The 57,671-nt window shown below is 72.6% G+C and carries 42 protein-coding genes (1 of these 42 running past the window's edge); 14 read left to right on the top strand and 28 right to left on the bottom strand.

The features are described 5' to 3' along the window. Positions 1-760: the 5' portion of an O-antigen polysaccharide polymerase Wzy gene (wzy, locus tag FFA01_RS04945; protein ID WP_146853587.1), read on the bottom strand. 665 nt of this gene lie to the left of the window's left edge; 760 of the gene's 1,425 nt are visible here — the first part of the coding sequence; the start codon lies at positions 758-760; its stop codon lies beyond the left edge, outside the window. Positions 761-890: 130 nt separating this feature from the next. Between wzy and FFA01_RS04940 the strand changes: the two genes are divergently transcribed. After that, entirely contained in the window at positions 891-2,306 is a 1,416-nt protein-coding gene (locus tag FFA01_RS04940; protein ID WP_167627291.1) for a tyrosine-protein kinase domain-containing protein, read from the top strand. A gap of 47 nt (positions 2,307-2,353) precedes the next feature. Beyond that, the gene (locus tag FFA01_RS04935; RefSeq protein WP_146853583.1) at positions 2,354-2,971 is read left to right on the top strand and encodes a phosphoribosylanthranilate isomerase; all 618 of its coding nucleotides are present in this window, start codon (positions 2,354-2,356) and stop codon (positions 2,969-2,971) included. Between the two features lie 12 nt (positions 2,972-2,983). On the opposite strand, the gene FFA01_RS04930 is transcribed toward FFA01_RS04935, so the two are convergent. Further along, a complete protein-coding gene (locus tag FFA01_RS04930; protein WP_146853580.1) occupies positions 2,984-5,173 on the bottom strand; it encodes an ATP-dependent Clp protease ATP-binding subunit in 2,190 nt (729 codons plus the stop codon). Between the two features lie 177 nt (positions 5,174-5,350). On the opposite strand from FFA01_RS04930, the gene FFA01_RS04925 reads away from it, so the two are divergent. The 4 genes from FFA01_RS04925 (at position 5,351) to FFA01_RS04910 (ending at position 13,726) form a co-directional block, all read left to right on the top strand. Then, positions 5,351-9,172, top strand: a complete 3,822-nt coding sequence (locus FFA01_RS04925) for an Ig-like domain-containing protein (RefSeq protein ID WP_146853578.1) — start codon at positions 5,351-5,353, stop codon at positions 9,170-9,172. 50 nt (positions 9,173-9,222) lie between these two features. Continuing rightward, the gene (locus FFA01_RS04920; protein WP_167627290.1) at positions 9,223-9,651 is read left to right on the top strand and encodes a DUF3060 domain-containing protein; all 429 of its coding nucleotides are present in this window, start codon (positions 9,223-9,225) and stop codon (positions 9,649-9,651) included. 105 nt (positions 9,652-9,756) lie between these two features. Next, positions 9,757-13,152, top strand: a complete 3,396-nt coding sequence (locus FFA01_RS04915) for an Ig-like domain-containing protein (RefSeq protein WP_146853574.1) — start codon at positions 9,757-9,759, stop codon at positions 13,150-13,152. A gap of 112 nt (positions 13,153-13,264) precedes the next feature. Continuing rightward, on the top strand, positions 13,265-13,726 hold the full coding sequence (locus tag FFA01_RS04910; protein WP_146853572.1) for a pilus assembly protein CpaE: 462 nt from the start codon (positions 13,265-13,267) through the stop codon (positions 13,724-13,726). Positions 13,727-13,790: 64 nt separating this feature from the next. Here the strand turns inward: FFA01_RS04910 and FFA01_RS04905 are convergent, their stop codons facing one another. The 9 genes from FFA01_RS04905 to FFA01_RS04865 form a co-directional block, all read right to left on the bottom strand. Continuing rightward, positions 13,791-14,912 (bottom strand): class I SAM-dependent methyltransferase, encoded by a 1,122-nt coding sequence (locus FFA01_RS04905; RefSeq protein WP_371859170.1) that lies wholly within the window; start codon positions 14,910-14,912, stop codon positions 13,791-13,793. Positions 14,913-14,952: 40 nt separating this feature from the next. After that, positions 14,953-16,179, bottom strand: a complete 1,227-nt coding sequence (locus FFA01_RS04900) for a M28 family metallopeptidase (protein ID WP_146853568.1) — start codon at positions 16,177-16,179, stop codon at positions 14,953-14,955. A 90-nt stretch (positions 16,180-16,269) separates the two neighbouring features. Next, entirely contained in the window at positions 16,270-17,463 is a 1,194-nt protein-coding gene (locus FFA01_RS04895) for a hypothetical protein (protein WP_146853566.1), read from the bottom strand. Then, entirely contained in the window at positions 17,460-18,152 is a 693-nt protein-coding gene (locus tag FFA01_RS04890; RefSeq protein WP_146853564.1) for a TenA family protein, read from the bottom strand. The genes FFA01_RS04895 and FFA01_RS04890 overlap by 4 nt, the downstream gene beginning before the upstream one ends. Continuing rightward, positions 18,134-18,883, bottom strand: a complete 750-nt coding sequence (locus FFA01_RS04885) for a glutamine amidotransferase (protein WP_146853562.1) — start codon at positions 18,881-18,883, stop codon at positions 18,134-18,136. The genes FFA01_RS04890 and FFA01_RS04885 overlap by 19 nt, the downstream gene beginning before the upstream one ends. 94 nt (positions 18,884-18,977) lie before the next feature. Beyond that, positions 18,978-20,075 (bottom strand): phosphotriesterase family protein, encoded by a 1,098-nt coding sequence (locus tag FFA01_RS04880; RefSeq protein WP_146853560.1) that lies wholly within the window; start codon positions 20,073-20,075, stop codon positions 18,978-18,980. Continuing rightward, positions 20,072-21,163 carry an ABC transporter permease gene (locus FFA01_RS04875; protein WP_146853558.1) on the bottom strand — a complete coding sequence of 364 codons (1,092 nt, stop codon included), beginning with the start codon at positions 21,161-21,163 and terminating at the stop codon, positions 20,072-20,074. The genes FFA01_RS04880 and FFA01_RS04875 overlap by 4 nt, the downstream gene beginning before the upstream one ends. After that, a complete protein-coding gene (locus FFA01_RS04870; RefSeq protein WP_146853556.1) occupies positions 21,160-21,987 on the bottom strand; it encodes an ATP-binding cassette domain-containing protein in 828 nt (275 codons plus the stop codon). Before FFA01_RS04870 ends, FFA01_RS04875 begins: the two co-directional genes overlap by 4 nt. Next, positions 21,987-23,021 (bottom strand): substrate-binding domain-containing protein, encoded by a 1,035-nt coding sequence (locus FFA01_RS04865; RefSeq protein WP_146853554.1) that lies wholly within the window; start codon positions 23,019-23,021, stop codon positions 21,987-21,989. Before FFA01_RS04865 ends, FFA01_RS04870 begins: the two co-directional genes overlap by 1 nt. A gap of 267 nt (positions 23,022-23,288) precedes the next feature. On the opposite strand from FFA01_RS04865, the gene FFA01_RS04860 reads away from it, so the two are divergent. Then, complete coding sequence (locus FFA01_RS04860) at positions 23,289-24,293, top strand: LacI family DNA-binding transcriptional regulator (protein WP_146853552.1); 1,005 nt, start codon at positions 23,289-23,291, stop codon at positions 24,291-24,293. A gap of 198 nt (positions 24,294-24,491) precedes the next feature. Here the strand turns inward: FFA01_RS04860 and FFA01_RS04855 are convergent, their stop codons facing one another. The 5 genes from FFA01_RS04855 to dnaK all read right to left on the bottom strand — a co-directional run bounded on the left by FFA01_RS04855 (position 24,492) and on the right by dnaK (position 29,848). After that, on the bottom strand, positions 24,492-25,610 hold the full coding sequence (locus FFA01_RS04855) for a M20/M25/M40 family metallo-hydrolase (RefSeq protein ID WP_146853550.1): 1,119 nt from the start codon (positions 25,608-25,610) through the stop codon (positions 24,492-24,494). A 38-nt stretch (positions 25,611-25,648) separates the two neighbouring features. Further along, complete coding sequence (locus FFA01_RS04850) at positions 25,649-26,056, bottom strand: heat shock protein transcriptional repressor HspR (protein ID WP_146853711.1); 408 nt, start codon at positions 26,054-26,056, stop codon at positions 25,649-25,651. Between the two features lie 97 nt (positions 26,057-26,153). Next, positions 26,154-27,149: a DnaJ C-terminal domain-containing protein gene (locus FFA01_RS04845; RefSeq protein WP_146853548.1), complete on the bottom strand. Its 996-nt coding sequence runs from the start codon at positions 27,147-27,149 to the stop codon at positions 26,154-26,156. 120 nt (positions 27,150-27,269) lie between these two features. Next, positions 27,270-27,968, bottom strand: coding sequence for a nucleotide exchange factor GrpE (locus FFA01_RS04840; protein WP_244289697.1), 699 nt, complete (start codon positions 27,966-27,968; stop codon positions 27,270-27,272). A gap of 8 nt (positions 27,969-27,976) precedes the next feature. Then, positions 27,977-29,848 (bottom strand): molecular chaperone DnaK, encoded by a 1,872-nt coding sequence (gene dnaK / locus FFA01_RS04830; protein WP_146853546.1) that lies wholly within the window; start codon positions 29,846-29,848, stop codon positions 27,977-27,979. 204 nt (positions 29,849-30,052) lie between these two features. Between dnaK and FFA01_RS04825 the strand changes: the two genes are divergently transcribed. From FFA01_RS04825 to FFA01_RS15875, 3 genes are all read left to right on the top strand, one after another. Further along, positions 30,053-31,435, top strand: a complete 1,383-nt coding sequence (locus FFA01_RS04825; RefSeq protein WP_146853544.1) for an MFS transporter — start codon at positions 30,053-30,055, stop codon at positions 31,433-31,435. A 166-nt stretch (positions 31,436-31,601) separates the two neighbouring features. Next, positions 31,602-33,728 carry an Ig-like domain-containing protein gene (locus tag FFA01_RS04820; protein ID WP_146853543.1) on the top strand — a complete coding sequence of 709 codons (2,127 nt, stop codon included), beginning with the start codon at positions 31,602-31,604 and terminating at the stop codon, positions 33,726-33,728. A 182-nt stretch (positions 33,729-33,910) separates the two neighbouring features. Beyond that, a complete protein-coding gene (locus tag FFA01_RS15875; RefSeq protein WP_167627289.1) occupies positions 33,911-34,057 on the top strand; it encodes a hypothetical protein in 147 nt (48 codons plus the stop codon). A gap of 126 nt (positions 34,058-34,183) precedes the next feature. Here FFA01_RS15875 and FFA01_RS04815 read toward each other — a convergent pair whose 3' ends face one another. Both FFA01_RS04815 and FFA01_RS04810 read right to left on the bottom strand, forming a co-directional pair. After that, positions 34,184-35,293, bottom strand: coding sequence for an LCP family protein (locus tag FFA01_RS04815; RefSeq protein WP_146853541.1), 1,110 nt, complete (start codon positions 35,291-35,293; stop codon positions 34,184-34,186). Continuing rightward, positions 35,290-36,210: a DsbA family protein gene (locus FFA01_RS04810; RefSeq protein ID WP_146853707.1), complete on the bottom strand. Its 921-nt coding sequence runs from the start codon at positions 36,208-36,210 to the stop codon at positions 35,290-35,292. Before FFA01_RS04810 ends, FFA01_RS04815 begins: the two co-directional genes overlap by 4 nt. Before the next feature lie 126 nt (positions 36,211-36,336). Here FFA01_RS04810 and FFA01_RS04805 point away from each other — a divergent pair, with 126 nt between their 5' ends. Further along, the gene (locus tag FFA01_RS04805; protein WP_167627288.1) at positions 36,337-37,647 is read left to right on the top strand and encodes a GNAT family N-acetyltransferase; all 1,311 of its coding nucleotides are present in this window, start codon (positions 36,337-36,339) and stop codon (positions 37,645-37,647) included. Positions 37,648-37,737: 90 nt separating this feature from the next. On the opposite strand, the gene FFA01_RS04800 is transcribed toward FFA01_RS04805, so the two are convergent. The 6 genes from FFA01_RS04800 to FFA01_RS04775 all read right to left on the bottom strand — a co-directional run bounded on the left by FFA01_RS04800 (position 37,738) and on the right by FFA01_RS04775 (position 45,230). Further along, positions 37,738-38,928 carry a glycoside hydrolase family 1 protein gene (locus FFA01_RS04800; protein ID WP_146853537.1) on the bottom strand — a complete coding sequence of 397 codons (1,191 nt, stop codon included), beginning with the start codon at positions 38,926-38,928 and terminating at the stop codon, positions 37,738-37,740. Between the two features lie 33 nt (positions 38,929-38,961). Continuing rightward, complete coding sequence (locus tag FFA01_RS04795; protein ID WP_167627287.1) at positions 38,962-39,750, bottom strand: alpha/beta fold hydrolase; 789 nt, start codon at positions 39,748-39,750, stop codon at positions 38,962-38,964. 95 nt (positions 39,751-39,845) lie between these two features. Further along, positions 39,846-41,633 (bottom strand): ABC transporter ATP-binding protein, encoded by a 1,788-nt coding sequence (locus FFA01_RS04790; protein WP_146853533.1) that lies wholly within the window; start codon positions 41,631-41,633, stop codon positions 39,846-39,848. Beyond that, positions 41,630-42,589 (bottom strand): ABC transporter permease, encoded by a 960-nt coding sequence (locus FFA01_RS04785; RefSeq protein ID WP_146853531.1) that lies wholly within the window; start codon positions 42,587-42,589, stop codon positions 41,630-41,632. Before FFA01_RS04785 ends, FFA01_RS04790 begins: the two co-directional genes overlap by 4 nt. After that, positions 42,586-43,566 carry an ABC transporter permease gene (locus FFA01_RS04780; protein ID WP_146853529.1) on the bottom strand — a complete coding sequence of 327 codons (981 nt, stop codon included), beginning with the start codon at positions 43,564-43,566 and terminating at the stop codon, positions 42,586-42,588. Before FFA01_RS04780 ends, FFA01_RS04785 begins: the two co-directional genes overlap by 4 nt. Further along, entirely contained in the window at positions 43,563-45,230 is a 1,668-nt protein-coding gene (locus FFA01_RS04775; protein ID WP_146853527.1) for an ABC transporter substrate-binding protein, read from the bottom strand. Before FFA01_RS04775 ends, FFA01_RS04780 begins: the two co-directional genes overlap by 4 nt. A 361-nt stretch (positions 45,231-45,591) precedes the next feature. Between FFA01_RS04775 and FFA01_RS04770 the strand changes: the two genes are divergently transcribed. Continuing rightward, positions 45,592-46,929, top strand: coding sequence for a globin domain-containing protein (locus tag FFA01_RS04770; RefSeq protein ID WP_146853525.1), 1,338 nt, complete (start codon positions 45,592-45,594; stop codon positions 46,927-46,929). Positions 46,930-47,095: 166 nt separating this feature from the next. Here FFA01_RS04770 and FFA01_RS04765 read toward each other — a convergent pair whose 3' ends face one another. From FFA01_RS04765 to FFA01_RS04750, 4 genes are all read right to left on the bottom strand, one after another. Further along, positions 47,096-48,271 (bottom strand): LacI family DNA-binding transcriptional regulator, encoded by a 1,176-nt coding sequence (locus FFA01_RS04765; RefSeq protein ID WP_146853523.1) that lies wholly within the window; start codon positions 48,269-48,271, stop codon positions 47,096-47,098. A gap of 94 nt (positions 48,272-48,365) precedes the next feature. Beyond that, positions 48,366-49,055, bottom strand: a complete 690-nt coding sequence (locus tag FFA01_RS04760) for a LysM peptidoglycan-binding domain-containing protein (RefSeq protein ID WP_146853521.1) — start codon at positions 49,053-49,055, stop codon at positions 48,366-48,368. A gap of 302 nt (positions 49,056-49,357) precedes the next feature. Continuing rightward, positions 49,358-51,610: an acyltransferase family protein gene (locus FFA01_RS04755; RefSeq protein WP_167627286.1), complete on the bottom strand. Its 2,253-nt coding sequence runs from the start codon at positions 51,608-51,610 to the stop codon at positions 49,358-49,360. 202 nt (positions 51,611-51,812) lie between these two features. Further along, a complete protein-coding gene (locus FFA01_RS04750) occupies positions 51,813-54,476 on the bottom strand; it encodes a S8 family serine peptidase (protein ID WP_146853517.1) in 2,664 nt (887 codons plus the stop codon). Between the two features lie 221 nt (positions 54,477-54,697). On the opposite strand from FFA01_RS04750, the gene acs reads away from it, so the two are divergent. Next, positions 54,698-56,749 carry an acetate--CoA ligase gene (acs, locus tag FFA01_RS04745; protein ID WP_146853515.1) on the top strand — a complete coding sequence of 684 codons (2,052 nt, stop codon included), beginning with the start codon at positions 54,698-54,700 and terminating at the stop codon, positions 56,747-56,749. A gap of 67 nt (positions 56,750-56,816) precedes the next feature. Next, positions 56,817-57,614: an isocitrate lyase/PEP mutase family protein gene (locus FFA01_RS04740; RefSeq protein WP_146853512.1), complete on the top strand. Its 798-nt coding sequence runs from the start codon at positions 56,817-56,819 to the stop codon at positions 57,612-57,614. Positions 57,615-57,671 lie beyond the last annotated feature (57 nt).

The following is a 57,671-nucleotide window of genomic DNA, read 5'->3' as shown; positions in this document are numbered from 1 at the left end:
CGACGATGGCGTAGAGCGCCGACGAGCGCGAGCCCATCACCAGCGTGCTGGCCGCGAAGGCGCCGAAGAACGCGAGCCCGACCGTGCGGACGACGGACGGCGCACCCGCAGCGACGAGCGACGATCCGATCAGGATGCCCATGGCCCCGACGGTGAGGGACGGATTGGAGGCGATGGTCGCGTCGTAGAGCCGCTTGCCGCCCTGGCCCAGCAGGAGCTGCGGCTCCATCAGAGCGATCGTGCCGAGCACGTAGACGACCGTGGTGACCACGATCGTCGTCCCGACGGCAGCCAGGGAGGCGCCCATGCCGTCCACCTCGGGTCGGGCGGGCCACCGAGCGGAGAGGGCCGGCCCCGTCGTCCGCCGAGCCAGGAGGAGATACCCGGCGGTGAAGGCGAGCATGGCCTGCGCGACGAGCCACACGGCTCGGAGGACCTGATCGCTCGAGACGAACCAGAGCGCGACGTAGCCCACGTCGTCTCCGGGCATCTCGGCATCGAGGAGCCGGAACGCCGGAAGCGGGACGTGGAAGATCGCGAGTACGACGAAGAACATCGGACCGCCGCTCCAGAGACCGAGCGGAGCGGAGACGACGAGCACCGTCGTGCATACCGCGGCGGCGCCGACCGCGGTCGCGAAGGCCGCCGCCTCGGCCCCGACGCCCGTCGGCACCCCGTGCGCGAAGGTCCACACCAGCACCGTCGCCACGGCCAGGACGGTGGCCGCGCGGCGCGCACTCAGAGGGGTGGATACGGACATGCCCGAAATGTTAGTATGTCGCGTTCATATTAGCAATGGAAATCCGAGGATTCGTCTCTGCTCTTGTGATGCATTCTCAGTTGTGTTGGAATATCTCATATTCAACGTCCGGTCACTCGCAGGGAGCACCGTGAACCCACTCACCTTCACCACCGTCGCCAAGAAGAACTGGCCGCTGCTGCTCGCGTCCTTCGTCGTCGGCGCCCTGGGCGGGGCCGGCCTCGCCACGGTCCAGGCCCCGATGTTCACGTCATCGACGCAGGTCTACGTCTCCGTCGATCTCGCCGTGAGTCAGAGCGCGAACGATCTGCTGCAGGGCGGGAACGCCGCCGAGCAGCGCGTCCGTTCGTACCTCGACCTGGTCACCAAGTCGACGGTCCTCGACCCGGTCGCCGACGATCTCGGGCTCACCGCGGCCGATCTCCGTCGGCAGGTCTCGGCGTCGTCGCCCTCGCGCAGCGTGCTCATCGACATCTCGGCGACCGACCCCGATCCGGTCCTGGCCCGCGACATCGCCGATCGGGTGCGCGAGCGCTTCCGGGACGTCGTCGAGAACGAGATCGAGCGTCCGGCGGGCTCGGGGGACTCGTCGGTGACCCTGCTCGTGACCGAACCCGCCGAGATCCCTGAGACCCGATCGTCGCCCTCCCTGCGCACCAACGTCGTCATCGGCGCCATGCTCGGACTCCTGCTCGGGATCTCGCTCGCCGTGGCGCGCCTCCTGCTCGACACGCGCCTCCACGGGGTCTCCGACGTCGAATCGTCGTTCGCGCCGCCGGTCGTCGGCTCGGTGCCGTTCGTCAAGGGCACCTCCGAACGCCCGCTGATCGTGCGCCACATGCAGCACGGCCGGGCGGCCGAGGCGTTCCGCACGATCCGGGCCAATCTCCGGTTCATCGACCACGGCGTCGCGAACCGGGCCTTCGTCGTGAGCTCGGCGCAGCAGTCCGAGGGGAAGTCCACGACGGTGACCAACCTCGCGGTCGTGCTGTCCGAGACGGGAGCCCGCGTGGCGCTCGTCGACGGCGACCTCCGTCGCCCTCGGGTGGCCGACATCATGGGGCTCGAGGGCGCCGTCGGCCTGACCGACGTCCTGATCGGCCGGTTCGAGCTCGACGACGCGCTCCAGGAGTGGGGCACGCACGGGCTCGCCGTGCTGCCCGCGGGCAGCATCCCCCCGAACCCCAGCGAGCTCCTCGGCTCGTCGCAGATGCAGCTGCTGATCGAGACCCTGACCGCGCGCTACGACTACGTCCTGATCGACGCGCCTCCCGTGCTGCCCGTGGCCGACGCGACCCTGCTCGGCGCCGTCACCAACGGCATCCTCATGGTCGTCGCATCGAAGAGGTCCCGGCGCACGGACCTCGCGGCCGCCCTCCGCGCGTTCGACATCGCAGGCATCCGCTGTCTCGGCGTGGTCGTGACGATGACCCGCAGCAAGAAGAAGTCGACCGACGCCTACGGGTCGGGCTACTACCGCGAGGCGCCCGTCACGACAGGCGTCGGGGTGTCGGGAACCGCGGCGCTGGGCCTCGACGACGACTGACCGTCGACGGCGCACCTCGTCCAGCCGGGTTCGACAGACTGGTGGGCATGAGCATCTGGGTGAAGATCTGCGGACTGACGACCGTCGACGCCGTCGAGACCTCCGTCGCGGCCGGTGCCGACGCCGTCGGCTTCGTCCTCGCGCCGGGAAGCCCTCGGACCCTCGACGCCCCGAGCGCACGACGGCTCGCCGAACGCGTGCCGCCCACGGTCGAGACGGTCGGGGTGTTCCGGGGCCAGCCCCTCGGCGAGGTCCTCGACCTCGCCGTCCGGTCGGGTGTGCGGTCCGTCCAGCTGCACGGCGACGAGACGCCGTCGGACGTCGCGGCGGCCCGCGCGGCGGGGTTCCGCGTCATCCGAGCCGTCGACGCCGGCGCCTACGCCGCCGAGCCCGAGGAGGCGCGGGTCGCCTTCGCCGAGGACGCCCTGCTGATCGACGCGGCGGACCCCGGTGCCGGGGCGACGTTCGACGCCGCCCCGCTCCTCGCCGCTCCACCCCACCGACCGTGGATCCTGGCGGGCGGACTCGCCCCGGACAACGTCGAGCGCCTGGTCGGCGAACTCGGGCCCGTCGGGGTCGACGTGAGCTCGGGAGTCGAGTCCTCGCGCGGAGTGAAGGACCTCGGGCTCATCCGCGAATTCGTGGCCGCCGCCCGTCGGCTCTAGCAGCGCCGCTCCTCAGGGCAGGTCGTCGAGGATGGCGGCGTCGGGCTCGACGACGTCGTGGCGGACCACCGTCAGACCGTCGCCATCGGGAGCGACGTCGACGCGGACCGTGTCCCCGTCGACGATCTCGCCGCCGAGCAGCGCCATGGCCAGCTTGTCGTCGATCTGCCTCTGCATGAGCCGTCGCAGCGGCCGGGCCCCGTAGATCGGGTCGTGACCCCGCTCGGCCAGCCACGCGCGGGCGTCGGGAGTGACGGCGAGCGACAGCCGACGGTCGGTCAGGCGGCGGCCGAGTCGGTCGACGTAGAGCGAGACGATCTGGCCGAGGTCGTCGGCGGTGAGCGTGGAGAAGACGACGATGTCGTCGAGCCGGTTGACGAACTCGGGCTTGAAGGCCTGCCGCACGAGCCCCTGCACCAGCTCCTCCTTCTCGGGGTCGCTGAGGGCGGGGTCGGTGATCACCTGCGAACCGAGGTTGGAGGTGAGCACGAGGATGGTGTTGCGGAAGTCGACCGTGCGCCCCTGCCCGTCGGTCAGGCGACCGTCGTCGAGCACCTGCAGCAGCACATCGAAGACCTCGGGGTGCGCCTTCTCCACCTCGTCCATCAGGACCACGCTGTAGGGGCGCCGCCGCACGGCCTCGGTCAACTGTCCGCCGGCCTCGTAGCCGACGTACCCGGGAGGCGCGCCCACCAGGCGAGACACGCTGTGCTTCTCCCCGTACTCGCTCATGTCGATGCGGACGAGAGCTTTCTCGTCGTCGAACAGGAAGTCGGCGAGCGCCTTGGCGAGCTCGGTCTTGCCCACGCCCGTGGGCCCGAGGAACAGGAACGATCCGGTCGGACGATCGGGGTCGCTGATGCCCGCGCGCGTGCGTCGGACCGCCTCGCTGACGGCCGCGACGGCCGCCTTCTGACCGATGAGGCGCCTCCCGAGCTCGCTCTCGAGATGGAGCAGCTTCTCGGTCTCGCCGCTCAGCAGACGCCCGACGGGGATGCCGGTCCAGGCGGCGACGACCTCGGCGATGTCGCCGTCGGTCACGCTGTCGCTGACGAGCCGGTCGCCGGACTTCTCGAAGGACTCGGCGTCGGCGAGCCGCCTCTCGATGTCGGGGATCCGCTCGTAGCTGATCCGGGCGGCGTCCTCGTAGCGCCCCTCGCGCAGAGCGCGGTCGGCGTCGATGCGGGCCTCGTTCAGATCGCTGCGGAGCGTTCCGACTCCCTGCAGCGCCGCCTTCTCGGCCAGCCACCGCGCGTTGAGGTCGTCGTACGACGACTGCTGCTGGGCGATCTGGTCGCGCAGGGCGATCAGGCGCGCCTTCGAGGCCTCGTCCGTCTCCTTCTTCAGCGCCAGCTCCTCGATCTGGAGGCGGACCAGCCCTCGGTAGAGCTGATCGAGCTCGACGGGCGACGAGTCGATCTCCATCTTGAGACGCGAACCCGCCTCGTCGACGAGGTCGATGGCCTTGTCGGGCAGCTGCCGGCTGGGGATGTAGCGATTGGAGAGCGCGGCGGCGGCCACGAGCGCGCCGTCGGTGATCGTGACTCCGTGGTGCGCCTCGTAGCGCTCCTTGAGCCCTCGGAGGATCGCGATGGTGTCCTCGACGCTCGGCTCGCCGACGTAGACCTGCTGGAAGCGGCGCTCGAGCGCGGCGTCCTTCTCGATGTACTGGCGGTACTCGTCGAGGGTCGTGGCCCCGATGAGGCGCAGCTCACCGCGAGCGAGCATGGGCTTGAGCATGTTCGACGCGGCGACGGACCCCTCGCCGCCGCCGGCGCCCATCAGCGTGTGCAGCTCGTCGATGAAGGTGATGACCTGGCCGTCGCTCCGGGTGATCTCCTTGAGGACGTCTTTGAGGCGCTCCTCGAACTCGCCACGGTACTTGGCCCCGGCGACGAGGGCTGCGAGATCGAGGCTGATCAGCCTCTTGTCCTTGAGGCTGTCGGCCACGTCGCCGGCGACGATCCGCTGGGCGAGACCCTCGACGACGGCCGTCTTCCCGACGCCGGGCTCGCCGATCAGGACCGGGTTGTTCTTGGTGCGGCGGGTGAGCACCTGGCTGATCCGCCTGATCTCGGCGTCGCGTCCGATCACCGGGTCGAGCTGACCGCTCCGTGCGATCGCCGTGAGGTCGACGCCGTACTTCTCGAGCGCCGACTTCTGCTTCTGATCGGAAGCCGGAGCACCCTGCATGTTCGCCATGTCGAAGCCTTTCGCAGAACTTGAGTTGATCGGACTCAAGTTTACCCGGGGATCACCGTTTGGCAATGCGGGTAGAGCAGAACGAATGTCATTGATAACGTGGAATATCCGTGCAGACATCTGTCATTCGCACGCCCTGTCCGCCCGTCGCCTGCGCGACCTCCACGAAAGAACCTCATGACACATCGATCACGCCTCCGAGCGGCCATCGCCGCCGCGGTCGCGGCCGTGACCCTGCTCGGAGGGCTGGCCCTCCCCGCGGGGTCGGCCGCTGCGGCCGGGGCGACGGCCCGGTCGTTCACGACCCCGCTCGCGTTCTCGAACCCCTCCGGCGGGTTCATCTCCTACAAGGCCGGACCGAGCACCGGCTTCTGGAAGCAGCGCAGCTTCAGCGCCACCACGCACACCACCTACGCCGCGGCGGCGGCGGCCGCCGACTCGGTCGTCCTGCCCGACGCGGGTGGCGGCGCCGCCCAGGTGCGACTCGCCGGCGGCGACTGCCTGATGCCCTTCGGCGGCAGCGGGGGCGGCGCGACCCTGTCCGCCTCCCCGAAGTACTGCCTGGTCGCAGCGAACACCTGGTCGGTCACCACCGAGGGGCGGGTCGTGTTCAGCCTCCTGTCGAAGGCCATGGGGCCCACCCAGGCCGCCGACAAGGGCCAGTGGCCGTACACCGGGCTCCGCCCCCTGCTCCTGCCCGGCGGCGGGTACCCCCTGGCGGACCCCCGGTTCCGCGCCGAACCGCTCGTGGTCCGGGTGGACCGGGTCAACGACATCGCCCGCACCGCCGTCCTCGGCGGCACCGCGACCAAGGGCGCCGAGATCCGCGCGCAGGGTCGGCAGACGACCGCGAGCGCCGCCACCGGGGCGTGGTCCCTGACGGTGACCGGCCTCGCCGTCGGGACGAACCGGATTCCCGTGACGCAGCGCGTCGGCGGTGTCGACCAGGACACCGTGACGGCCGTCGTCACGGTCACCGACGGCGGGACCGTGGTCCCGGCACCGTCGGCTCGGGTCGACCTCGTGCGGGGCGGACGCAGCGACGTGCCGTTCATCGTGCAGAACCGGGCGACGCGCACGAGCATGACCGGTGTCGTCGAACTGACCGCGCCCGAGGGATCGACCTTCACCCCCGAGCAGACGACCGTCGCCGCCGAGACGAACCGGACGGGCGAGGGGGCGACGTGGACTCCCGACACCCGGCTCGATCTCACGAACGGCCGACCCGGCGACGACGGGCGGAGCCTCAGGTTCGACCTCGCCTCGAACGGAGGCACCCTGGCCGCGGACGAGTACTACCGCTACACGCTGTCCGTCGACACCCCCGCCTCTGCGGCGCCGGTCGCTTCGGAGATGTCGTACGTCTACCGGGGCGACAGCTCGGCGGGCGACTACCGAGCGGTCGGCAGCACGCCGACGCGCGTCGTCGGGGCGGCGACCATCGACACGACCGTCGGGGGCGCGGTCCCCGGCGGCACGACCGACTGGGGGCGCAGCGACGTGCGCGCCCCCGAGGTCCGCGGCCCGCTGACCCTGACGGCTCCGACGGGCAGCCGGCTCGCCGACGTGGAGGCGCGGCGCACCACCGACGACGCCCGACAGACGAACTACCGGATCGACTACTCCGCCGACCGACGGACGGCCACCATCGACGGTCCCGCCGACCTGACGGACGCCTTCTGGGGTGCCGACCATCAGTACGCGGCCTTCCGCCTGACACTCGACGACGACGTCCGCCCCGGGGACGTCCTCGACGGTGGGGCCGCCCTGGTCCGCAGCGCGTCCGGAGCGGCATCGGCCGAGGGCTCGTTCGACGTCAGGGTCGACGACTCCGCTCCGAGCCTGACGGCCGAGGTCGTGCTCGACGACGACGTCACCCGGCCGGCCACGATCTCCGGCGTCGGCGACGCCGACGGGACGGTGACCGTCCGCGAAGGGGACACCGTCCTGGGGCGGACCGCGGTCGTCGCCGGGACCTGGTCGATCACCCTGCCGTCCTCGATCGGTCACGGCGACCACACCTTCGTGGTCGAGCAGACCGTCGGCGACCGACCCTTCGGCCGGGCCGAGGCCCGGGTCGACCTGGGATCCGCCGTCGACGTCATCGAACCCGAGAACGGCAAGATCGTGCCGGGACTCACCACCGTGCGCGGCACGGGAGCGGCACGGGCGGAGATCACGGTCACCGCCGACGACGACGTCGCGACGGCGACGGTGGCGGACGACGGACGGTGGGAGGCACGGGTCGAGATCCGCCCCGGCCACACGGTCGTCCCCGTCACCGCCTCGCAGCACGCCCGTGGCGACCTCGTGACGACGGACGCGGCGCAGGTCGTGCCCGACGGCCCGCAGGAGCTGCGCGGCGTCGTCGTCACCGAACCGTCGTCGCACTTCTACACGCCCCTGGCGGACACGACCGTCCAGGGGACGGCGACGCCGTACGCGACGGTCGAGATCCGCGCCCAGTGGGGCGCCGTGCTGGCCACCGCCGTGGCCGACGTGAACGGGGACTGGGCCTTCGATCGGGCCTTCGGTCCGTCCGCGCGGTACGCGTTGACGGCCACCCAGAGCCTCGTCGACGGACGCGGTTCCACCTCTCCCGTGTTCGAGCTGTTCGCCGACGGCTCGTTCGTGCCGCTCGTCGTGACCAGCCACAGCGACGGGGGCACCTACGTCCCCGGCACCGTGACCTTCGCCGGGCGGGCCACGCAGGGCGCCTACATCGAGGCGCGCAACCAGTACGACCGCGTGCTCTTCTCGACCCGCGCCTCCCAGGTCGCCGGGGCGTGGACCGCGGAGACCATGCTCGGCCCCGTCGCCGCCTACGAGATCACGATCACCCAGAAGGCCCCCGACGGCACGACCGGGCGGATCACCCTCGAGCTCGTCCCCGAGCTGGACTTCGTCGACCTCGCGGTCACCAGCCACGTCGACGGGCAGACGTATCGCCCGGGCAGCGTCGCCTTCACCGGCACCGGCACGCCCACCGCCGCCGTCGTCGCGACGAACCAGTGGAGCCAGCCCATCGGCGAGGCGACCGTCGACGCCCAGGGCGAGTGGTCGTTCAGCCGCGAGCTCGGACCCAGCGCCGACTACGACGTCACCTTCACCCAGACGTTCCGAGACCGGAGCGACGTCGTGACGCTCGAGCTCCGGGCGCCGGTCTGGCGTCCGCTCGCCCTGACGAGCCCCGTCGAGGGCGACCGCTACGCACCGGGCGAGCCGAGCGAGTTCGTCGGCACGGCGACCCCGTACTCGACGGTCACGGCCACGACGGCGGCCGGCAACGTGCTGTTCTCGGTCGAGACCGACGTCGACGGCGTCTGGCGCAACACGCGCGCCTACGGCCCGGACAACGTCTACCGGATCGACATCGCACAGCAGGCCCGAGACGGACGGACCGACTCCCTCGACACCTTCGTCTGGGCCCCCGATCTGCCGTGGGCACCCCTCACCGTGACCAGCCACGTCGACGGCGAGACCTATCGGCCCCGTGAGCTCGAACTGCGCGGCACCGGTGCACCGGGCGCCGTCGTCGAGATCACGAACCAGTGGGGCACCGTGATGGGACGCCCGGTGGTCGACGCCGACGGCGCCTGGTCTCTGCGACGGGTCTTCGGCCCCGACGCCGACTACGCCCTCCGGCTCGTCATGACCCGGGACGATCAGACGGACGAGATCGGACGCTTCGAGCTGCGAGCCCCGGTCTGGACCGAGATCGAGCTCGTCGCCCCCGCCCCCGGGGAGGGCTACGGCGATGGCGAGGCCTTCACCATGACCGGTCGGGCGACCCCGTTCGCGATCGTCCGAGCCACGACGTCGCTCGGCGGGCAGCTGTTCGAGACGGCGGCGGACCGCGACGGCATCTGGTCGAACACGAGGTTCCACGGTCCGTCGTACGCGTACCTGATCGATCTCACCCAGGAGAGCGCCGCCGGGGTCACCGGCGACCACCCCCGGTTCCGCTTCGCGCCCGCCGACTTCCCGGCCGAACGGTGACGGATCCGGACGGGCTCATGCGACACACGACCACAGAGAGAGGAACCCCCATGAAGAAGAGCATCGCCCGCCCGCTGGGTCTCGCGACGGCCCTCGTGCTGGCTGCGGCCCTGAGCGGCTGCACGACCACGGACGACACCGAGGCGACCGGCTCGCCGAGCCCCTCCGTCGAGTCGGTCGAGGCGACCGAGACCGTCTACGACGAATGCGTCGACGGCGTCGCGACGATCCTCTCCGACGGACTCGACGGGCCCTTCGAGTTGGGCGACTGCCCGGCCGTGAGCATCGTCGGCGTCGAGGGTCGCATCACGCTCGGCGCGGTCGATCGGCTCGTCGTCGAAGGAGACCGCAACGCCATCGTCGTCGACCAGGTGACCCACGTCGCCTTCGGCGGCGCGGACAACACGGTCGAGCACCGCGGCGGAGAACCCGAGGTCGTCGACGACGGAGACGGGAACACCGTGACCGCCGTGGAGTGATCCCTCCGACGTCCTCCCCATCGGTGTCGCGCATTCTCAGAACATGTGTCATTAATAAGTCTCGTGAGAATCACTCCGACCGTCGATCAGAAAGACACCCCCTCCATGACACGACTCCCCACGGCGGCGAGCGCGATCGCTCTGACCGCGCTCCTGGTCGGCGGCGTGCTGACGCCATCGGCGCAGGCGGCGACGCCCACCCCGCTCCCCTTCGTCAGCGCACTCGCCTTCCGCACGACCGGCGGCGACTACATCGCCTATCGAGAGAGCCCCGAAGCGGATACGGCGGGTCGACACGCGTTCCGGGCCACGCGCCACGCCAACGCCGCCGACGCGCTCGCCACGGCCACCCGCGTGACCCTCCCCGACCCCGGCGCCTCGGCCGCACCGGTGAGCCTGCCGACCGGCGACGGCTGTCTGGCCCCGCTGCCGACCGAGTCGGAGCCCACCCTCATCGCCTCGCCCGAGGCCTGCACCGATCCGTCGGCGACCTGGCGGGTGACCCGCGACGGCCTGCTCCGCCAGAGCGACGACGGGGCGGTCAGGCTCGGCGGGGTCCAGGCGGCCGATCCGGCGGTCTGGCCAGGCACGGGCCTCCGGCCGTCCCTGGCCGGCGGCGGCGCACCTCTCGCCGATCAGCGGTTCGACCGTCGCTCGATCGACGCCCGGATCGCCCAGGTGAACGACATCGCCCGGACCGCCGTCGTGGTCGGCACGGCGACGCCCTACGCGGTGATCCGGATCGGCGGGATCACCGCCGACGTCCGCGGCAACGGCACGTTCCAGCTCACGGCGACCCGGCTCGCACCCGGGAGCAACTCCGTCCACGTCGAGCAGATCGTGGCCGGCGACCTCTTCGACGCCACCACCCTCGTCGCCGACGTCGTCGACGGCGGGCGCATCACCGCGGTCGCGGGCGACACCGTCGACCTCGAACGCGGCGGTGACACGGCGGTGCTGTTCGGCGTGGGCATCCGGGACGCCTTCGCCCGCCTGGAGGGGACGGCCGAGGTCACCGCGCCCGAGGGCACGCGCATCGCACCCGGGCAGCGGGTCCTGAGCGCCGATCGGCGCTCCGCCGGAGGGACCTGGGCGGCCGATCCGGGTCTCGACCTCACCGACGGGACCTTCTCGACGGACGGACGCCGCGCCTCCTTCGAGCTGTCGTGGAGCGACGACACCACCTCCCTCCCGCGTGGCGGCGAGGTGCGCTGGTCGGTCGCGGTGAGCACACCCGCGTCGGTGGGCTTCGGGGTCTCCGGCACGGGGACGCCGTCGGACTTCCGCGCCGTCGGCTCCACCCCGGTCACGATCACCGTGCCACCGCGCGAGGTGACCGCCGAGGTGACGGTCCCCCGCGAGCTCGGGCCGCGGGCGACCGTGTCCGGGGGCGGACACGACGGCGCCGCGATCGAGGTCAGCACCGAGGGACGGACCCTCGGCTCGACACGCGTCGTCGACGAGGCGTGGTCGCTCGAGATCGACCCGGCCATCGGACCCGGGCGACACGCGCTCGACGTGACGCAGAGCGTCGACGGCGCACCGGCCGGCGCCGCCCGCGTCGAGGTCGACCTCGGGGCCGCCGTCGACCTGCTGACACCCGCCACCGGGCAGGTGCCGCCCGGTCTCACGACGGTCTCCGGCACGGGCGCGGACGGCGCCGAGGTGACCGTGGCGACCGACGACACGACGGTGGTCGTGCCCGTGGCCGACGGCACCTGGTCGGCTGAGGTCGAGCTGGCCCCCGGCCACGCCGAGACGGCCGTCGTCGTGAGTCAGCGCGCTCGCGGCGACGTGCGCTCCTCCGACGAGGTGCGGGTCGTCCCCGACGCCCGGCAGGAGATCGCCCCCGTGGCCATCGGCGGGCCCGCCGACGGGTGGTACCGCGAGAACGTCGTCACCTCCCTGTCGGGCTCGGCGACGCCCTACGCCCGCGTCGTCGTCCGCAACCAGTGGGGCAACGAGGCGGGCCGCGCCTCGGCCGACGCCCTGGGCCGCTGGTCGATCGATCGCACCTGGGGGCCGACCGCCGTCTACCGTCTGACGGCGACGCAGACGCTGGTCGACGGGCGCGGCTCCGTCTCCGCGGAGTTCACGCTCCTCCCGCTCGGGTCGTTCCGCCCCCTCGCGGTCACCAGCCACGCCGCGCGCGACACGTACGTGCCCGGCACGACGATCTTCAGAGGACGTGCGACACCCGGCGCCTGGGTGACGGCGACCAACCAGTGGGACCGTCGCCTGTTCGCGACCCGTGCCTCGCAGACCACCGGCGACTGGAGCGCCCCGGCCGAGCTCGGTCCCGTCGCCGACTACACGGTGCGCGTCGCCCAGACGGCGCCGGACGGCCAACCGGACCAGATCAGGATCGCGCTCAGCCCGGTCATCGGCTGGGTTCCGACGACGGTCACCAGCCACATCGACGGCGGCGAGTACGTGCCCGGGCCGGTCACCCTCGAAGGCGCAGGCACCCCGCGGGCCTCGATCGTCATCACCAACCAGTGGGGAGGGTCGATGGGCCGCACCACCGTGGGATCCGACGGACGCTGGTCCGTGCGACGCGACATGGGTCCCCGGGCCGACTACGCCCTGACCGTGACGCAGACCCGAGGCGGAGACGGCGACACGATCCGGCTCGGACTGCGCGCACCCGCCTGGCGGCAGCTGCAGCTGATCAGCCCGGAGGTCGGCGATCGCTACCGACCGTACGAGCCGACCGAGTTCCGCGGCGTCGCCACACCGCACACGGAGGTCGTGGCCACCACCGATCTGGGCGCCGAGCTGTTCCGCACCCGGGTGACGGCCGACGGCAGCTGGTCCACCGTCCGCGCATACGGTCCGGTCCGCACCTACGCCATCACCCTCACGCAGGCCGCGACGACCGGCCAGGGCGACGACGTCCGCTTCGTCTGGGCACCCGACATCCCGCTGGCCCCGATCGAGGTGACCACGCACCGTGACGGCGACACCTACCGCCCGGGCCCGCTGGTCCTCGGGGGCACGGCCACGGCGGGGGCGAACATCACCGTCACGAACCAGTGGGGCGGCGCGATGGGCACCGCCGAGGTCGGGGTCGACGGCCGCTGGGCGGTGCAGCGCGACTACGGACCGCGGAGCGACTACGCGCTGACGATCGTGCAGGAGCGCGCCGGCGAGACGGATCGGACGACCCTGACGCTCAAGGCCCCGGTCTGGCGCGGCCTCGAGATCGTCTCCCCCGCGCCCGGGGAGGGCTACGACCGAGACGCCGACACGACGTTCTCCGGGCGGGCGACGCCGTTCGCGACCATCGAGGTCGTGACGACCTCGGGCACCCGCATCGCGACGCCCGTCGCCGACGCGGACGGCGACTGGACCTTCAGCCGCCGGTTCGGGCCCGAGCACGTCTACTCGCTCGAGTTCACCCAGAAGGCCGCCGGCTTCGACGCCGAGACCCTGCCCGTGTTCCGGTTCGGGCCCGCCGAGGCCGTCGGGCATCCCAGGGCGTCGACCGACGAGCGCTGACGACACGAGCGCCGAGGCCGCTCGGGGCGACGCCGTCCGCACGGAGTCGCCCCGAGCAGGCCACGGTCCGAGGACGGGTGCCCTCTCACGCCGGGAGGCGCAGACTGGCCCGATGCTCGACGTGACCCTGGCCCGCCGGCTCCACGACGCCGGCCTCCGCTGGCATCCGACCACCGGCGATCGCTTCGTCATCGACCGCGGGGAGTTCGTCGGCGACGTCTTCACCATCAGCGAGATGACCATCGAGGCCCACGAGCATCCCACGGGGACGGTGCTCGGCTTCAACGGCACGACCGAATGGGCACTCGACTCGGTCTCGGCCGACCAGTCGCTGTGGCTGCCCCGCGAAGACCAGCTGCGCGGCCTCCTCGCACGGTCGTTCCGCTCGCTCAGCCGGGAGGTCGACACCCGCGACGCGGCCGTTCGCGGCGGCGAGCAGGAAGCCGGGTCGCCCCGGTACGAGGTGCGTGTCGTGTTCGGCGAGCACGACGAGCGCGTCTTCGTCGCCGCGGATGCCGAGGACGCCTACGCCAGGGCCCTCCTCGCTTACATCGACGCCTCTCTCGCGCTCTGACCGGCACCCTCCGACCGGCGCGCTCCGACCTTCGGTGGGCCTCCGGGCGGGCCCGCGGCAGGACTCAGCGGCGGGTCGAGACCGTCACGGTGAACTTGGGCGTGCGCGACACCTGCCGGGTCGGTCCGACGGTCCGCTCGAGGACCGAGCGGTAGCCGAGGTGCGAGTTCCACACGCACCAGAGCTCGCCGCCTGGCGCGAGGAGCCGCGCCGAGGCGTCGAAGAGCTTGTGCGCGATGCCGGCGTGCACCGTCGCCCCGACGTGGAACGGCGGGTTGAGCATGACCAGGTCGGCGGAGCCCGCACCCAGCGAGGCGCCGGCGTCGTCGCGCCGCACCTCCACCCGGTCCCCCACGCCGTTCGCGGCGGCGGTCGCCTCGGCCGACGAGACCGCCGCCCATGACTGGTCCGTCGCGACGACCGACCAGTCGGGATGCCCGAGAGCCCACGATGTCGCGAGGACGCCGGTGCCGCAGCCGAGGTCGACGGCGAGGAGCCCCGGGCGGGCCGCGGGCGCCTGTGCGCCGTCGAGCGCGGCGAGCAGCGCCCTGGTGCCGATGTCGACGGAGGCCCCGGCGAACGCCGCACCGTGGGCGACGACGAGCAGCTCACCGTGACGGGCGGTGCGCGGCCAGGTGGGCGCGCCTCCTCGGATCGGGCCCGTCGCGGTGAGCACCCGCGACTTCTGCCGCGCCAGGCCCGCCCGCACGGCGGTGAAGCGGCGACCCAGCACGTCGTTCATGGCCGTGCTCATGTGCTTGACGCGACCGCCCGCGAACACCTCCACGTCGGGGTGGGCATGCGCGGCGATCAGCTCGGCGGTCTCGTCGAGGGCGTCGAGCCCGCGCGGCAGCTGCAGCAGCACGACCCGCGCCCCGGCCACGAGCGCGGAGTCGAGGGCGTGCGTCTCGACCACGGCCGTCGACCCCAGGCGCTCCGCGTTCGCGGCGAGCGCGAGCTCGCCCGACCGGCCGTCCTGGTGGACCCGCAGCGGATGGTCGCCGACCAGCGCGGCCGCGCCGAGCGTCAGCGCTCCGTAGCGGTCGCCGATGATCGAGACCCGCGTCGGGTGGGCGACCAGCGCCTCCTCGGCGGTGTCGAGCAGGAGGCGGTCGGTGGCGTCGTGCGCGACCAGCTCGGGCGCCTCGACGTCGGGCCATCGGCGGAGCCGGTCGAAGTCGATCACCCGCACACGCTACCGGTGACGGCCCACCGGCATCGTCCCGTCAGAGGATCCCGGGAGGCGCGACCCGCGTCGGGCGCGGCAGGGTCGCCACGAGGTGCTCGGCGAGAGGCACCGTCCACGCGATGTTGGCGGCGATGCCGAGGTTCGGCTCGTCGTCGGGCTGGTGCAGCCGGTGGAGGTCGTTGAAGGTCAGGAACGCGCTGGGCACGCCGGCCCGGTGGAACGAGGCGTCGTCGGTCCCGACGGTCGGCGGGAACCGCGTCACCAGCTCGAGGTCGGGCCGCGTCCCGGCGGCGTACGCCATCAGGGCGTCGCGGAACGCGGTCGAGAAGGCCTCGGGGCCGGCGAACGCCTCGACGAACGAGCCGCGGCCCAGCCCGTCGATGTTCAGCACGTAGTCGATCGCCTCGAGGTCGGCAGCCGACGCCGCGTCGAGGTGGTGGCGGGAACCGCCGAGATGCCACTCCTCGGCGGTGAAGAAGACGAGCCGGACCGGGACGGCGGGGGCCTTCGCCGCCCAGCGTTCGGCGAGCTCGAGCAGGGCGATCGTGCCGCTGCCGTTGTCGTAGGCGCCGACGGTGTTGAAGAACGTGTCGTAGTGGGCGCAGAGCAGGACCGTGCCGCGGGCGGGGTCGGAGCCGCCGTCGGCCGCGGCGAGGTCGACGATCAGGTTGTCGCTCACGGCCGCGTCGACGGGCCCGCTGTCGACCTCCGCCTCGACGACGACGGGCCTCCCGTCGTCCAGCCACTCGGTCAGCTGCAGACCGTCGAGTCGTCCGATGGCCAGGTGCGCCACGTCGAGGTCGGAACCGGCCGGCAGGGGTTGAGGAGCCGCGGGTCCGCCGTCGCGCGCGTGCAGGTAGGCCACCGGCCGGCCGGCGTCGTCGCGGACGACGAACTTGCGCCAGACCATGGAGTCGCCCCAGAGGCCCTGCGGTCCGACCGACTCGACCGTCCCCCGCACGGCGCCGTCCGTCGACCCGCTCCAGAGCATCGGCCAGGCCGGCAGCTCGCGCTCGATCGGGGACCGGACGACGAGCCGGTGCACGGTCCCGGGCTGCCAGCCGGGCAGCGCGACCGACTGCCGGTCGACGGACAGTCCGACCGCGGTCAGGCGCCCCTCCAGCCAGTCCGCGGCGGCGGCGATGCCCGGCGTCCCGTGGAACCTCGGTCCGTGCTGCACGAGCGCGACGAGGTCGTCGTACGCGCGGGCGACGTCGGGGTCGGTGTCGGGAGCGGAGGCCGAGGAGGCGCGGGTCGAGGTCATGGGGTTCCTTGCGAGAGAGGGTCGGGTGCCCGGTCGCGGGCATCGGGCGGACGAGCGCGCCCGGGAGAGCGCGCGGCGGCGGGGCGCGGGTCAGGGACGCGCGGGCAGGGAGGCGACCACCGCCTCCTCGGGGATCCCCAGGAGGTGCTGGGCGATCCGGGCGACGTCGGCGACCGGGCCGCGGAACCACCAGGTCGTGAACCGGTCGGTCACGGGGTCGGGGCGGGGGCCGAGCACGGGGGTGCCGCGCGCCTCGACCTCGGCGAAGCCGCCGAGACCGCCGTCGTCGTCGTAGAGGTGCAGCGCGTCGCCGCGACGGCCGGGCGAGGGGTCGGGCTCCTCCGAGTACTCGGCGGACGCGTCGACCGGGCTGCTGCGGACGAACAGCACGAGGTCCGGGGCGGTGTCGTCGGCACCGGACCCGTCGGCCCAGCGGAGGTGACCGGCCCGACCCGTCACCTGCGGGGCCGCGAAGCCGATCTTGAAGCGGTCGGCGCCGGTGAGCGACACGGCCACTCCCCCGGCGACCGGGCGCAGCAGCTCGCCGACGGGCTCGTAGTAGTCGGTCACCTGCACGCCCAGCGACGCCGCGACGAGCGCCGTCCCGCCGCCCCTGACCTGGTTGAGCACCCACGACTCGGCCTCCTGCGCGCCGTCGGACTCGAGGTCGAGGCGCACCTCGGTCGTGTAGCCGGCGTACCGCACCGCCGAGGACGTGCCGCCGTCGCGGAGGTGCCGGAGCGGGTGGGCCGCGGGACGCACCCGGAGCCGCAGGCCGACCCGGGCGGACCCGGTCGGCGCGGTGAACGACTCCAGGTCGACCGTCCGGTCCATCGTCACCTCGTCGCCGACGCGGCTCAGCGCGTGCCGCCCCGGATCGAGCGAGGGCGGCATCGTGTAGCTGCCCCAGTAGTCGGCCCGATCGGGGATCATGTACGCGATCTCGGGGCCGACCCAGAGCCGGTCCCCGCCGACGTTCCACTCGCCGCCGTCGAGCAGGGCGCGGAACGCCGCATCGGACCCGAAGGCGTCGGGCAGCCAGTTCTCGGGCGCGCCGCCGTCGAAGAACGGGCCGTAGACCCGCCCGCCGTACGACGACACGACCACCACGGCCTCCGCCCCCACGCTCACGCGCTCGAAGGCGACGCCGGCGCCGGTCAGCCGGGCCTCGACCGCGGCGAGATCGACCGCGACGTCGACCCGCAGGGCGGCGGTCGCGGCGGTCGCAGCGGATGCGGCGGTAGCGGACGTGCCCGAGGAGGCGCGGCCCGTCTCGCCCCTCATCGCGCCACCTCGACGTACGGACTCGCGTGGAAGGCGTCCTCGGCGACGAGCATGTCGCGGAACCACCCGTCGAGCTCGGCGTCGGTCACCGGTGCCGGCAGGTCGTCGAGCAGCTCGTGCAGGAACGCCACCTGGGCCCGGAACCCCGGCGTCGTGTGCAGGTCGATCCAGCGCTGCACGGCGGCGGGTCGCTCGACGGCGAGGGCAGCGGCCTCCGTGCACCAGCGCAGATAGAGGGTCTCGGCGGCGGCGAGGCTCGCGATCACGGCCGGGTAGCCGCCGTCGGCGAGCGCGGCGACGACGGTGGTCCGCAGCACGGAGGCGTGGTCGAGCACGGCCGTGGCGGCGGCCCCGTCGACGGGCCGGTCGGCGAGCGACGCCGCGAAGTACGCCTCCTGCGGACCCACGAGGTCCGCGACGGCGTCGGCGTGCCGGACCGCGAGGCTCCACTCGGGCTGCTGCCAGAGGCAGTACCCCGCGAGGCGGGCCGCGGTGCGGACGAAGGCGTGCTCGGCCACGAGATAGCGGGCGAAGGTCTCGGCGTCGACGCTGCCGTCGGTCAGCTCGGCGAGCAGCCGCACCGAGGCCGACGCGCGCAGGGCGTCGTCGCAGCGGGCGACCAGCGCCGCCGCGCGGCCGGCCGCCGGTGCGCGGCCCGCCGCGGGACGGCTCAGCGGCTGGTCAGCCATGCGACGATCCCCTGGAACACCTTCGCGTAGCCGCTCCACTCGTCGCAGAACGCCGGCGGCGCCCAGTGCGGCGAGCAGTCGCTGGTGAACACGGCGGTGCGGCCGGCCCCGGCCTCGCCGACGACGACGAGCGGGTCGTCCCCGAGACGGGCGAGCTCGACGGCCCCCTCCTTAACGACGACGCGGTTGTAGCCGAGCAGGGCGGGCCACTCCGTCCCCGCACCGCCGAGGGCGGGGTGCTCGGCGTCGAGCACGGTGGCGACGACGCCGGCCGGGCGCTCCACGCGGTCGTCGCCGATCAGCAGATCCACCGGCAGCACGTCGGCGATCTCGGTGCGGGCGTACCCGGCACGGCCCTGCCAGCCCGAGAACGACAGATAGCCGCCCACCATCAGCAGCGCGCCTCCTGCGGTCACCCACTGCGCCAGCTCCTGCACCCGGTCGCGACCGGGGATGCTGCGCTCGAACACGTCGGGCGCGAGCTGGAGCGAGTTGACGCCGATGTCGGAGAGCACCACGACGTCGTACTCGGACAGCGCCTCCTGGGTCTCGGGGAACCCGGTCGACACGAGGTGCGCCGGCAGGTGGACGACCTCGTGGCCGCCGGCCTGGAGCGCCGCGCGCAGCTGGGCGACGCCCTCGGTGTACGAGTGGGCGGTGAACTCGTCGACGCCCTTGGTGTGGGTGGTCGCGGTGATCCAGCTCTCGCCGGCGATGAGGATGCGGGACATGGTGGTGCCTTTCTGTGGAGACGGGAGACGGGAGCCGAGGAGGCGCGGCGCCGGTCGCGGACGCGGGCGTCGGCGGGTCGGTGGGGCCCCCGGGTCAGCTCGTCGAGCGGGTCAGCGCCGCGCCCTCGAACAGGTCGCGGACGTTGCGGGTGTTGACGCCCCGGACGACGTCGGCGTCGAGGCCGAGGTCGAGCAGCCGGTCGAGGAAGACCGCGGGGATGTACGAGAGGCCGTTGCCGCCGTGGCGCCGCAGCATGCTCTTGAGGAACAGGTCGTGGCTGAAGAGCAGGCGTCCGCCGAATCCGGCGCCGATCAGGCGGGCGATGGCGGCGGCCGTCTCGACGGGTGAGGGCGATTGCCCCTCGCCCGGCAGGGAGAAGCGGTACGGCATGCCGATCATGTCGAACTCGAGCCACACGCCGCGCTCGGCGAGGCCGCGCTGGTAGTCGGGGTCGCCGCCCGAGGGGTCCATGTGGCAGAGCACGACCGCGGTGGGGTCGACGCCCTCGTCGCGCAGCACGACGTCGAGCACGCGCCCGCCGTGCCGGACGAAGCCCGGCAGGTGCACGAACATCGGCAGGCCCGTCTCCCGCTGGAGTCGGCAGGCGGCCCGCAGCGAGCGCTCCTCGCGCTCGGTGAATCCAGGCGAGACGCCGATCTCGCCGATCACGCCCGACCGGGGCCGACCGGAGACGGCGGGGTCCGCGTCGTACTGCTCGATCAACCGGGCGGCGAGCGCGTCGATCGGGTCGCTGCCGGTGACCGCCGGGTGGAACCTCTCGAGGTACCAGCCGCCTCCGGTGACGACGTTCACGCCGCTGCGGCGCGCGATCCCGGCCAGGCGACCGGGGTCGCGGCCCTGGCCGTCGCTCGTCAGCTCGATCACGGTCGAACCGCCCAGCCCGCCGAACGCGATCAGCTCGGCGACCGCGTCGTCGTCGCCGTCGAGCACGCAGTTGTCGCGGCAGGCGAGCGGACGGTCGCGCAGCAGCCACGCGATGTCGGCGGTGACGGGGGCGTCGAACAGCTCGGGGAAGTCGGGATCGGGCTCGAGGCCGCCCTCCTCGATGCTGTTGATCAGGTGCTCGTGCGGCAGCGTGAAGCCGAGCGCGTCGCTCGGCACCGGTCCGAGCACCGTCTGCACGTCGACGACGCCCGTCTCGGCGACGCCGAACCCGCCGACGCGGCTCACGACGTGACCCGTCGGCGCAGCAGCTCGGTCAGCGAGCCGCCGCGCAGGTTGATCCAGATGACGATGATCAGCAGGCTGCCGGTGACGATCGGGACGATGTACGGGCTGAGGCCGAGCAGCGTCAGGCCGTTGGTGATGACGCCGGTCAGCACGGCGCCGATGGCGGTGCCGATGACGCTGCCCTTGCCGCCCAGCAGGTTCGTGCCGCCGATCACGACGGCCGTGATGACCGTCATCGCGAAGTCGACGCCCGAGTTGGCGTCGCCCGAGCCCAGACGGGCGGCCGTGATGATGCCGGCGGCTCCGGCCGCCGTCCCGGTGAGCACGAGGGCCATCATCTTGACGAACCGGGTGTCGACGCCGGCCCGGCGCACGGACTCCTCGTTCGAGCCGATGCCGGTGACGTACTGGCCGAACCGCATCCGCTGCAGCGCGACGATCCCGACCACGACGGCGATCAGCGCCAGCCAGGCCGGGTAGCCGAGGCCGAGCAGGCGCCCCTGGCCGATCTGGGCGAAGATCAGGCCCGAGCCGATCGCGACCGAGTAGCCCTTGGTGATGAACAGCGCGATGCCGCGCACGATCGACATCGTCGCGAGCGTGACGATGAACGACGGTATGCCCTGGTAACTCGAGAACCAGCCGTTGACCAGGCCGCACAGCGCGCCGACCGCGAGACAGATCACGATGACGAGCACGGACTCCATGCCGGTCCGCAGCAGGCTGGCGCCGACGACGGAGACGAGGGCGAGCGTCGAGCCGACCGAGAGGTCGATCATGCCCGCCGTGATGACGAAGGTCATGGCGACGGCGACGATCAGCGCGGGGGCCACCTGCACGGCGACGTTGCGGAGGTTCGTCCCGGTGAGGAACGTCGGGGTCGCCACCGAGAACGCGACGATCACGACGAGGGTGACGACGAGCATCAGCAGCGTCGACTTGTTGACCCGCTGCAGGGCCTGCCAGCGCCGCTGGCTCGTGCGGGTGGCCGGCCCGGGGCCGTGTCCGCCGGCGGGCCCGTCGGCTCCGCCGCCGTGGCCGCCGTCCGGACCGGTGGTGTCGGTGTTCGATGCGGTCGCTGCGCTCATGCGGCGGCGCTCCCTTCTCGCGTGATCATGCCGACCAGCGACTCGATCGTCAGGTCGTCGATGCGGGCGTCGTCGACGCTCCGCCCCTCGTACATCACGGTGATGCGGTCGCAGACCCGGAAGAGGTCCTGCAGGCGGTGGGTGATGAGGATCACTCCGACGCCGCGCGCCGCCACCTCCTTGATGAGGCGCAGCACCGACTCGACCTCGGTCACGGCGAGCGCGGCGGTCGGCTCGTCGAGGATGAGGATGTCGGGGTCGACGCTGGCCGCGCGGGCGATGGCGACCGACTGCCGCTGTCCGCCCGAGAGCTGCGAGATGAGCTGGTGCGTCGAGGTGACCCGCACGCCGAACTCGCGCAGCACGCTCGTGGCCTCCTCGTGCATCCGGCCGATGCGGAGGAACGGTCCGACCCGCGGCTCGCGCCCCAGGAACAGGTTCGCCGCCACGTTGAGGCTGTCGCAGAGCGCGAGGTCCTGGTAGACGATGCCGATGTCCCGGGCCTGAGCGTCGCTCGGGGAGTGGAACCGCACCTCCTCGCCCTTGATCCGGATCGCGCCGCCGTCGTGCTGCACCGACCCGGCGAGCACCTTCATCAGGGTCGACTTGCCGGCGCCGTTGTCCCCGACCAGACCGAGCACCTCGCCGCGGGCGAGCGTCAGGTCGACGCCGCGCAGCACGTCGACGGCGCCGTACGACTTGCGGATGCCGCGCAGGTCGACGAGCGGAGCCGTCGTGTCGTCGCGACGGTCCGACGAGGAGGCGCGGGTCGGGTCGGTCACGGAGGCGCCGGTCGTCGCCGGGATCGCGTCGGGGGTCGTCATCAGCCCTCCAGGTAGTACGAGAAGTCGGCCAGGTTGTCGGGCGTGACGATGGTGATCGGCACGTCGATGGTCGCGGGCACGTCGCCGGTCCCGCAGGCCAGGTCGATGGCGGCCTTGGCGGCCTCGTTGCCGAAGCCGAAGGTGTCCTGCTGGATCACGCTGTCGACGAACCCGGCCTCGAGGCCCTCGACGGCGGCGGCCGAGAGGTCCCAGCCGACGATGCTGACGCGGTCCTGCGCGCCCTGGCTCTTGACGGCCGCGATGGCGCCGTTGAGGGCGGGCTCGCCGGTGGCGTAGATGTACTCGAGCTCAGGGTCGCCGGTCAGCAGGTTCTCGGCCGCCGTCTGGGCGTCCTCGTTGACGTTGCGGCCGTCGACGACCGTGCCGATGGTCATGCCGCCCGCCTCGACGGCGTCGACGAAGCCGTCCTGGCGCTGGATCTGGATGGCGCTGCTGAGCGCGCCGACGATGCCGATCTCGCCCGTGCCTCCGGTGGCCTCGAGGAACGCCTCGCCGAGCTGCGCGCCGCCGTCGACGTTGGCCGTGCCGACGTAGGCGTCGATGGCGTCGGGGTCGTCGACCGAGCCGTCGGCGGCGACGACGGGGATGCCCGCCGCCTTGGCCGCGGTGAGGGCCGGCACGAGCGCCGTCGCGTCGACCGGGTCGACGATCAGCGCGTCGACGCCGGACGCGACGAGGTTCTCGACCGCCGTCACCTGGGTGGCGCTGTCGTTGTCGCCGCTGACGATCTGGAGCTCGGCGCCGGCCTCGTCGGCGACGTCCTGCGCGCCCTGGTTCATCTGGGTGAAGAACGCGGTCTGCTCGTTGATGTCGACCATGCCGAGCTGGAGGGGGCCGCCGTCGTCGGACGTGCACGCCTCGGGGACGTCGGTGGGCGCGGGTCGGGTCGCGGCGCCGGACGCCTCACCCGAGGCGGAGCCGGTGGCGGTGGTCGAGGTGGAGTCGCAGCCGGCGAGGGTGCCGACGGCGATGAGGCCGACGGCGAGGGCGGCGACGGAGCGGGTCGAGAGCATGAGGGGCCTTCCTGGAGAGGACGAGGGTGGGGCATGCGGAGGAGCGGAGGCTCGGGGTCCGATCGCCCGCCATGGGGGTGGATGGCTTGGCAATCGATTTCCCGGGTGGGGTGAGACCACAGTGACGCCCGGGTGTTACGGGCGCCGACACCCTTCTGTTACCAGCATGTAAAAGACGGATGGTCGCGGGCAATCGATTGCCACTCAGCGCGACGCTACGATGAACCGACCCACCCGCCCGCCGTTCGGCGACAACGCGAGGAGCCCATGAACGCCGTCACCATCTCGGACGTCGCCGCGCGGGCCGGCGTCTCGCAGGCGACGGTGTCGCGGGTCATGTCGTCGTCGCGTCGAGTCGGGCGCGAGGTCGAGGCCCGAGTGCGCCGCGCCGCCGACGAGCTCGGCTACAGCGGCAACGGCATCGCGCGGGCCCTGCGCACCCGTCGCACCGACACGGTCGGCATGGTCGTGCCGAGCATCCTCAACCCGTTCTTCACGACGCTGGTCGACAGCATGGAGAACGCGCTGCACGCCGAGGGCAAGCAGCTCTTCCTCTGCGACTCGCGTCAGGACCCGGCCGTCGAGGCCGAGCAGCTGCGCTCCCTGATCGAACGGCACGTCGACGGCATCGTCGTCAGCCCCGTGCACGACACCGAGAGCGCCGCGGCCGTCGCCCGCTCGGCGCGGGCCGTCCCCCTCGTCCAGCTCGACCGGCGCGTCGACGTGCCCGGCACCGACTGGATCGGCCTGGACGACGCCGAGGCGATGAAGCTCGTGATGGAGCATCTGAAGGAGGCGGGGGCCCGGTCGGTCGCCTTCGTCACCTCCGAGCTCACCAACTCGTCGACCGCGCTGCGGCTCGAGGGGTTCCGCCGCTGGGCGGCCGACCTCGGACTGCGGATCGTCGACGACGGGGTCGTGCTCGGCGACTTCTCGGTCGACAGCGGCGACGAGGCCGCACGGCGGCTGCTCGCCTCACCCGACCGGCCCGACGCGATCGTCTGCGCCGACGACCTCATCGCGATCGGCGTGCTGCGCGCGGCCCGTGAGACGGGCGTCGCGGTGCCGTCCGCTCTGCAGGTGACCGGGGTCGACGACATCGTCTTCTCGTCGTACGTGACCCCGGCGTTGACGACCCTCGCCCAGCCCACCGACCGGATGGCCGCCGAGGCGCTCCGGCTGCTCTCGCTGCGCGGCGGGGCCGACGAGGGCGGGGCCGGCGCCCGGGTCTCGTTCGCGCCGACGCTCGTGCGGCGGCAGAGCACGCGCTGACCCCGCGCCGAGCCGCGCCCGTCGCACGCCTCGGCCCGCGGCGCTCCGGCGTTCCGGCGTTCCGGCCCTCCGGCCCTCCGGCCCTCCGGCCCTCCAACACTCCGGCACTTCGGCACTTCGGCACCAGGAGATGGGCACAGCGCCAGGGCTTCTTCTGGCGTCGTGCCCGTCTCCTGGTGCCGTGACGCACGGCGAGACTCAGGGCGCAGGAGGCGCGGCGTGGCCGAGAGCCGCCGCCTCGAACAGCTCGACCGCGTCGAGCACGGCCTGGCGCGAGACGGACTCGTCGACCCCGTGCACCACCGTCGGGTCGCCCGGACCCCAGACGACGACGGGCACGTCGGCCTCGAGGTGCCGCACGAGGATCGACGCGTCCGTGAAGTACGACGCCGGACGCTGCGAGACGCGGGCGCCCTGCCCGGCGAGCCAGGGGTGGTCGCGGCGGGTCCACACGGCGGCGAGGTCGAGGTCGACGGAGACGTCGACCACCTCGGGTTGCGCCCGCCACCACGCGGTCAGCGGCGTCACGTCGTCGCGGGCGACCCGGTGATCGACCCGGATCTCGCAGCGGTCGGGCACGATGTTCGGCACGCTGCCGCCGGCGATCACCCCCACGTTGAGCGTCTCCGCGCCGAGCTCGGGGTGCCCGACGAGCGGCGGCCCCGATTCCTCGAGCCGGGCCAGCAGGCGGGCCATGTCGAGCACCGCGTTGCGACCGCGGTCGGGGGTGCTGCCGTGGGCCGCGAGGCCGGCCGTGGCGACGGTCAGCCAGAGGGCTCCGCGGTGACCGAGCACGATCTCGTTGTCCGTGGACTCGGGGACGACCACCGCGGCGACCGGGAGCCCGGACAGGAGGGTCGCGCCGGCCGGGGCGCCGAGGCAGCCGATCTCCTCGCCGGTCGTCACGACGAGCGCGACGGCCGTCCCCCGGGCCAGCGCGGATCGGACGGCCACGACGGCCGCGGCCAGTCCGGACTTCATGTCGGAGGCGCCTCGACCGACGAGCCGGTCGCCGACCCGCGTCAGCGAGAACGGATCGGTGGACCACGCGGAGGCGTCGGTCACCGGCACGACGTCGGCGTGCGCCGCGAAGACGAGCAGCGGGGTCGCGGGGTCGAGGCCGGCGGGGGCGACGAGGAGGGCCGCCGGAGAGCCGTCGGGGGCGGGGGCGAAGGCGACCCGCGCCTCCTCGACGCCCTCGAACTCGGCGGCGACGCGGAGCAGCACCTCGGCCTCGCCGGGCGACCCGCTGGTGGAGTCGATCGCGACGAGGTCGCGCAGGAGGTCGAGCACGGGCGTGTCGGCGGAGTCGCTCATGCGGTCACGCTAGCGGCCCGGGCCTCCCGGCGCGGCGCTCAGCGGAGCGGACGCCAGACGACGACGGAGGTCTGGCGTGCCGGCCGGGTGCCGTGCTTGAGCGGCACGACGCCGCTCTCGCCAGCGGCGAAGACCCGGCTGCCCGGGCGGTTGACGAGCTCGTCGGCCAGGGCGCGCTCGAGTTCGCGGACCCGCGACTGCAGAGCCGTCACCTGGTTCTCGAGCTCGAGGATGCGCTTGATGCCCTCGAGCGATACGCCCTCGCCGCCGAGACGCGCGATCTCGCGCAGCTGCACGACGTCGCGCATGGAGTAGCGCCGCGATTTGCCCGCCGTCCGCTGCGGGACGACCAGCCCGAGCCGGTCGTACTGCCGCAGCGTCTGGGCGTGCATGCCCGCGAGCTCGGCCGCCATCGCGATGGCGAAGATCGGCGAGGTCTCGTCCATCGGCCAGTGAGCCGCGGGGTCGGTGCGGTCCATCATCGTCACCTCCGGATCGTCGATAGCGGGTCGGGTGCTGCTCGGGCTCGGGGTCGTCTCCGGGTCAGGCCCGTGCGCGGGCGATCAGATCGTCGCGGGGGTTCTCGGACGGCAGCGCGGCCGCCAGGGCCTCCACGGCCTCGCGCGCCTTGTCGTTCAGGTGCGCGGGGACCGCGACCTGGACCGTGGCGAGCAGGTCGCCGGTGCCGGCCTTGGTCGAGACGCCGCGGCCCTTGACGCGGAGCACCCGGCCGCTCGGCGTGCCCGCGACGACGCGCAGCCGGACGGGGTCGCCGCCGAGGGTCGGCACCTCGATCGTCGCGCCGAGGGCGGCCTCGGCGAACGTCACGGGCACGTCGACGCGGAGGTTCTGACCGTCGAGCTCGAACACCGGGTGCTTGCGCACCGCGATCGTCAGCACCAGGTCGCCGGCCTCGCCGCCGTCGGGGCTCGGTTCTCCGCGACCGCGCAGACGGATCTTCTGACCGTCATGCACGCCGGCGGGGATCTTGACCTTCATCGGCTTGCCGTTGGAGGCCTGCAGCGAGATGGTCTCGCCGACCACGGCCGTCTGGAAGTCGAGCGTGGTCGTGGCGGTCATGTCGCGGCCCTTCTGCGGACCGCCGAACCCGCGGTAGCCGCCGCTGGTCTGACCGAAGCCACCGCCACCGCCGAACATGCCGCCGAAGATGTCGTCGAAGCCACCGCCGCCGCCCTGGCGGAACTGAGTCCGCTGGCCGCCGCCCTGACCGAACATGCCGCCGAAGACGTCCTCGAAGCCGCCGCCGCCCTGACCACCGCTGCCGGCCGTGAATCGCGCACCGCCGCCCATCGCTCGGACCTGGTCGTACTCCTTGCGCTGCTCGGGGTCGGAGAGCACGGAGTGCGCCTCGCTGACCTCCTTGAACTTCGCCTCGCTGGCCGCGTCGCCCGGGTTGGAGTCGGGGTGGTACTTGCGCGCGAGCTTGCGGTAGACCTTCTTGAGCTCGGCGGGGGTGACGTCTTTGGAGACGCCGAGAACGGCGTAGAAGTCCTTGTCGAACCAGTCCTGACTCGCCATGCGGCACCTCCTTTCATGAATCTAGGCCACCCCTGACGGGCGGCCGGACAGAATGTGGGAGGCGGTGGGCGCCCTCTCGGGGCGCCCACCGCCCGGTGCGACCTGCGTCGCGGGTGATGCCTACTGCGGTGTGTGGACGGCGACCTTCGCCGCGCGGATCACGCGGTCGCCGATCGTGTAGCCCGGCTCGATCACGTCGGCGACCGTGTTGACGGTCACGTCGGCACTCGGGAGCTGCACGAGCGCGTCGTGCCTGGTGGGGTCGAAGACCTCGCCCTTCGCGCCGACCTGCGCGAGCCCGAACTTGTCGAGCCCTCCGCGGATCTTCTGCGCGATGACGGTCATCGGACCCTCGGCGAGGTCGCCGTGCTGCTCGGCACGGGCCAGGTCGTCGAGCGCCGGGAGCAGCGAGCGGACGACCTCGGCCACGACGGCCTCGCGGTTGGCCTCGCGGTCGCGCTCCACCCGACGGCGGAAGTTGACCAGCTCGGCCTGAGCCCGCAGCATGTCCTGCCGCATGTCGGCGACGAGATCGCGGCTGGCCTCGTCGAGGATGGCCTCGTCTTCCGCGCTCATCTCGGCGGCCGCCTCGGCAGCGCCCTCGGGCGCCTCCGCGTCGCTCGGGACCTCGACGTCGGGCGCCTCGGCCGAGGGGAGGTCGTCGACCCCGTCGACCGCCGCGGTGCCGCCGTCCTCCGACGGCACCTCCGCGGTCGACTCGGACCGGACCTCGCCGGTCTCGGGGTCGAGACGACGCTTGTCGCGCACGACCGGCTCGGGCTGATCGTCGTTCTCGGGACGGTTCTGCTCGTCAGTCATGCGGGCCCCTACTTCTTGTCGTTGTCGTCGTCGTCCACGACCTCGGCGTCGACGATGTCCTCGTCGTCGGCCGGGGCCTGGTCGTCGGCGGGAGCGCCCTCGGCACCGGCGGCACCGGGCGTGCCGGCCTGCTCCTGCTGGTAGATCGCCTGGCCGAGCTTCTGCTGGCTCTCGTTCAGCTTGTCGAAGGCGGGCTTGATGGCCGCCTCGTCGTCGCCGGCGAGGGCGGACTTGAGCGCGTCGACGTCGGCCTGCACGTCGCTCTTGACGTCGGCGGGAAGCTTGTCGTCGTTGTCCTTGATCAGCTTCTCGATCGAGTAGACGAGCTGCTCGGCGTTGTTGCGGGTCTCGTTCGCCTCGCGACGCGCCTTGTCTTCGGCGGCGTGCTCCTCCGCCTCGCGGACCATGCGGTCGATGTCGTCCTTCGACAGCGACGAGCCGCCCGAGATGACCATCGACTGCTCGGTGCCGGTCCCCTTGTCCTTCGCGGACACGTGCACGATGCCGTTGGCGTCGATGTCGAACGTGACCTCGATCTGGGGCACGCCACGCGGAGCGGGGGCGATGCCGGTCAGCTCGAAGGTGCCGAGGTTCTTGTTGTCGCGGGTGAACTCGCGCTCGCCCTGGAACACCTGGATGGCGACGGACGGCTGGTTGTCGTCGGCCGTGGTGAACGTCTCGCTGCGCTTGGTCGGGATGGCCGTGTTGCGCTCGATGAGCTTGGTCATCGCGCCGCCCTTGGTCTCGATGCCGAGGCTGAGCGGGGTGACGTCGATGAGCAGGACGTCCTTGCGCTCGCCCTTCAGCACGCCTGCCTGGAGAGCGGCGCCCACGGCGACGACCTCGTCCGGGTTGACGCCCTTGTTGGGCTCGCGGCCGCCGGTCAGCTGCTTGACGACCTCGGTCACGGCGGGCATGCGGGTCGAGCCGCCGACCAGGACGACGTGCGAGATGTCGCCGACCTTGACACCGGCCTCCTTGATGACGTCGTTGAAGGGCTTCTTGGTGCGGTCGAGCAGATCGGAGGTCCACTGCTCGAACTGCGAGCGCGAGATGGTCTCGTCGAGGTTGAGCGGGCCGTCGGCCGTCAGCGTGAGGTAGGGCAGCTGGATGCTGGTCGAGGTGCTCGACGACAGCTCCTTCTTGGCCTGCTCGGCGGCCTCCTTGAGGCGCTGCTTCGCGATCTTGTCGGTCGACAGGTCGACGCCGTTGTTGTCCTTGAACTTCTTGATCAGGTGCTCGACGATGCGGTTGTCCCAGTCGTCGCCGCCGAGGCGGTTGTCACCCGAGGTGCTGCGCACCTGGATGGTCGAGAAGTCGTCGTCCTTGCCCACTTCGAGCAGCGAGACGTCGAAGGTTCCGCCACCGAGGTCGAAGACCAGGATGAGCTCGTCCTCCTTGCCCTTGTCGAGGCCGTACGCGAGAGCGGCGGCGGTGGGCTCGTTGATGATGCGGAGCACGTTCAGGCCCGCGATCTCGCCGGCCTCCTTCGTGGCCTGACGCTCGGAGTCATTGAAGTACGCCGGCACGGTGACGACCGCGTCGGTGACCTCTTCGCCCAGGTACTGCTCGGCGTCGCGCTTCAGCTTGCCGAGGATGCGGGCGCTGATCTCCTGCGGGGTGTACTTCTTGTCGTCGATCTCGACCTTCCAGTCGGTGCCGACGTGGCGCTTGACCGACGCGATGGTGCGGTCGACGTTGGTGACGGCCTGGCGCTTGGCGGTCTCGCCGACCAGCACCTCGCCGTCCTTGGTGAACGCGACGACCGAGGGGGTCGTGCGGAGACCCTCGGCGTTCGCGATGACGGTGGGCTCGCCGCCCTCGAGGACGCTGACGACCGAGTTGGTGGTTCCGAGGTCGATTCCTACTGCACGTGCCATGTGCGATTTCTCCTTCGTGGTGCGGTGATGCGGAAACTTGGGGGGCCGGCCTTGAGTCGGCCAGGCTCAACTTTACTCGGACCGTCGCCGAGGTCAAGCTGTGAACCTGAAAGTTGAGCCAGAACCACTCAAGTCTCGAACGGGGGCCGCGGGTCGAGGAGGCGCGGCTCCCGCCGGACACCGCCGCCGACTAGGTTGACCCCCATGACCGCAGCGCAGACGCTCGCCGACACCGCCCCGATCCCCCGTCGACGCGTGATCTCGTGGGCGCTCTGGGACTGGGGCTCCGCCGCGTTCAACGCGGTGGTCACCTCGTTCGTGTTCAGCACCTATCTGGCCAGCGGAGCCTTCGTCGACCCCGACGTCGTCGCCGCGGCGGGCGACGACACGCGCAATCCCGCCCTCGTTCTGGCGAAGTCCGAGAACGCGACCGTCATCTCGACCGCTCTGACGATCGCCGGCGTGCTGATCGCCCTGCTCGCGCCCGTGCTCGGCCAGCGCAGCGACGGCTCCGGACGCCGCAAGCTCTGGCTCGCGATCAACACCGGCCTGGTCGTGCTCGCGATGGCCGCCATGGTCTTCGTGGCGCCCGCCCCGGGCTACCTCGTCTTCGGCGCGGCCCTGCTCGCCGTCGGCAACCTCTTCTTCGAGTTCGCGAGCGTCAACTACAACGCGATGCTCGTGCAGGTGTCGACGCCGAGGACCATCGGCAAGGTGTCGGGATTCGGCTGGGGCCTCGGCTACGTCGGCGGGATCGTCCTGCTCCTGCTGCTGCTGGTCGCGTTCCTGCAGAGCTTCGGGGTCGAGGGCCGCGGCGGCCTGCTGGCCGTGCCGACCGGCGCCGAGGGAGGCTCGTGGGACGTCCGCTGGGCCATCGTCGTCTCCGCCGCGTGGTTCGCCGTGTTCGCTGTGCCGGTGCTGCTCTCGGTGCCCGAGCCGCCCGCCACCGCGGCACGCGCGCGGGCGGGGCTGTGGCGCTCGTACCGCCTCCTCGGGTCCACGATCGCGAAGCTCTGGCGGACCAACCGCCAGGTGCTGCTCTTCCTGCTGGCCAGCGCGGTGTTCCGGGACGGCCTGGCCGCCGTGTTCACCTTCGGCGCGATCATCGCCGCCCAGGTGTTCGGCTTCACGCCGAGCATGGTCATCTACTTCGCGGTCGGCGCGAACCTCGTGGCCGGGATCGGCACCTTCGTCGGCGGCTGGCTCGACGACCGGCTCGGGGCCAAGACGATCATCGTCGGGTCGCTGATCGGCCTCGTGATCGCCGCCTTCGCCGTGCTCGCGATCGGCACCGCGACGAACCTGTTCTGGGTGTTCGGCCTCGCCCTCGCGCTCTTCGTCGGGCCCATCCAGTCCGCCAGCCGTTCGTTCCTGGCCCGGATCACGCCGCCGGGGCGCGAGGGCGAGATCTTCGGGCTGTACGCGACGACCGGGCGGGCGGTGAGCTTCCTGGCACCGGGCCTGTTCACGCTGTTCGTCTCCGTCACCCACGACACCCGGTACGGCATCGTCGGCATCGCCCTGGTGCTGCTGGCCGGACTCGTGCTGATGCTCCCGGTCAAGGCGGTGCAGCGCTCGATCGACTGACCTCAGGGCGGACGACCGGCGCCCGCCTGCGCCGCCGGCGCTGCCGGCGCCGCCGGTGCGCATCGTGCACGTTCATCCGCCTGCACCACTCCTCTCGTATTCGAATGTAAGATTTCGGTTGGCCGCCCCGATCGGTCCTCCCTTTCCGTCTCATCCGAGAGAAGACATGAAGAAACTCACGACTGGGCTGGCCTCCGCCAGCCTCGCGGCGCTCGCCCTGGGCGCCATCACCCCGGGGGTCGCCGCCGCGAGCCCCGCACCGTCCCCCTCGCCGACCGCCGATGCCGGAAGGTCGGCCGGGCCTGCAGCACCGATCGTCAGCCGGATCGAGAAGCACGGCGCCGACCGGATCGCTCTGCTCGGAGTCGCCCCGTGGGCCGAGCAGGTCCGCATGCAGTTCGACGGCGGCGGGAGCGTCGAGCCTGTGACCGACGGCCGGTACACGTTCCTCATCGACAAGACGCACCTGGGCAAGACCGCCACCCTGACCTCCTTCGCCGGCGGCATCGAGGGCGAGTCCATCGATGTGGCGCTGACCCTCGACGAGGACGCCGCCCCCGGCATCATCCCCGTCATGCCGCGCGTCCTGGGCGTCTCGAAGGACTCCCAGGGGGTGTTCGTCATCGAGGGCACGGTCACGTACGACCCTCTGCAGTTCGACCAGCTCGAGGTGACCGCATCCACCGGGGGCATGCCCATCCGCAGCGTGCCCGACGTGAACGGGACCTTCACCCTCACCATCCCCGCCGAATTCGCCGGTCGGCAGATCGGCGTCCAGGCTCACCTCGGCAACAAGTCCAGCGCCGTCGACACCATCGACCTCCTCGAGACCCGGCCCAACACGGCGTCCGACACGCACCCGCTGGCCATCCTCTCGCCCTGGGCCGGAGCCGAGCTCGCCGAGCCCGCCGTCACCTTCTCGGGCGTGGCGATCCCCAACTCGCAGATCGTCGTGACGAACGACGCCGAGACCGACCAGCGGTTCGCGACGCTCTGCGAGACGAACGTGCTCGCCAACGGCAAATGGACCTGCGACTCGCCCCGCCTCCCCGACGGCGAGTACTCGGCCACCGTCACCGAGAAGCCGACCTGGTCGTCGGTGACCGAGCAGACCGAGGGCTCGTCGTTCTCGATCGTCCACGGCGACTGGAAGCCCGCGGCCCCCGCTCTCCCGCACCTGTCGTCGATCACAGACTCGGGCGACCACCTGATCGTCCGAGTCGTCATCCCCGGAGCCAGCCGGGCCTCGCTCGAGGTCGGCGAGCACCGCGACGAGCAGCAGGGCATCAACGGGCGATTCTCGTTCTGGGTGGAGAAGAGCCTCGCCGGCCAGACCGCCACCGTCGCCGGCCTCGTCGACCAGTCCGTCGGCAAGGCTCTCGACATCCCCCTGACCCCCATCGCCGACACGATCACCCCCGCTCCGCTGACGGCGCCGGTCATCCACCACGTCGCCGACGAGGGCGGCCACGTCTACCTCGAGGGGACGACCGGCTACGCGCCGTTCGAGTTCTTCACGCCCGGCGTCATCGCGAAGAAGGACGGCAAGCTCATCGGATCGACCGAGCTCACCTACAACGGCGCGTTCATCCTGCGCCTCGATGAGGAGTACGTCGGCGACGAGATCGAGCTCTTCTCGACGCGCAACCTCGAGCTGTCGACCGCGACCGAGCTCGTGGTCGCCGAGACGGAGAAGAACTCGGCTCCGGAGACGTTCCCGCTCGAGGTCACCTCGCCGGCCGACGGCGCCACGGTCCCCGCCACGTCTCCGACCTTCACGGGCGAGGGCATCCCCGGCGCGAAGGTCCGCGTCGAGGACACCACGGCCGCCGACAAGGCGCCGGTCCTCGTCTGCGGCGCCGACGTGCTGGCAGACGGCACCTGGAGCTGCGAGGCCGAGAAGCCGCTGGCCCACGGCGAGCACACGACGACCGTGACGGAGGCGCCCTTCTGGGTCTCCGCAGGGACGCCGACGACCACCCGGGGCTTCACCATCGGTGACGCCGACTCCGACGACGAGGCCCCGATCGTCGTGACGACGCCCGCCGACGGCAGCACCTTCCTGGCCGGCAGCGACGTCACCTTCACCGGCACGGCCACCCCCGGCGCCGACATCGCCCTGCACCTCGGCTACGGCCTCGCCCCCGTCATCGGCACGGCCGACGCCGAGGGCGACTGGAGCGTCTCCCGCTGGCTCGGAAACGCCCCCTACACGGCGACCGTCATCCAGTCGAAGAACGGCAAGCAGCTCAGCGGCGCCCACACCGGACCGACCATCACCCCGGCGTCCTGACGCCCTGACCCGTCGGACGACGACCGAGGCCGACTGAGGGTCTCACGAGCCCCGGAGAGCGCATCTCGCCTCTCCGGGGCTTCGTCGTCCCATGGACACGACAGACGAAGCCCGACGTCCCGCGCCAGTCGGGGCGCCGCCGACGGCGATCGGAGCTGCACCTCGGCTACGGCCTCGCCCCCGTGATCGGCGACGCCGACGAGGACGGCGACTGGACCGTCATGCGCTGGCTCGGCAACGCGACCTACACCGCCACACTGACCCAGACCAGGAACGGCCGCCAGATCGGCGGGTCGTACAGCGGGCCGACGATCACCCCCGCCGAGTGATCCGGAGGTCGCGCCGGACCCGCCACTCGACCGGCTGACGCGACGAGACCCCGGGCGAGCGACGTGCTCGCCCGGGGTCTCGTCGCGTGGCTGACGGCCGCGGACCGGGTCGGGCGCCGGGCCCCGTCAGGACGCCGGATCGGGAAGCGGCTCGCCTGCCCGCAGCGCCGAGGTGATCTGCTCGAGGCCGACCTCGTCGATCGTCAGAGAGGACTGCCCGTCGGCGGAGATCGCGCCTCCACGGGTCGGGAGCGTGACGGCATGGAGACCGCCGGGAGTCAGGCCGCGGGCGCTCCAGCCGATCTCGGCGAGCCGGGGAGGGGTGAGCGAGTCGTCGACCGCCAGGTGCTCGGCCATGACGCCCACGAACGTCGAGACTCGGGACGGGTCGGTCAGCGTGCCGCGGCTGACGACACCGTGCGCCAGGGCCTCGACGAACGCCTGCTGATTGCGGACCCGCTGGTGATCGGCGTCGGCGAACGAGTACCGCTCACGCACGAAGGCGAGGGCCGCGTCGCCGTCGAGGTGGTTGAGGCCCTCGCGGAACCCGTGTCCGCCCGCGGAGAACGCCCGCTCGGAGACGACGTCGACACCCCCGAGCGCCTCGGTCATGCCCCGGAAGCCCTCGAAGTCGATCTCGGCCACATGGTCGACCCTCACCTCGAGCAGCTGCTCGACCGTCTGCACGGTCAGCGGGACGCCGCCCCAGCTGTAGGCCGCGTTGATCTTCGCCTCTCCGTGCCCCGGCACGTCGACCCAGGTGTCGCGCATGATCGACAGCACCTCGATGCTCGACCGGTCGCCGGGCAGGTGCACGAGCATCATGACGTCCGACCGACCGGCGTCGCCCCGCCCCCGGGTGTCGGACCCGAGCAGCAGGACGTTCAGCGCGCCGTCGGCGTCGACACCCGGACGACCGTCGTACTCGGGGAGGGCGCCGACCACCGTCGTCGCGCGGTCGTCGAAGGTGGACGCCAGGTGCACGAGGTAGCCGAACCCGAGCAGCGCCGCGACGACCGGCACGCCGACCAGGACGACGAGAGCGACGACCGTCGTCACCACCCAGGGGCGCCTCCGCCGGCGCCGCTCGGCACGACGCCGCTCGCTCCGCGTGGTCACGGGTTCGAAGCCGAGCGACGCGAACGCGTCGGGGCCCGCGGCCTCCGTCCCGGCGTCGTCGGATCCGGCGCCCGAGGGGCGGCCGTCGGCGGGGCGGTCGCCGGTGGGGGCGCTCACTCCGCGCCTCCTGCGGTCTCGGCCGCGTAGGCGGAGCCGAGCTTCGAGACCACGAACTCGGGGAAGCTCTGGGTCGACGCGTCGTAGAGCGAGCCGTTGACGAGCACCGTCGGGGTCCCCGTGATCGACTCGACCGAGTCGTAGGGCAGCGGGCCGGAGAGCGCGCGCTTCGTCGCGGCGGCCACCCAGCCGGCGAACCGCTGGTCGGCGATGCACGCGGTGACGGCCGCCGGGTCGTCGAGCTCGGCCGCCGAGGTGACGACCGAGGTGAGCTCGTCGTCGTCGAGCCCGCGCGAGCCGCCCTCGGGCTGCGCCTCGAAGAGGGCCCGGTTGACCGACCAGAACCGGTCGGGCTCGAGATCGGCCACGCAGGCCGCGGCGGCCGCGGCCCGGGTCGCGTACCGGGTGCCCTGCGACGTCGAGTCGGTGATGGCGAGCGGATGGATCTGCACGGTGGCGGCGCCGGACTCGACCAGGCCGCTCAGGTAGTCGGCGTTCTCGAGCTCGAACTGCCGGCACGACGGGCAGTGGTAGTCGATGTAGATCGCGATGTCGGCGACGTCGGACGCGTCGGGGGTGGCCGAGGTCACGGGCTCGGCGTCGGCCTCCCGGGCGGGCGAGCGCTCGACGACGAAGCCGGGACCGACGCGGACCCCGTCGGATGCCGCGTTGGCCGGCCCGGGGCCGATCGGCGCCGAGGCCGACGTGACGAGGACGAGCGCGAGGGTCGTCACGATGGCGAGCGCGGCGACGGCCACCCCGCCGCGGACCAGGAGGGTCGCGGTGCGCTCCCGTCGGCGCGCCCTGGCCTGCGCGGCGCGGGCCTTCTCGCGGGCCGCCGCGCGACGACCCGTGTTCTCGGGACTGCTCTGCGCCGGACCCTCCGACGGGTCTCGTGCGTCGTTCTCGCCGATCATGAGGCCTCCGTGTCGCTGGATAATTCCTCACATCATATTTCAGCCGATCGGTCATCTCAACACGGCCGCCCCGCCTCCGTCGGGAGGACGACGACACCGTCGGGGGCCAGCCCTAGGCTTGCGAGCGTGACTGCCTTCGACGACGACTACGACATCCGCACGTTCCCGGCCGCACTCGGACCGGATTCGACCGAGGCCGAGCCCCGCGCCGACGAGGCGACGGGCGCGTGGGTCTCGGCCGAGGCCCTCGGGTTCCACGAGACGGCCCTCGACGCCGCCGCCGTCGGGCGCACCGCGCGACGGCTGGTCGCCGACGGGCGCACCGAGACCGGCGTCCACCTCCGCGAGCCCCGCGACGGATCGCTCGAGGCGGACGGGTTCCCGGTCGCCACCTTCGAGTCGTTCGTCAAGACGGTGAACGTCGGCGGCGGCCGGCTGCTCGACGCGCACCTGATCTCGGGCGTCACCGTCCAGCCGACCCACCGACGCAAGGGGATCCTGCGCCGCATGATGACCGACGACCTCGCGCGCGCCGCGAGCGGCGGTCTCGCCGTCGCGGCCCTGACGGCGAGCGAGGGCTCGATCTACCGCCGCTTCGGCTTCGGGGTGGGGGTGCGCGAACGGACGATCGAGATCGACCCGCGCCGTGCCTCCGGCCTCATCAGCGAACCGGAGGGCACGACCGAGCTCGTGTCGCGCGCGACGCTCGTCGACCTCGCTCCCGCGGTGTTCGCCCGCTTCCACGCCCGCACGCCCGGCTCGATCGACCGGCACGAGGGCGCCTGGAACCGCATGCTCGGTCGCGAGCGACCCGACGGCACGCCCGATCCGGCCGTCCGCGGCGCCGTGCACCGCGACTCGGCGGGCGCCGTCGACGGCTACGTCTCGTACCGGGTCGAGGGCTCGGACGAGGCGCACACCCTCGTCGTGCTCGATCTGGTCGCCGCGACGGACGTCGCGTACCTCGGCCTGTGGCAGCTGCTGCTGTCGATCGATCTGATCGCCTCGGTGCGGTACGCCGACGCCCCGCAGCACGACCCGCTGAGCCATGCGCTGGTGAACGGCCGGGCCCTGCGCGTGACCCACGACGAGGATCACGTGTGGTTCCGCGTGCTCGACACCGTGGCCGCCCTGCAGGCCCGACCGTGGTCCGCCGACGGCGTCGTCACGATCGCGGTGGGCGACGCCCTGGGCCACGCGGCGGGCACGTTCCGGGTGACGAGCGAGGGCGGCAGCGCGACGGTCAAGCGCGCGGCGGTGCGACGGGCCGACGTCGAGCTCGACGTGGCGACCCTCGGGTCGCTCTGGCTCGGCGGCGTCGACCCGGTCACGCTCGCCGCCGCGGGCCTGGTGCGCGAGCGGCGCAAGGGCGCCGTCCAGACGCTGCGCGCGATGCTCGCCCCCGATCGGCCCCTGCACAGCATCACGGGCTTCTAGCCGGAACGCAGGAGGCGGGGGTCGGCCGACCCGCGCCTCCTGCGCTCCGGGGAGCACGGCGCCGCCGCGGCACGCGACGACGCCGTGGTCTCAGACGGCCGAGCTGCGCTCGAGGCCGTTCGCGCGGGCCACCCCGCCGTACCAGCGGGCGCTCGGCTTGGGCGTGCGCTCGAACGTGTCGCGATCCCAGCCGATCAGCCCGAACGTCGGGCGGAATCCGCTGGCCCACTCGTAGTTGTCGAGCGCACTCCAGTGCTGGTACCCCAGCACCTCGATGCCCTCGTCGATGGTGTCGTGGATGTGCTCCAGCGCACCCTGCGTATAGGCGATGCGCCGGGTGTCGTCGGCCGTCGCGATGCCGTTCTCGGTGACCATGACGGGCACGTGGCCGGACAGCTCCCACGCGCTGCGGATGCCCTCGGCCGCGGCCGGCGGGTGGAACTCCCACCCGGTCAGCGTCGTCTCGAGCCCCTCGGCGACCGGCCGGGGCCCCTCGGGCCCGACGAAGGTCTGCGTGTAGGCCTGCACCCCGACGAAGTCGTCGCCCGCGGCCATCTCGCTGTACCAGTCGTCGCGGACGTAGCCGTACTCGCGCGTCTTCTCGGCGGCCCCGGGCTCGTCGACGGCCTTGAAGGCCTGCGTCGCGACGGTCCAGCCCGACTTGAGCCCGGCGACCTGCGAGAGCACCTCGCGGCTGCGCCTGTGCGAGGCGAGCAGGGCGTCGGCCACCTCGAGGTCGGGGTTCGGCAGCCCGTAGGCCACCAGGTTCGAGGCGTCCTCGCCGCCGGCGAGCATCGCGGCGATGTTCGGCTCGTTGATGGTGCAGACGTACTCGACGCCCTCGGCGACGACCGGCAGCGCGAGCTCGGTGTAGCGCGCGAACAGGTCGGCGGCGTCGGGCGCCCGCCAGAAGCCGTCGCGCTCGAACCAGCGCGGCACCGTGAAGTGCATCAGAGTGACGATCGGCTCGATGCCGAACTCGTGGCAGGTCTCGACCATGCGGCGGTAGTGGGCGACCTGGGCCTTGCTGACGACGCCGCGCTCGGGCTCGATGCGGGCCCACTCGATGCTGAACCGGTAGCTGTTCAGCCCCAGCTCGGCGAGCAGGCGGATGTCGTCGCGGAACCGGTGGTAGCTGTCGGCGGCGTCACCGCTCGGCTCGACGATGGTCGTGCGCGGCGTATGCTCGTGCACCCACCAGTTGCTGTTGACGTTGTTGCCCTCGATCTGGTGCGCCGCGGTCGCGGCACCCCACAGGAAGCCGTCGGGGAAGGTGAGCACGGAGTGCTCCTTTCGGTGGTGATGAGAAGGAGGTCAGGAGGCGCGGGTCGGGTCCGCCACGGACCCCCAGAAGTCGGCGAGCAGGGCCGCGGTGGCCGCCGGCTGCTCGATCTGGGGCGAGTGCCACGCCCCGGCGATCACCTCGTAGCGGGCGCCGAGCCGGTCGGCCATGTCGCGCTGCCAGGGGATCGGCCAGGCCGCGTCCCACTCGCCGTGCGCGACCAGGACGGGCACGCCCGTCGCGGCGAGCGCCTCCGTGGTGTCGTCGGCGAGCTCGAGGATCTCGCCGCCGGCGACGACGCTGTGGGCGCTCGTGCGCGCCATGCGCATCCGCAGGAACGCCGGCTCGGGATCGAGCTCGGCGTCGGCCAGGCCGAGGGTCGCCGGGTTCGTCGCGTCGAACAACGCCGACGTCCCCTTCTCGGCGACGAGGTGCCGCTCGAGGTGCTTGCGGTCGGGCCAGCCGTGCGGACCCGAGCAGAGCATGGTGTACGAGGCGAACAGGCCGGGGTCGAGCAGCACCGCGGCGCGGCCGATCACCCCGCCGAGACTGTGGCCGAGCAGGTGCACGGGGCGACCGTCCGCGAGGAGCGGGGCGATGCGGGCGATGTCGCGCGCCTCCTCGGCGAGGCTGTGGTCGGCGAGCGACGGAGGCGCGACCGAGTCCGCCTGACCCCGCCGCGTCACCGCGACCACCTCGAATCCGGCGTCGCGCAGCAGCGGCATCGTGACGCGGAAGTCCTCCTTCGAGCCGGTGTAGCCCGGGACCACGAGGACGGTGCCGCGGGACTCCCCGCCGGGGACGACGCGGTAGGCGCTCAACCGGCCGACGGGCAGGTCGATCGCGACCGTGTCGACCCCGGGGGCGACCGGGAGCTCGCCGAAGACCGGATGCGGGGCGAGGTCGCGCAGGGTGCTCAGAGCGCACCACCCCCGGGGCGCGGGTGCACCTCGGTCGCCGCCTCCTGCGCGCGGCGCCGGGGGTTCGGCACCGCGTCGAGCAGCCTCACCGTGTACGGATCGGTGGGCCGCTGCAGCACCTCGGCCGTGTGACCGCGCTCGACCACGGCGCCCTGGTGGAGCACCATGATGTCGTCGGTGATCAGGCGGGCGCTCAGCAGGTCGTGGGTGATGTAGAGCATCGAGACGCCCCACTGCTCGCGGAGGTCCTCGAGGAGGGCCAGCACGCCGGCCCGCAGCGAGACGTCGAGCATCGAGACCGGCTCGTCGGCGATGATCACCTGCGGGTCGCTCGCGAGGGCGCGGGCGATCACGACGCGCTGACGCTGCCCGCCCGAGAGCTGGTGCGGCAGCTTCGCCGCGAACTGCTCGACCGGCGTCAGACCGACCGTCTCGAGCAGCTCGAGCACCCGACGCCGCGCCTCCTGACCGGTCAGTCCCGTGTAGTTCACGACCGGGCGGGTCAGCGTGTACTCGACGGTGTGCAGCGGGTTGAGCGCCGCGTACGGGTCCTGGAAGACCATCTGCACGTCGCTGCGGAAGCTCCGCAGGGCGCGGCCCCGCAGCGTCGTCACGTCGGTGTCGCCGAACGTGACGCTGCCTCCGGTGGGCTTCTCGACGCCCGTGACGAGCTTCGCGATGGTGCTCTTGCCCGAGCCGCTCTGCCCGACCAGGGCCAGCGACTGGCCGGGCTCCAGCGTGAACGACACGTCGCGGACGGCCCGGACGGGGTCGTCCCCCCGCCGAGGAGGCGCGTAGGTCTTGGACACGCCGCTGACCGTGATCGCGTGCTGGGCGACGCGCTGCCCCCGGGTCGCGACCGTCGGCACCGAGGTGGTCGTGTCGACCCGTCGGTCGCCGCGCGCCCGACGGACCGAGCGGTCCTCGAACCCGGGCAGCGAGACGACCTCGGCACGGGGATCGGCGTAGTGCGAGAGCAGCATGCGCGTGTAATCGTCCTGCGGGTCGGCGAGCACGCCGGCCGAGGGGCCGTCCTCGACGATGCGGCCCTCGTGCATCACGAGCACCCGCTGGGCCGACTCGAGCACGATGCCGAGGTCGTGGCTGATCAGCACGGCCGTGAACCCCTCGCTCCTCTGCAGCGAGATGATGGTGTCCATCACGGCGTGCTGCACGAGCACGTCGAGCGCGGTGGTGGGCTCGTCGAACACCATCAGCTGCGGCTCGAGCGAGAGGGCCAGCGCGATCGAGACGCGCTGGCGCATCCCGCCGGACAGCTCACCGGGGAACCGCGCGAGCACACCGGGGTCGAGCTCGACCTTGGACACCAGCTCGGCCGCGCGGCTGTGCCAGCGGTCGCGCGGCACATGGCCGTGGGCCTTGAACACGTCGACGAAGTGGTTGCGGATGGTGCGCACCGGGTTGAGCGCGTTCATGCCCGACTGCAGCACCATCGCGAAGCCGCCCCGGCGCTGCTGACGCAGGGCCTCGGTGTCGAGGTCGCGCACGTCGGCGCCGTCGAACCGGATGCTGCCGCCGTTGGTGCGGGCCGGCGGCTTCTGCAGCCGGGTCAGCGCGTAACCGAGCGTCGACTTGCCCGAGCCGGACTCGCCGACCAGGCCGACGAACTCGCCCCGCTTCAGCTGGAACGACACGTGGTCGACCGCCTGCACGGGTTCGGCGCCGGCGCTCTCGTAGACGACGCTGAGGTCGCGGACGTCCAACAGGACGTCGTCGGAGGACGAGGAGGCGCGGTCTGCGGTGGTGAGGTCCGTGGCGGTCATGCGCGCGCCTCCTTCTTGGTTCGCTTGGCTCCGCCTTCGCGGAGGCGGGGGTTGCCGACGGCGTCGACGCCGAAGTTGATCAGGGTCAGGCTCATCGCCAGCAGGGCGATGCAGAGGCCGGGGGCGAAGAGCAGGATCCACTGGCCGGTGAGCAGGGCGTTCGAGTTCTGCGCCCAGTAGAGGATCGTGCCCCAGCTGACGATCGACGAGTCGCCCAGCCCCAGGAACTCGAGGCCGGCCTCGGCGAGGATCGCGCTGGTGGCGGCGCCGAAGAACGAGCCGGTGATCAGCGACGTCATGTTGGGCAGGATCTCGCGGAACACGATGCGACCGGCGCTCTCGCCCGAGAACCGGGCCGCGGTGACGAAGTCGCGCGAGCGCAGCGACTGCGTCTGACTGCGCAGCACGCGCGCGCCCCAGGCCCAGCCCGTGATGACGATCACCGCGAGGATGACCGCGATGCCGCCGTTCTGCAGGTAGGCCGCGATGACGATCATCAGGGGCAGCCCCGGGATGACGAGGAACAGGTTCACGATGAACCCGACGACGTCGCCGCCGAAGCCCTTCATGTAGCCCCAGCTCAGTCCGATCGCGACGGCGACCAGCGTCGACAGGACGCCGGCGACGACGCCGACGAACACGCTGATGCGGGCGCCGTAGATCAGCTGGCTCAGGACGTCCTCGCCTGCCGCGGTCGTGCCCATCCAGTGGGCCCAGCTCGCATCGGCGTTGCGTTCGAAGCCGTTCTCGCTGCCGCCGTAGGGCGCGATCAGCGGAGCGAGGATCGCCACGAGCACGAAGACTCCGAAGATGACGACGCCGATCTTCGCCTTGGGGTTCGACCAGATGGTCGCGCCCATGCGGGCGATGGTGAGCCAGCGACTGGGCGCCTTCTGCTCGGCGGGGCCGGTGGGGGGCGCGCCCTCGGGCAGGTGGACGGACACGGTGGAGGTCATCGGCGGGTCCTTGGGTCGAGCACGCCGTACAAGATGTCGACGAGGAAGTTGGCGACGAGCACGCTGACCGTGATCATCAGGAAGAGGGCCTGCATCAGCGGGTAGTCCTGGCCGATGACGGCGTTGAACAGCAGGTAGCCGATGCCGGGGTAGCCGAACACCTGCTCCACGAGGATCGAGCCGCCGACCACGCCGCCGAGGGCGAGGCCGAAGCCGGTCAGGTTGGGCAGGATCGCGTTGCGGGCGGCGTAGCGCACGGCGACCGTGCGGCCCTTCAGACCGTTGGCCTCGGCGAAGGTGACGTAGTCGTCGCCCAGCGTCGAGATCATCGCGTTGCGCATGCCGAGGATCCAGCCGCCGAGACTCGTCAGGAGGATGGTGATGGCCGGCAGCACCGCGTGCTGCAGCGCGTCGCCGATGAACGCAGGCGTGAACCCGGGCGTGGTCGTCGCGCCGTAGGCCCCCGTGGTCGGGAACCAGTGCAGCACGTAGCCGAGGAAGAACAGCAGCAGCAGGGCCGTCCAGAAGTACGGGAACGTGCTCATGAAGCTGCCCGACAGGGTGGGCAGCGAGTCGAGCCAGGTGCCGCGCTTCCAGGCCGCCGCGACGCCGATCAGGGTGCCGAGCACGAACGCGATGATCGTGCAGACCCCGACGAGGATCAGCGTGAACGGCAGCGCCTGACCGACCAGGTGGCCGACCGTCTCGGGGAAGAACGTGTAGCTGGTGCCGAAGTCGAGACGCACCACCTGACCGAGGTAGCTGACGTACTGCTGCAGCACGTTGCCGCTCGGCACGCCGAGCTGCGCCTCGATCGCGGCGCGGGTCGCATCGCTGACGGGTCCGTTCTGCGAGAGCTTCGCGATCGCGGCGTCCGTCGGACTGCCGGGCATCAGCCGCGGCAGGATGAAGTTCAGCGTGACGGCGGCCCACAACGTGAGCACGAACAGGCCGAGTTTCTGGGCTGCGTACTTCACTTGTCGTCCCCTTCGTTCGAGACGCGCTTGAGCTTGGTGAAGATCAGCAGCGGCGCCTGGTCGTAGTTCTGCGGGGCCATGTAGGGGTTCTCGGCGGATGGCCAGCCGGTGAACTTCGAGTCGTTGAACAGACCCCAGAGACCGCCGTAGTACAGGCCGATGACCGGGAGCTGGTCGTAGACGACGTTCTGCAGCTCGTAGCCGAACCGCTTCTGCTGCTCGGGATCGGTCGTGGCCTTCCAGTCGTCGAGCAGCTGATCGACCTCGGGGTCGCTGAAACGCTCGAAGTTGGCGGCGGTGGTCTCGCCGACCGGGGTCGCGAACTCGCTGTTGAGCAGGTTGTTGAAGGCCTGGTAGACGTTGCCGTTGCCCATGCCGCCCATCGCCATGTCGAACTCGCCGTTGGCGATGGCCGACTGGTAGCCGGCCGGCTGGGGAGCCTGGATCTGCACGTCGATGCCGATCGCGCCCAGCTGGCCCCGCACCTCCTGCACCGCGCGCAGCCAGTCGGTGTAGCCGTTGGCCGTCAGGATGGTGATCCTCAGCTGCTGCCCGTCGGGGCCGACCATCCGGTCGCCCTGCTGCGTGTAGCCGGCCTCGGCGAACGCGGCCAGGGCCCCGTCGACGTCCTGCTCGAGGATGCCGTCGTTCGGGATCGACGGATCGAGGTCGTCCTCCTGGTTCGGCAGGATGAGACCGGTCTGACCGGCCGGCTCGAGGTAGCCCTCGGTCGCCGACTCGGCGATGGGGCCGCGGTCGAGCGCCAGCGCGATGCCCCGTCGCACGTTCACGTCGTCGAACGGCGCCTTGGTGAGGTTCGGCACGAGCCCGATCACGCCGCCCGGCGGGAACCAGAACCGGTTGTCGGGGCTGGCGGCGCCCCAGGTGCCCTCGACGTCGCTGATGAACGAGTACGACCAGTCGTAGCCGCGCGTGACGGTGTCGAGCTGGTTGTTCGTCGCGGGGAGGATCAGGTGCTCGATCTCGATCTTCTCGGCCTGCCAGTACGACGGGTTCCTGTCCATCGAGTACTGCTGCGGCGAGTAGTTGCCGAGCGTGAAGGGGCCGGTGCCGACCGGGTCGGGGTTGCGGAACGTGGTCGGGTCGTCGACGGTGCTCCAGAGATGCTCGGGCACGATCGTGGTCTGGCCGATGATCTCCATCGCCGGCACGTCGTCGGTCTGCAGGTGGAAGACCACGTGGTCGCCCTGCTGCTCGATGGTGTCGATGTGCTGCCAGGCGCCCTTGAGGTCGAGCGTGGGGTTCGCCTTGATCAGGTCGAACGTGTAGACGACGTCGGCCGGGGTCATCGGGGTGCCGTCGGACCACTCGACGCCGTCGCGGATCGTCATGTCGATCGTGCGCGCGTCGGGCAGGTCGGTCCGGCTCGCCAGCCAGGGCGTGATCTCGCCGTCGAGCGGGTTGATCTCGAGCAGCGGCTCGTAGATCCACGTCGAGGCGGTGCGCTTGTTCGTGAGGAACGGGTTGAAGTTCCGCTCGAACTGCGGGTTGCCCTTGTCGGCGTTGATCAGCATGGTGTCCGCGCCGATCGAGGGATCGGGTTGGCTGCGGATCTGGATGCTGCAGCCTGCCAGCAGCAGGGCCGCCGCCGTGGCGGCCGCCGCGGCGCGCCACAGCGCGCGGGGTCTTGACGTGTGCTTCATCGCCACGGTTCTCTCATTCGTCGTCGAGGTGAGTCTGACGAGTGTAAGCGCATACATGGCGTGACGGCAAGCGTGCGGCGCGTCTGCTCCCGTGCCGGGCGGCGGGTTCCGTGCACCGCGGGCGGGTCGGCGCTGACCCGCCACCTGTGCAGCGGACCCGCCGCCCGTGCAGCGGACCCGCCCCGCACCGAGAGAGCCGGGTCCGGGGCCGGGGCGGACCCGGGGCCCGGGCCGGGGCGGAGCCGGGCCCGCGCCGGGGCCCGGGTGATTCGAAGTCGAGACATCCGCAGGCGCCGCACACCCCGAGCCGCCACAATCGTGAGCGGGCCGGGCCCCGACCCGGTCGCCGAGGAGGACTCCCATGGTCACCGCGTCGCAGACCGTCGCCCTGGCGCGGACGCTGCCCGACGTCGCCGCGCACGCCGACGACATCGCCGCCGACTTCTACGACCGCCTCTTCGCGGCGCGGCCCGATCTGCTGCGCGACCGGTTCAATCGGGGCGAGCACGCGCAGGGCCGCCAGGCCCGCGAACTGGCCCGCACCGTGGTCGCCCTCGCCGAGGCCGTGATCGACGCCGCCCCCGGCAGCGGCACGAGCACGAGCGCCCGCGCCGCCGCGACCCTGCACCCCTCCCCCCACCAGGCCGGCGCTCCCACGCTGGCCGGGTCGACCGCGGCCGAGATCACCTCGCGCCTGGCCCAGCGCCACGCGGCGCTGGGCATCCGTCGAGGCGACTACGACGTGTTCGTGGGTCATCTGCGGGAGGCGACCCGCGCCTCCCTGGCGGACCGCTTCGACGCGGAGGCGGACGACGCCTGGACGGCGCTGTACCGCCAGGTGACCGACGAGGTCGCGGCGAGCGTCGCCGACCTGTACACCCGGGCCGATCTGGAACCCGACGAGGAGTGGCGCGAGGCGATCGTCACCGAGCACCGCATCGAGGCGGAGGACGTCGTCGCCCTCACCCTCGTCTCGGCCGACAGCGAGGCGCTGCCGGGATACCGGGCCGGGCAGTTCGCGTCGGTTCAGGTCGAGCTCGCCGACGGCGCCCGCCAGATCCGGCAGTACAGCCTCCGCGGCGGCCACGACGAGCAGTGGCGGATCAGCGCTCGCGTGCTCGACGGGGGCGGGTTCGCGCCCGACGGCGAGGTGTCGAACCACCTGCTCCGCGAGGTGCGGGTCGGCAGCGTCGTGCACGTGTCGCCGCCGATCGGGTCGCTCACCATCGACCAGCTCGACGACGCCCCGCTGCTGTTCGTCTCGGCCGGGATCGGCTGCACGCCGGTGCTCGGCATGCTCGACCACCTCGCCCGCACCGACCCGTCACGGCAGGTCACGGCGCTGCACTTCGAGCGGACGCCGGAGCGGCACGCGCACCGCGCCGAGCTCGAGGCCCTCGTCGCGTCGATGCCGGACGCCACCCTGCGGGTCAGCTACACCCAGGGCTCGCTGTCGGCGCTCAGCGCCCTGGCCGAGGCGTCGATCGACGGCCCCGGCGTCTATCTCGACCCGATCGACCTCGGCACGGTGGCCCTCACCCCGCAGCACCGGGTGTTCCTCTGCGGGCCGGTGCCGTTCATGGCCATCGCCCGCGCCGCCCTGATCGAGCACGGGGTCGAGGCGGACCGGGTGCACTACTTCGTGTTCGGGCCGGACGACGGCAGCGTCACCGGCATCGACACCGGCCAGCGCGGCTGACTCGACCCGCGACCCGCGCCGGTGCGGGATCGAGTGGTCCGAAGATGCTCGTCGTCAGCCGACGAAGAGCATCTTCTGACCACTCGATCGGGATGAGGAGGGGGCGCGAGGAGGAGCGGGGCGGGGAGACGAGGAGGCGCGGGGCGAGGGAGCGAGGAGGCGCGGGTCAGCGCGCAGGGCAGCTCTCGCGCAGCAGGACCTCGACGGGCAGGGTCACCCGCTGCGGAGGCAGCCCGGGGTCGGTCAGGCGGCTCACCACGGAGCGGACGGCGACCCGGCCGAGCTCGCCCATCGGCTGCCGCACCGTCGTGAGGCGCGGGGCGGAGAACCGGCCGGCCTCGATCCCGTCGAAGCCGGTCACGAGCACCCGGTCGGGCACGTCGACCCCGGCCCGGGCGAAGACGTCGAGCACGCCGAGCGCCGACTGGTCGTTGGCGCAGACCACGGCGTCGGGTAGTCGTTCGCCCGAGACGAGCAGAGCCTCGGCGGCGCGGCGGCCTCCGACCCGGCTGAACTCGCCCCGCTCGACGCGCACGCGCACGGCGGCGCCGGACCCGTCGGCGGCGCCGGTCGCCACGGCCTCGTCGAAGCCCCGGTGCCGGTCGGCCTCGTCGGGCGAGTCCGACGGGCCGGCGACGTACACGAGGTCGGTGGCGCCGTGCTCCTCGAGGACGAACGAGGTGAGAGCGCGCATGCCCGCGGTGTTGTCGACGCTCACGTGATCCAGCTCGTCGCCGGGCCGTGAGTCGGCGAGCACCACCACGGGGATCCGACGCGAGACGTGCGCGAGCAGGTCGGCCGGCACGGTCTGGGCCAGCACGGCGAGGCCGTCGACCCGGCCGGCGATGTCGTTGAGGATGACCTCGCGGCTCGAGCCGCGTCCGGCGGCGACCATGAGGGCGAAGCCGCGGCGCCACGACTCCACCTCTGCGCCGCGCAGCACCTCGTCGAAGTAGAGGTTGGCGGGGTTGGACCAGTGCCGCGCGGTCGTGAGGGCCGAGGGCGAGTCGATCCGCGCCTCCTCGCCGGCACCGAGGCGATCGTCGCCGAGGCGGTCGTCGATCAGGGGGATGCGGCTCGAGTCGGTGAGCGAGGCCCAGTCGGGTTCGGGCTCGTCGATCGCGTCGTGCCCCGGGAGGAACAGGCCGAGCACGCCGTGACGCCGGCCGGCCAGCCCCCGGGCCGCGCCGCTCGGCACGTAGCCGAGCGCGCGCACCGAGCCGAGCACCCGGGTGCGCGTCTCGGGTCGGACGTCGTCGGGTCGGCGGAGCACCCGCGACACGGTCGCGATGGAGACGCCGGCGTGCGCGGCCACGTCGTAGACGGTGGGGGCCTTCGTCACGGGGTCCTTCCACGGGGAGCGGTCCGGACCATCCTAGGCACGACGACGGGGAGGCGCGGGTCGCCCCGCGCCTCCCCGTCGTCGTCGCCCGGACCTACGGAGCGACCGGCAGCTCGAGCACCTGGCCGACGGTGATCACGTCGGGGTCGGTCACGGTGTCGAGGTTGGCGCCGGCGAGACGGGTCCAACCGCCCTCGATGTCGAGGTCGGCCGAGATGAGGTCGAGGCTGTCTCCGGCCTCGACGGTGTAGGTCTCGCCGCTGCTCTCGACGGCGGCGATCTCGGGCACGGCGGGCGCGACCGGGGCGGCCGGGGTCGCCGCGACAGGGGCCTCGCTCGTCGACCCGGTGCTCGACTGGGTGGCGGGCGCGGGCGCCGCCTCGGGAGCGGCGGCGGGCGCCGGTGCCGGGGCCGGTGCCGGCGCCGGTGCGGCGCCGGTCGTGCCGCTCAGCCCGAGCTGCGCCGAGCACGACGGCCAGGCGCCCCAGCCCTGCGAGGCGAGGACGCGCTCGGCGACGGCGATCTGCTCGCCCTTGCTGGCGTTCGCCGCGCTGCCGGTGCCGCCGTTGGCGGCCCAGGTGCTCGGGCTGAACTGGAGCCCGCCCGAGTAGCCGTTGCCCGTGTCGATGGCCCAGTTGCCGCCGCTCTCGCAGTTGGCGAGGGCGTCCCAGGTGGAGACGTCGGCCGCGCTGGCGGGTGCTGCGGCGAGCCCGATGCCGGCGCCCGCGAGGGCGACGACGGCGGCGGATCCGAGCAGATTGCGGGTACGTGTGGTTCGTGACATGTGTTGCGCTCCGTCGAGGTCACCCGAGCACGGCGCGACAGCGCTCGTACCGTTGCCCGCCTCTCACCAGATCGGTCGGATGGCGGCGACCGCAGCCCGGGCAACGGGGTGACGTGCGGTGCCGTCGTGGCCCCCGCACGACGGCGGGTGCTGGCCACGAGCCCCTGAGCGGGACGACGGCCCACCGTAGCCACGAGCCCCGGATCAACCAACTCGGACCGGTCGGTCTGCCGGAGGCGCGGACCGGGTTCTCCACAGCCCGATCGGCACGCCCATGGGCTCGGTCCCGTGAAGGTCAACGTTCACTGGGAATCACCGTCGGCCGCGCCGTCCGAGTCGGGATCACCCGACAGGACGCCGTCGACGGCCAGCCGTTCGCCGAGGGCCGGCGCCATCGCGACCGCGAACGCCCCCGAGTAGTGCACGTAGTCGATCTTGACCACGTCGTCGCCGATGAACGCCGGGCAGACGTCGTCGACGCAGGTGAACTCCCGAGCGTCGACCCAGGGCTGCCCACGGTCGGCGGCGAGCGCGCCGATCGCCGCCGCCCGCTCACGCCAGGGCCCTCCGACGCGGGTGAGGCAGTCGACCGGCGAGCCTCCGGGCCGGTAGCACTCGCGCATGCTGGCCCCAGGCGGTGGCGGCGAGAGGTGGACGACGCGGCCGACGTGAGGATCGATGCGGTCGAGGTAGCGCCCGAGGCCGTCGGCGAACTCGGCGACGGTCGCATCGCGGCCCTCGCCGGCGAGCGGCATGGGCTCGTAGGTGTTCTGCACCACGACGAGGTCGGGCTCGAGGCTCTCGATCAGTCGGAGCGTCTCGGCCCGGTGATCGGCACAGGCCTCGGTGTCCTCCGTGTCCCAGGCGAGGTCCACGAACGAGCAGGCGAAGCCCGCGCGGCTGACGACCCGCAGCTCGCCGTCGGACCGTTCGGTCAGTGCCACGAACGAGTCGAGCTGGTGGGCGGCCGTCGAGTCGCCGACGAGCACCATCGTGGTCGCGGCGTCGGCCGCCCCGAAGGTGCACCGCTCGGCCGGGGCCACGGTGACGACGTCGCCGCAGGGCAGGTTCGCGCCCCCGGGGATGACGCCGTCGATCGGCGGATCGAGGTCGGGCCAGGTGGTGGCCCCCAGGGCGGCGATCGTCTGCTCGCGGAGGGCCGTGCGCAGCGGGCCGAGCTCGCCGCCGGTCGCGCCACCGGCCCCGTCGTCGCCCCCGGCGGCGCCGTCGCCTGCGCCATCGTCGCCACCCGCGCCTCCGGAGCCGTCGCCGGTGGACCCGCCGACCGACCCGCCCGTCCCGGCGGTGATCACGGGGGGCGCCGCGATCGGCTTGACGTTGTCGGCGGCCAGAGCGATCACGGCCATCGTGACGACGGCGAGCGCCCCGACGGCGGCGATCCGCTGTTCGCGGTGGCGCCCCGGAGTCCGCGGCCGATCGCGTCGCCGCAGCCGGGCTCGGAGATCCCAGGACGCCGCCATCGCGGGCTTCTCGATGAGGTGATGCCCCACGATCGCCGTCGAGAGGGCCGCGACGTAGACGGCCGCGGTCGCCTCGGGCGCGACGGCGCGGATGACGACCAGGGCGGGCCAGTGCCAGAGGTAGAGCGAGTAGCTGATGTCGCCGAGGTAGGCGGCGACCGGGTTCGTGAGCGGCCACGGTCGACGCGCGCCCGGCACGGAGCCGCCGGCGATGACGGCGACGGTCGCCACGACGGGCACCGCCGCCCACGGCCCGGGGAAGCCCCAGCTCTGGTCGATCATCAGCACCGATGCGACGATGACCGCCGTGCCGATCCAGCCGAGCGCGGTCCCGAGCGCAGGAGGCACGGATCGCCAGAGCCCGACGGTGACGGCCAGCAGGGCGCCGGCCCCGAGCTCCCAGGTGCGGGTGAACGTCGAGTAGTACGCGACGACGGGGGCGTCGGCGGACTGGACGACGGCCCAGAGGAAGGAGCCGGCGCAGACCGCGGCGAGGACGACGCCGAGCGCGCCGCGCAGACGTCGGCCGGCGAGCACGGCGGCCGCCAGCACCAGCATCGGCCAGACGAGGTAGAACTGCTCCTCGACCGACAACGACCAGAAGTGCCGGAACGGCGACACCGGGCCGTCGGCGGCGAAGTAGTCGACGCCTCGCGCGGCCTCGTGCCAGTTGGCGAGGAAGACGGCCGACCAGCCCGCGTCGACGGCGGACGAGACGAGCCTCGTGGTCGACAGCAGGGCGGCCACGGCGCCGAGCGTGACGACGAACACGACCGCCGCCGAGGGCATCAGACGCTTGACGCGACGGAGGTAGAAGCGGCGCATCGAGATGCGACCGGTGCGCTCGTGCTCGCGCAGGAGCAGCCCGGTGATGAGGAACCCCGAGATGACGAAGAAGACGTCGACCCCGACGAAGCCGCCGCGGGGCCACCCCGAGACGTGCTCGACGACCACGGCCACGACGGCCACGGCGCGCAGACCCTGGATGTCGAGGCGCTTTCCGGCCGATGCGGGCTTCGCCCCGCGGGCGCCCGGGGGGCGCGGCGCACCCGGTGCTCGGCTCTGCTGCGACATGGACCCTCCTGACGACGACTCGAAGGGAATGCTACATGCTTTCATACCTCATGCCTGCGTGATCCATGACCATGGCGCTGTTATCCACAGGCGTGGGTGACGAGGGGTGCATGGGGAGGGATCGTCGCCGAACGGCGGGGGATGAACGGAGCGACGGCGGGCGCCCGAGGGCGCCCGCCGTCGCGGTGGATCGATGACGCGGTCAGTCGGTGGTGCGGTCGGCGACCGAGCCGACCCGCGCCTCCTCGGCTCGTGGACGACGACGGCGGACGGCCGCGGCGACCGTGAAGGCGAGTCCGGCCAGCACGAGGGCGGCGGCGGCCCCCATGACGGGCGTCGATTCCGAGCCCGTGTAGGCGAGCGCGGTCGGGCCACCGGCGGGGACGACGACGGGCGGGACGTCGCCGGCGGGGACGTCGACGGCCGGGGGCGCCGACGGATCGGGCACCGCGGCGGCGTCGCCGACGACGGAGAAGCCGACGGCGGGGCCGGTCAGGGTCACGCTGTCGTCCGCCAGGAAGCCCTGACCCGCGACGATGTAGTCGCCCGCCGGGACCGACGTGAAGTCGATGCTCCAGTCCCCGGCCGCGTCGACGAAGGTCTCGCCGAAGGTGAGCGAGCGCTCCGGGTCGAAGGGCGTGGACGCCGGTGCGGCCAGGGCCGCTGCGGCGGAGTCCGCCGTCACGGAGACGTCGTCCGAGCGCAGCATGTCGCCGCCGGACGTCGCGAGGACGACCTGGATCCGGGCGGCCGGAACGCCCGTGCCGGTGACGGCGACCGTGCCGGGCTCGAGCTCGGCGCCCTGAGCCGGCGAGGTGACCACGGGCCCGGCCAGCGGAGCCGTGACCGTGACGAGCACGGTGAACGGCGCCGTGGTCGCACCGCCCAGAGGCGAGAGGACGGCCGGGCCCGTCGGCGTCTCCGGGGGGACGGTCACGATGGCGTCCAGGTCTCCGTTCTCGTCGACGGACACGGAGTCGAGGGAGGCGACGGGCTGCGTGCCGCCGTCGGTCGCGATCGACAGCGCGAAGACGTCGCCCGGGGTGAGATTCGCGCCCCGCAGCCGGAACGGCACACCCGCCTGGATCGTCCCGTCGGCGACGGCGGCAATCGGACCGAGGTCGAGATCCTCGGTGACGGCGGCGAACGCGTCGACCAGGCCGGCGCCGTAGAGCTCGGTGTCGCCGAGGTCGGTCGCCTGAGAGGTCAGCAGCGCCTGCAGCTCGGCGGGGCTCGCGTCGGGGTGCACCGAGGCCAGCAGCGCAGCGACGCCGGCGACGTGCGGCGACGCCATCGAGGTGCCGCTGTAGACGTCGTACCGACCGCCGAAGACCGTGCTGAGGATGGCCGAGCCGGGGGCGGCGATGTCGATCTCGCCCTCGCCGTAGTTCGAGAACGACGACTTGGCGACCGACCCGTCCGGCTGTTGAGCGACCGAGGCGACGGTCACGACGCCGTCGACGCCGGCGGGCAGATCGACGCAGCCCTGCGAGACGTCGCGGTCCTCGATGATCCGCGGACCGGACACGTGGTTCCCCTCGGCGTCGTAGACGCCGTCGTCGGGGCTCGTCGACTCGGTGGTCTTGTTCGCCAGGTCGTAGTCCTCGTTGCCGGCGGCGGCGACGTTCAGCACGCCCTGCTGCTGCGACCAGGCGACGGCCTTCTCGACGGCGTCGAGCGCGGGCTGCTGCTCCGGCTGACCCTCGCACCAGAACGCCCACGGGTCGACGTAGTAGCTGTTGTTGGTGACGTCCATGCCCTCGGCCGCCGCCCACATGAAGCCGCAGAGCGCGTACTCGGGGTAGATGAAGCCGTCGTAGTTGACGACCTTGACACTGGCCAGGGTGACGCCGGGCGCGATGCCCGTGATGCCCTGACCGTCGGCGTCCGCGCCGATCGTGCCGGCGACGTGCGAGCCGTGCGACTCGCTGTCGTCGACGGGGACCCATGCCGAGACGTCCTGGTCCGGGATGCCGTTGACCGAGCAGCCGACGGAGGCGGCGGGGTCGACCTGCGTGGCGAGGTCGGGGTGCGTGATGTCGATGCCGCTGTCGAGCACGCCGACCAGCACATCGCTGTCCCCGGGCTCGATCGAACGCGCCTCGGGGGCGCCGATCGCGGTCATGTCCCACTGCTGCGACTCGAGCGGCGCCGCGGTCGCACCGCCCTCGGCGCGCGGGCGGTCGATGGCGAGCGTGCCGCCGGCCCAGCCGGTCGGGACGGCGCCCTCGGTGACGGCGGCCTGACGCGTGGGTCCGGCCGACTGCACCCCCGAGGAGGCGCGGATCGCGTCGAGGAACCCGTCGTCCGTCGACTGCGCGGTCACCACCCCGATCTCGGGGTAGCTCATCAACACGACGCCGCCGGCCGCCACGACGGCGTCGCGGGCGGCCGCGGTCGCGGGCTCGGTCGGGTCGACGTTGACCACGTAGTTCATCAGCTCGCCGGCGGCGAGCGCGTCGGCTCCGGCCGTCTCGTCGGTCGCGGCGGGCGTCTCGGCGGGGGCGGGCGCGTCGGGGGCGTCCTCGGTCGCGTCCGCGACGGGCGTCTCGGCGGGGGCGGGCGCCTCGGCGGCGTCCTCGGTCGCGTCCGCGGCGGGCGCCTCGGCGGCCGGGGTCGACGCGGGCGTCCCGCTCGGATCGGCGGGATCGGCGGCCGGCGTCGAGGCGGCTGTGTCGGAGGGGGCGGGAGACTCGACGACGGCGCCGGTCTCGGTCGTCCGCTGCGCCTCCTCGGCCCCCGTGGTCGTCGGGGCGTCGGCGCCCGGCTCGGCCGCGAAGGCGGTGACCGGTGCGAGCACGAGGGCTCCGGCCAGGGTCAGGGCGGCGCCGAGGCGCACGCGCCGGCGTCGGGTCGATGTGATCACGTCTGCTCCTGTCGTCGCGACGGGAGAGAGTGCGGCCCGACCCCCGGGACGGACCGCCGCCCGAAGCGGAGTTCTGCTCAGACTAGGGCGCGGCGCGGCTCCGCGCACCTGTCCACAGGCCTTCTCGCCCCGCCTCCTCCTCCACCCCGGACGGGTGGGCCGTGTTACGTCCGGTTGCCCGGCCGCCCGCGGCTCCCGGCCCGGCTCCGTAGCATCGTCGGATGGCCACGACCGACACCATCTCGAACCTGCTCGACGAGCGTCGGACCTTCCCCGCGCCTCCCGGGCTCGCCGCTACCGCCAACGTCTCGGCCGCCGAGCACGAGCGGGCCGCCGCCGACCCGGTCGCCTTCTGGGAGGAGCAGGCGCGACGCCTCGACTGGCACACTCCGTGGCACACCGCCCACACGTGGTCGCCCGTCACCGAGGGGCCGGACGGCGAGCTGGCCGTGCCCGAGGCGACCTGGTTCGCCGGCGGACGCCTCAACGTGGCCGTCAACTGCGTCGACCGGCACGTCGACGCCGGGCGCGGAGACAAGATCGCCCTGCACGTCGAGGGCGAGCCCGGCGACCGCCGCGACATCAGCTACGCGCAGCTGCAGCGCGAGGTGATCAAGGCCGCGAACGGGCTTCGCTCGCTCGGCGTCGGCGAGGGCGACCGGGTCGTCGTCTACCTGCCCGTGATCGCCGAGACCATCGTCGTGACGCTGGCCATCGCGCGGATCGGCGCGATCCACTCGCTCGTCTTCGGCGGCTTCTCGGGCGAGGCGCTCAAGTTCCGGGTGGAGGACACGGGGGCGAAGCTGCTCGTCACGACCGACGGCCAGTTCCGCCGGGGAGGCGCGGTGCCGGTCAAGGCGAACGCCGACCACGCCGTGAGCGGCGAGAACGAGATCGAGCACGTGCTCGTGGTCCGCCGCACGGGCGAGCAGACGCCCGACGTGCCGTGGACGGAGGGGCGCGACCTCTGGTGGCACGACGTCGTCGACCCCCAGCCCGACACCGACTCACCCGAGTCCTTCGACGCCGAGACGCCTCTGTTCATCATGTACACGAGCGGCACCACCGGCAAGCCCAAGGGGCTCGTGCACACCAGCGGCGGGTACCTGACGGCCGCGAGCTACACGCACTGGGCCGTGTTCGACGCCAAGCCCGACGACGTCCACTGGTGCACGGCCGACCTCGCCTGGGTCACGGCGCACACCTACGAGATCTACGGGCCGCTCTCGAACGGGCTGACCCAGGTCATCTACGAGGGAACGCCCGACACCCCGCATCCGGCCCGGCACCTCGAGATCATCGAGCGCTACGGCGTCACGACGTACTACACGGCGCCGACCCTGGTGCGGACGCTGTCGTCGTGGTTCCCCGACGGGCTGCCCGACACCTACGACCTCTCGTCGCTGCGGCTGCTCGGCACCGTCGGCGAGGCGATCAACCCCGAGGCATGGGTCTGGTTCCACCAGCAGTTCGGGCGCGGCGAGTGCCCGATCGTCGACACCTGGTGGCAGTCCGAGACCGGGGCGACGGTCATGGCCCCGCTGCCCGGGGTCGACACCCTGAAGCCCGGGTCGTCGCTGCGCGCCGTGCCCGGGGTGTCGACGGCCGTCGTCGACGACGACGGGGTGCGCGTGCCGAACGGCTCGGGCGGCTACCTGGTCGTGCAGCGGACGCCGCCGTCGCTGGCGCGCACCGTCTGGGGCGACCCGGAGCGGTACCGCGACTCGTACTGGGCGAAGTACTGGCGTCAGGGCTGGTTCTTCTCCGGCGATGGCGCGAAGTACGACGCCGACGGCGACATCTGGGTGCTCGGTCGCGTCGACGACGTCATCAACGTCTCGGGCCACCGCCTGTCGACCATCGAGATCGAGTCGTCGCTCGTCGCGCACCCCCTGGTGGCCGAGGCCGCCGTGGTCGGTGTCGCCGACGACCGCACCGGACAGGCGATCGCCGCGTTCGTCGTGCCGGCCGTCCGCCCGGCCGGCGGCGCGGTCGCCGACGCCGGCGACGCCGCCGAGCCCGACGTGTGGGCCGAGGCCTCCCCCGCGCTCTCGGCGACGCTGCGCGCCCACGTCGCCGACCAGATCGGACCGATCGCCAAGCCGTCGACCGTGCTGGTCGTGCCGGATCTGCCCAAGACCCGCTCGGGCAAGATCATGCGGCGCCTGCTGGGCGACATCTCGGACGGGCGGGCGCTCGGCGACACCACGAGCCTGCAGGACGAGACCGTGCCCGGCCGGATCGCCGCCATCCGCGAGCGCGCGCTGCGCTGAGGGCGGCCCCGGGCGGGGGCGGGACGCGGGGGTGGTGCCGCACAGCGCGGACTGGTTGGCTGGGGGCATGTCGATCTCTTCCACGGCCGAGAAGGCCGAACTGCTCCGCTCGCTGCACATCCCCGGCGACCCGCTGATCGTGACGAACGTGTGGGACAGCATCACGGCGCGCGTCGTCGCGGGCGCACCCGGCGTGAAGGCCCTGGCCACCGCCTCCCACTCCATCAGCGAGGCGCACGGCGTCGAGGACGGCGAGGGGCTCGACGTCGACGAGATGCTCGCCGCCGCGCGCATCATCATCCGCTCGGTCGACCTGCCCGTCTCGGTCGACTTCGAGAAGGCCTACGCCACCGACGCCGCCGGCACCCTCGACAACGTGTTCCGCCTCATCGAGGAGGGCGCGGCCGGCCTCAACATCGAGGACAGCATCGGCCAGGCCAAGGCGCCGCTCTACGACCTCGACACGCAGGTCTCGAAGATCGCCGCCGCCCGCCAGGCCGGCGACCGGGCCGGCGTGCCGATCGTCATCAACGCCCGGGTCGACGCGCTGGCCGGCGACCCGGACAGCTTCGACGACGCCGTCGCCCGCGCGAACGCGTACCTCGCGGCCGGAGCCGACTGCGCCTTCGTGCTCGGCCTCGGCACCGAGGACCTCGTCAAGGCCGCCCTCGACCGCATCGACGGCAAGATCAGCGTCATCTCGGGCGCCGACTCGGTGCCGCTCGCCCGCCTGGCCGAGCTCGGGGTCTCGCGGGTCAGCTTCGGCCCGAAGTCGATGGGCCTGACGCTCTCGCACCTCCGCGACGCGGCGACCACCCTCACGGCGCGCGGCGACTACCCCGCCGAGCTCGGCTTCGCCTTCTAGGCGCGGCGCTGCCACACCCCGAATCCCGCGCTACACCCGCTTCCGTCGGGGTGTAGC

The sequence above is a fragment of the Frigoribacterium faeni genome (genome assembly GCF_007988805.1).
Classification (GTDB): Bacteria; Actinomycetota; Actinomycetes; order Actinomycetales; family Microbacteriaceae; genus Frigoribacterium; species Frigoribacterium faeni.
Note: the sequence above shows the minus strand (reverse complement) of the source record. Positions and strands in the feature narration are given on the sequence as shown.

Bases quoted from the DNA above. Each gene is read 5' to 3' on its own strand.
- FFA01_RS04790 (WP_146853533.1), bottom strand. From the start codon at position 41,633: ATGACCGCCACGGACCTCACCACCGCAGACCGCGCCTCCTCGTCCTCC.
- FFA01_RS04890 (WP_146853564.1), bottom strand. From the start codon at position 18,152: ATGGCTGACCAGCCGCTGAGCCGTCCCGCGGCGGGCCGCGCACCGGCG.
- FFA01_RS04860 (WP_146853552.1), top strand. From the start codon at position 23,289: ATGAACGCCGTCACCATCTCGGACGTCGCCGCGCGGGCCGGCGTCTCG.
- FFA01_RS04915 (WP_146853574.1), top strand. From the start codon at position 9,757: ATGACACGACTCCCCACGGCGGCGAGCGCGATCGCTCTGACCGCGCTC.
- FFA01_RS04740 (WP_146853512.1), top strand. From the start codon at position 56,817: ATGTCGATCTCTTCCACGGCCGAGAAGGCCGAACTGCTCCGCTCGCTG.
- FFA01_RS04865 (WP_146853554.1), bottom strand. From the start codon at position 23,021: ATGCTCTCGACCCGCTCCGTCGCCGCCCTCGCCGTCGGCCTCATCGCC.
- FFA01_RS04820 (WP_146853543.1), top strand. From the start codon at position 31,602: ATGAAGAAACTCACGACTGGGCTGGCCTCCGCCAGCCTCGCGGCGCTC.
- FFA01_RS04850 (WP_146853711.1), bottom strand. From the start codon at position 26,056: ATGGACGAGACCTCGCCGATCTTCGCCATCGCGATGGCGGCCGAGCTC.
- dnaK (WP_146853546.1), bottom strand. From the start codon at position 29,848: ATGGCACGTGCAGTAGGAATCGACCTCGGAACCACCAACTCGGTCGTC.
- FFA01_RS04885 (WP_146853562.1), bottom strand. From the start codon at position 18,883: ATGTCCCGCATCCTCATCGCCGGCGAGAGCTGGATCACCGCGACCACC.
- FFA01_RS04895 (WP_146853566.1), bottom strand. From the start codon at position 17,463: ATGAGGGGCGAGACGGGCCGCGCCTCCTCGGGCACGTCCGCTACCGCC.
- FFA01_RS04845 (WP_146853548.1), bottom strand. From the start codon at position 27,149: ATGGCGAGTCAGGACTGGTTCGACAAGGACTTCTACGCCGTTCTCGGC.
- FFA01_RS04920 (WP_167627290.1), top strand. From the start codon at position 9,223: ATGAAGAAGAGCATCGCCCGCCCGCTGGGTCTCGCGACGGCCCTCGTG.
- FFA01_RS04875 (WP_146853558.1), bottom strand. From the start codon at position 21,163: ATGAGCGCAGCGACCGCATCGAACACCGACACCACCGGTCCGGACGGC.
- FFA01_RS04870 (WP_146853556.1), bottom strand. From the start codon at position 21,987: ATGACGACCCCCGACGCGATCCCGGCGACGACCGGCGCCTCCGTGACC.
- FFA01_RS04755 (WP_167627286.1), bottom strand. From the start codon at position 51,610: ATGTCGCAGCAGAGCCGAGCACCGGGTGCGCCGCGCCCCCCGGGCGCC.
- FFA01_RS04840 (WP_244289697.1), bottom strand. From the start codon at position 27,968: ATGACTGACGAGCAGAACCGTCCCGAGAACGACGATCAGCCCGAGCCG.
- FFA01_RS04770 (WP_146853525.1), top strand. From the start codon at position 45,592: ATGGTCACCGCGTCGCAGACCGTCGCCCTGGCGCGGACGCTGCCCGAC.
- FFA01_RS04825 (WP_146853544.1), top strand. From the start codon at position 30,053: ATGACCGCAGCGCAGACGCTCGCCGACACCGCCCCGATCCCCCGTCGA.
- FFA01_RS04935 (WP_146853583.1), top strand. From the start codon at position 2,354: ATGAGCATCTGGGTGAAGATCTGCGGACTGACGACCGTCGACGCCGTC.
- FFA01_RS04930 (WP_146853580.1), bottom strand. From the start codon at position 5,173: ATGGCGAACATGCAGGGTGCTCCGGCTTCCGATCAGAAGCAGAAGTCG.
- FFA01_RS04900 (WP_146853568.1), bottom strand. From the start codon at position 16,179: ATGACCTCGACCCGCGCCTCCTCGGCCTCCGCTCCCGACACCGACCCC.
- FFA01_RS04925 (WP_146853578.1), top strand. From the start codon at position 5,351: ATGACACATCGATCACGCCTCCGAGCGGCCATCGCCGCCGCGGTCGCG.
- FFA01_RS04810 (WP_146853707.1), bottom strand. From the start codon at position 36,210: ATGATCGGCGAGAACGACGCACGAGACCCGTCGGAGGGTCCGGCGCAG.
- FFA01_RS04855 (WP_146853550.1), bottom strand. From the start codon at position 25,610: ATGAGCGACTCCGCCGACACGCCCGTGCTCGACCTCCTGCGCGACCTC.
- FFA01_RS04760 (WP_146853521.1), bottom strand. From the start codon at position 49,055: ATGTCACGAACCACACGTACCCGCAATCTGCTCGGATCCGCCGCCGTC.
- FFA01_RS04775 (WP_146853527.1), bottom strand. From the start codon at position 45,230: ATGAAGCACACGTCAAGACCCCGCGCGCTGTGGCGCGCCGCGGCGGCC.
- acs (WP_146853515.1), top strand. From the start codon at position 54,698: ATGGCCACGACCGACACCATCTCGAACCTGCTCGACGAGCGTCGGACC.
- FFA01_RS04910 (WP_146853572.1), top strand. From the start codon at position 13,265: ATGCTCGACGTGACCCTGGCCCGCCGGCTCCACGACGCCGGCCTCCGC.
- FFA01_RS04785 (WP_146853531.1), bottom strand. From the start codon at position 42,589: ATGACCTCCACCGTGTCCGTCCACCTGCCCGAGGGCGCGCCCCCCACC.